Genomic DNA, 57,163 nt, shown 5'->3' on the forward strand with positions numbered 1-57,163 from the left:
CGCGCGCGCAACATCGGCTGGCGGCACACCCGCACGCCGTGGGTCTCCTTCCTCGACGACGACGTGGTGCCGGACGCGTCCTGGTATCGCGACCTGATCGCCGACCTGCGCCTGCTCGAGGACTACCCCGAGCAGGAGATCATCGGCAGCCAGGGCCGGCTCACCGTCCCGCTTCCCGAGGATCGTCGCCCCACCGACTGGGAGCGCGGCACCGCGAGCCTGGAGACCTCGGCGTGGATCACCGCCGACATGAGCTACCGCCGCGACCGGCTGGCCGAGGCGGGCGGCTTCGACGAGCGCTTCCAGCGGGCCTTCCGCGAGGACGCCGACCTGGCCCTACGCCTCGGCGCCGACCGTGGCCGGATCGTCGTCGGCAGCCGGCACGTGACCCATCCGGTGCGGCCCTCCGACGACTGGGCCAGCGTGCGCGCCCAGGCGGGCAACGCCGACGACATCCTGATGCGTGCGCTCCACGGACCCGGGTGGCACGAGCGGGCGAACGCGCCCGAGGGCCGTCGCAAGTCCCACCTGGCCACCACCGCCGCCGGAGCGCTCGCCGTCGCCGGACTGCTGTCCCGACGCCGCCGGCTCGCCAGGGCCGGTGCCCTCGGCTGGCTCGCGGGCACCGCCGCGCTCGCCCGGCATCGCATCGCCCCCGGCCCGAGGACCCCTGCCGAGATCCGGCGGATGGTGCTGACCAGCGCCGCGATCCCTGCGGCGGCGACGTGGCATCTGCTCCGGGGCGTACGCCGCCACCACGGCGCGACGCCGTGGCGGGGCATCCCGGAACTGGTCCTGCTCGACCGGGACGGGACCCTGATCGAGGATGTGCCCTACAACGGCGACCCCGACCTGGTGCGCCCGCTCCCCGGTGTCCGCGAGGCCCTCGACCGGCTCCGCGCGGAGGGCGTGCGGCTCATGATCGTGACCAACCAGTCCGGCATCGGCCGCGGCGTCATCAGCGAGGAGCAGGTCGACGCCGTCGACCAGCGGGTCATCGAGCTGCTGGGCCCGTTCGAGGCGGTGCTCCGCTGCCCGCACTCCCCCGACGACCGCTGCGGGTGTCGCAAGCCCGGCCCCGACCTGATCAAGCGTGCCCTCGCCAGCACCGGCGTACATCCCGACCGCGCGATCATGGTCGGCGACATCGGCAGCGACATGGAGGCCGCCAAGCACGCCGGTGTGAGCGGCTGCCTGGTTCCGACGCTGCGCACCCGCCGCGATGAGATCGACGCCGCCGCCCCGCGCACCGCCGCCGGCCTCGTCCAGGCCGTCGACCTGATGCTGGGAGGCGTGTGGTGAGGACCCTCGTCGTACGCCTGGACTCGATGGGCGACGTGCTTCTCGCCGGGCCGGCGGTCCGCGCGATGGCCGCGACCAGCGACCACCTGACGATGCTGTGCGGCCCGCTGGGCCGCGAGGCGGCCGAGCTGCTGCCCGGCGTCGACGAGGTGCTGTGCTGGGAGGCGCCGTGGATCGTCGCGGACCCGCCACCGGTCGATGCCGACGAGGTCGACCTGCTGCGCAAGCGGCTCGAGGCCGGGCTGTTCGACCGGGCCGTGGTCCTGACCAGCTTCCACCAGTCGCCGCTGCCGACCGCGCTCGTCCTCAGGCTTGCCGGGATCGGCCGGGTGGCCGCGGTGAGCACCGACTACCCCGGCTCGCTGCTCGACCACCGGGTGCGCGTCGAGGAGGACATCCCCGAGCCCGAACGGGCGCTCGCCGTCGCCACCGCCTGCGGCGGCCGGCTGCCCGACGGCGACGACGGCCGGCTCGCGGTCAGTGTCGGCCTCAGGGTCCACCGCGTCACAGACGACCTTCCGGTGCCCTACGTCGCCCTCCATCCCGGCACCTCGGCACCTGCTCGCGCCTGGCCGCCGGACCGTTTCCGGGAGCTGGCCGAGCAGCTGAGCGGCCTCGGGCTCGGTGTCGTCGTCACCGGCGGCCCCGAGGAGCGCCGGCTCACCGCGTACGTCGCCGGCGGACGCGGCACCGACCTGGGCGGGACGCTCGGCCTGAACGAGCTCGCCGGCGTCCTCGAGCAGGCCGAGGCGGTGGTGGTCGGCAACACCGGCCCCGCCCACTTGGCCGCCGCCGTCGGCACCCCGGTGGTCTCGCTCTACGCCCCGACGATCAGCGCCGAGCGCTGGGCACCCTACGGCGTCGACCGGGTGCTCCTCGGCGACCAGCACGCTCCCTGCCGCGACACCCGCGCTCGCGAGTGCCCCGTTCCCGGGCACCCGTGCCTGACCAGCGTCACGCCGGACGATGTCGTCACCGCGCTCGGCACCCTCGGCGTACGTCCATCCGAAACCGTGGGAAGGGGCCGCTGATGCGCGTCGCACTCGTCTCTGAACATGCCAACCCGCTCGCCGCTCTCGGCCGTGAGGACGCCGGTGGGCAGAACGTCCACGTCGCCGCGCTGGCCGCCGGCCTGGCGCAGAACGGCCACGAGGTGACCGTCTACACCAGGCGCGACGACCTCGCTACACCGGCACGTGTCCGGACCGACGGCTACGTGGTCGAGCACGTCCCGGCCGGGCCGCCGGCCGAGGTCGCCAAGGACGACCTTCTCCCCTACATCCCGGAGCTGGCCAGGCGACTGCAGGAGGCATGGCTCATCGAGCCGCCCGACCTGGTCCACACGCACTTCTGGATGAGCGGGCTGGCCTCGCTCCCCGGCGTCCGGGAGCAGGGGGTTCCGCTGGTGCAGTCCTTCCATGCCCTCGGGTCGGTCAAGCGCCGCCAGCAGGGTGACGCCGACACCAGCCCGCCCGAGCGGATCGAGCACGAGCGGCGGCTGTGCGTCGAGGCCGACACCGTCATCGCGACCTGCACCGACGAGGTCCGCGAGCTCCGCCGGCTCGGCCTGCCCGACGGCCGCGCCACGATCATCCCGTGCGGTGTCGACACCGATCTGTTCCGGCCCGGACCGGGCCGGCTCGCCGACCGGCTGCGGCTGCTCGTCCTGGGCAGGATGGTGCCCCGCAAGGGGATCGGCAACGCGATCGAGGCGCTCGCCCACCTGGTCCACGACGAGGGGCTCGACGTCGAGCTGATGATCGCCGGCGGCCCGTCGCGCAGGGACCTCGACTCCGACCCCGAGACGCTGCGGCTGCGGCAGATCGCCGATCACCACGGCGTCGCCGGCCGCACGATCTTCCTCGGCAGCGTCGACCGCGACGGCGTCCCTGGCCTGATCCGCAGCAGCGACGCCGTGGTGGCGGTGCCCTGGTACGAACCGTTCGGCATCGTGCCCGTCGAGGCGATGGCCTGCGGCCGCCCCGTGGTCGGCACGGCCGTCGGTGGGCTTCTCGACACCGTGGTGCCCGGGGTCACCGGCGACCTGGTACGACCGCGGCACCCCGTCGAGCTGGCCCGCGTCCTGGCCACCCTGCTGCGCGACCCCGAGCGCCGACGGCGCTACGGCGAAGCCGGGCGGCGGCGCGCGGTCGAGCGCTACGACTGGCGCCACGTCCTGGCTGCCACCGAGCACCTCTACGAGCGGGTCACCCGACCCGCCAGATCCACCCGTTCCATCGATGCGAAGGAGGCAGTCCGATGACCACGACCCCATGCGCCCACGAGCACCTCGCCGAGCTCAGCCAGACTCTGCGGAGGTTCGACGGCTGTGTCGACATCGCCGACCAGTGGGGTGTACGTCTCGTGCCCGTGCTCGAGTCCGGCGGGCGACTTCTCGCGGCCGGCAACGGTGGCAGCGCCGCCCAGGCCCAGCACCTGACCGCCGAGCTGGTCGGCCGCTATCGCGAGGACCGCGCCCCGTTCTCGGCGATCTGCCTCTCCGCGGAGACCTCCAGCCTGACCGCCATCGGCAACGACTACCCGCCCGAGGAGCTCTTCGCCCGTCAGGTCGAGGCGCACGGGCGGCCCGGCGACGTCCTCGTGCTGATGTCCACCAGCGGCCGCAGCGGCAACCTGCTCGCGGCCGCCCGGCGCGGACGGCGGGCCGGGATGCAGGTCTGGTCGATGACCGGCCCGCTCCCCAACCCGCTGGCCGACCTCTCCGACGAGCACTGCTCCGTCGAGGCGCGCTACACCGCCACCGTGCAGGAGATGCACCTGGTCGCGCTGCACATCATGTGCGCCGCCTTCGACCGCGAGCTCGGCGTCGGCGTGCCCGCGCAGGTCTCGACCGAGGACCTGGAGGTGCTGCGATGAGGGTCGTCGTGGTCGGTGACGTCCTGCTGGACGTGGACGTCACCGGAGACGTACGCCGCCGGCTGCCGGAGGCGAACGCGCCGGTCATCGACGACCCGCGAGAGCGGCTCCGTCCCGGTGGCGCCGGCCTGGCGGCGGCACTGGCCGCCGCCGACGGCCACGAGGTGGTCCTGGTGACCGCGCTGGCGGCCGATCCGGCGGGCTCGCGGATCCACGAGCTGTGCAGCGGCGCCGGGATCACGGTCCTCGCGGTCCCGCAGCACGGCACCACTCCGGTCAAGCGCCGGATCATCGCCGAGCAGCAGCCGGTCGCGCGCCTGGACGAAGGCTCCTGCGGCCCGATCGAGCCCGTCCCGGCCGATGCGCTCGACGCGATCGGTGCGGCGGACGCGATCCTCGTCTCCGACTACGGCCAGGGGCTGACGAGCGTCGCCAACCTCCGCCACGCGCTGAGCAGCATCGCCGCGACGACGTCGACGCCGATCGTGTGGGACCCGCACCCGCGCGGGGAGGCACCGGTCCCCGGCGTACGTCTGGCCACGCCCAACCGGGCCGAGGCCGCCGCCTTCGCCGGCCAGGCCGCCGGCACGGGTGCGAGCGAGCATGCGGCCGCTCTGCGCGAGGCCTGGCGGGCCCGGGCCGTCTGCGTCACCCTCGGCGCGGACGGCGCCGTGGTGGCCGAGGGCGACGGGGCGCCTCGGGAGATCCCGGCCCACCGTGTCGGCTTCCAGGACACCTGCGGCGCCGGCGACCGGTTCGCGGCCACCGTGACGGCAAGCCTCACCGGCACCGCATCGACGGAGACCGCCGTGAAGACCGCGGTCGAGGCGGCCGGCGACTTCGTGGCCGCGGGCGGAGCCGGCTCGTTCACCCCCGCCGACCGGCGGACCGGGGGCCGCACGCTCGTCGCCACCGGCGGGTGCTTCGACCTCCTCCACGCCGGGCACGTCGCCACCCTCCAGGCGGCACGGCGGCTCGGCGACCGCCTGGTCGTCTGCCTCAACTCCGACGCCTCCGTCCGCCGCCTCAAGGGCGAGGACCGTCCGGTCGTACCCGAGCGGGACCGCGCCCGGCTGCTCGCCGCCCTCGACTGCGTCGACGACGTGGTCGTCTTCGACGAGGACACCCCGGTGCACGTGCTCGCCCAGCTCCGCCCCGACATCTGGGTCAAGGGCGGCGACTACGCCGAGGACGACCTCCCCGAGAGCGACCTGCTGGCGACCTGGGGCGGACGCACCGTCGTGGTGCCGTTCCACGACGGCCACTCCACCACCTCGCTGATCGAGACCGCGAGGGCGATGCCGGTCTGATGCCGACGGCGCTCGTCTATCGTGCGCTGGGCCTCGGCGACCTGCTCGCCGGGGTGCCGGCGCTCCGCATGCTCCGCCGGGCGCTGCCGCAGCACCGCATCGTGCTCGCTGCCCCCGCGGCCCAGACCCGGCTGATCGCGCTCGCCGCCGTCGTCGACGAGGTCATCGCCACCGAGGAGCTCGAGCCGGTCGCCTGGACGGGTCCGCCGCCGGATCTCGCCATCGACCTGCACGGCAACGGACCCGCCTCCCGCGACCTGCTCCGCGTGCTCGGTCCCGGCCGTCTGATCGGCTTCGGCGAGCCCGGCGGGCCCGCCTGGGACCCCGAGGAGCACGAGCGCCACCGCTGGTGCCGGCTGCTCGCCGAGACCCTCGACACCGACGTCGCCGCCGATCCCGACGACGTGCTCCTGCCACCTCCCGGGCTGGAGCCGCCTCCCGAGCCGGACGCGGTCCTGATCCATCCCGGCGCCGCCTCCGCGAGCCGCCGCTGGCCGACGGACCGGTTCGCCGCCGTCGCCACCAGGATGACTCTCACCGGCGCCCGCGTCCTGGTCACCGGCTCCCCCGCCGAGCGCGACCTGGCCGAGGACGTACGCTCCCGGGCCGGTCTCCCGCCCGAGGCGAACGTCGCGGGCAGCACCGATCTGATGGCGCTGGCCTCCCTGGTCGGCTCGGCCCGACTGCTCATCAGCGGCGACACCGGCATCGCCCACCTGGCATCGGCCCTGGGTACGCCGTCGGTGATCCTGTTCGGACCGACCCCGCCCTCCCGCTGGGGCCCGCCTCCGGGCCCTCACATCGCGCTCTGGCGCGGTGACGGCCCCGGCGACCCGCACGCCTCGGTCACCGACCCGGCGCTGCTGCGCCTGCGCGTCGACGAGGTCAACGACGCGGCGCTGCGGCTGCTGTCGGGTCGGAGTCGACGTCCTCGCGCCAGCGCGCCGTCCGCTTGAGCCCCTCCTCGAGGGACATCTGCGGCTCCCAGCCGAGCAGCAGCCGGGCGCGGGTGAGATCGGGGCGGCGTACGTGCGGGTCGTCGGCCGGCAGCGCCACATGATGGATCCGGGACTCGGAGCCGGTCAGCTCGATGATCATCCGGGCCAGCTCGAGCATGGTGATCTCGCGGTCGTTGCCGATGTTGACCGGTCCTGCCACGTCGGCGCAGGCGAGCCGCAGCAGGCCCTCGACGGTGTCCTCGACCCAGCACAGCGACCGCGTCTGCGAGCCGTCGCCGGCAACGGTCAGCGGCTCCCCGCTCAGCGCCTGGCCCAGGAAGGCCGGCACGACCCGGCCGTCGTCCAGGCTCATCCGAGGGCCGTAGGTGTTGAACAGCCGCGCCACCGCGACATCGACGCCGCGCTCGCGGGCGTAGGCCATCGTGGTCGCCTCGGCGAACCGCTTGCCCTCGTCGTAGACGCTGCGTAGGCCGATCGGGTTGACGTGGCCCCAGTACTCCTCGCGCTGCGGGTGCACCTCGGGCTCGCCGTACACCTCGGAGGTGGAGGTGAGCACGAACCGGGCATGGTGACGATCAGCCAGCTCGAGGGCGTTGACCGTGCCCTCGCTCGCCACCCGCAGCGTCTCCAGGGGCAGCCGCTGGTAGTGGACCGGCGAGGCCGGACAGGCCAGGTGCATCACCAGGTCGACCCCGCCGGGGTCGGGGATCGCATGGCTGGCGTCGGCGATCGTGATCGCGAAGCCCGGCCGGCCGAAGAGGTGCTCGATCTTGTCGGCCGAGCCGGTGAGCAGGTTGTCGACGATCCACACCTCCGCCCCGGCGTCCAGCAGGCGCTCGCTCACCCACGACCCGACGAACCCGGCTCCGCCGGTGACCACCACCCGGGCTCCGCGCAACGACTCTTCCCAGTCGTTCATCGCGGATAGCCCTCGTTCCGCAGCATCACGACGGCGCTCTGCAGGCACGCCTCCTCCGGAAGCGTCACCGCGAACCGGATCAGCTCCGCCACGATCGTCGGGTCCATCATCCGCTCCGGCGGCAGCCCCCACTGGTCCATCATCGGCGTGGCCATCGCCGCGGGGTTGATCGCGCTGACCCGGACGGGCCACTCCCGCTCGCGCGCCTCGGTCTGCATCACCTCGGTGAGCTTGAGCAGCGCCGCCTTGGAGGAGTTGTACGCAGCAGCACCCGCCCCCACCGTCAGCGCGCTGATCGAGGCGATGCTGACGATGTCGGCCACCGGCTGGGTCGGCGCGTCCTCGAGCGCCAGGCGGTGACGTACGAATGCACGGGAGAGCCGCATCGGGCCGTCGACGTTCACGCCGAAGACGTCGTGCCACTGGTCGTCGTCGATGTCGACCAGGTCCGAGCCGCGGTCGGTGCCCGCGTTGTTGATCAGGAGGTCGAACCGGGCCCCGAACCGCTCGGAGAGGTCGGCGACCGTCTTCTCGACCGCCGAGGGCGAGGTGACGTCGAGGTCGACGACCTCGGTCTCCCCCCGCCGGGGTTCACCACGGATCAGGTCGACGGTCTCCTGGGCCGCCTCGGGGTCCCGGTCGCTGACCGCGACGTACGCTCCGGAGACACTGAGCACCCGACTCGTCGCCCGCCCCAGGCCGCTCCCGGCACCGGTCACCAGCGCGACCCTGCCGTCGAGACTGTTCGTGCCGTTGGTTCCGTTCATGGTGTTCCTCTCAGAGGGCGTCTGGTCCGTATGACCGAACCGGTACCCGTGCTCACCCCTCACAGCCCGCCCGGCCGACTTCCCACCCGAAAGGGTGATTGCGACTCGCGAGGCGCACACCCGACGGGGTGAACTTGGCCTCCTGAGCCGTTGGGACGGGCTCATTTCGGGCACTACCCAAATATGACGACGACAACTTTCGAGACAGACCTTCCCCGAGCCGAGCGCCAGCGTCTGACCTCAGAGCTGTTGGCGGCAGCACACGAGGCGGAAGGTGAGGAGCAGGACCGGCTCATCGAAGAGGTGATCCTGCTCAACGCGGCGGTCGCCCGCTCGATCGCCCACCGCTACACCGGCCGTGGCATCCCCCGCGCCGATCTGGAGCAGGTCGCGTACATCGCCCTGGTGCGGGCCGCGAAGAGCTTCCACCCGGACCGTGCCGACGATTTCCTCACCTACGCCGTGCCCACCATCCGGGGTGAGGTGAAGCGCTGGTTCCGTGACCACGGCTGGACCGTGCGCCCGCCGCGTCCCATCCAGGAGCTGCAGAGCACGCTGCTGCGGATCGGCTCCGAGCGCGGCAACCTGCCCACCTCCGAGCTGGCCGAGATCGCCGAGGTCCCCGAGCAGAAGGTACGCGAGGCGCTCGATGCCCGTGGCTGCTTCACCCCCTCCTCGCTGGACGCCCCGTTGCGCTCCGGCGACTCCCAGTCCTCGGGCGAAGCGACCATCGGCGACATGCTGCCGGGCATCGACGGCGGGCTCTCCGACTGCGAGACCCGGCTCGCGCTCGAGCAGGCGATCCACGCGCTGTGTCCGCGCGACCAGCTCGTGGTGCGGCTGCGCTTCCTGGAGGACCGCAGCCAGGCAGAGATCGGCGAGGCCATCGGCGTCACCCAGACGCAGGTCTCCCGCATCCTCACCCGCATCATCGACGAGCTCCGCGCCCAGCTCGAGGGCATGGAGATGGCCGCATGACCCGCACCCACCCCGGGTACGGGACCACGAAAGCCGACCCCGACACAAGGAGACCTGGCATGACGTACTCGACGATCACCGGTGAGCGCGACGACACCGCCCAGCGCTCGCTGTGGAATGGCACGCCCAAGACCAAGTGGCAGGAGTCGTCCTGGGGCAAGCGGATCGCGGCTGTCGCCGCCTTCCTGGTCCCCGCCGTGATGGCGGTCGCCACCACCGTCATCCGCAAGAAGGGAACCGACGCGCTGCTGCGGAGGTTCAAGGGAGGTCGGAAGACGTGAGGACGAAACGGAACATCTTCACCTTCGCGCTGGGTGGCGTCGCCGGCTACATCGTCGGCCGCTACCCTGCCGCGACCTACGAGACGCTGCGCGACGGAGCCGGCGTCACCGTCGGCATGGCACGTGAGCGGATCGGCACGATGAACCTTCCGTTCGGTCATGCGGGTGACCACCGGGCTCGCGCCACCCAGCCGGCGGAGGCCGGTGACGACGTCATCGAGCGCACCTCGACGGCGTACGTGTCGCGACCGCACCCGTAGCCCGTACGTCGGCTGTCTTCGGCGGCTGTCGGCTCCTCGAGCCGGCAGCCGCCGATCTGTCTGGGCTCCAATGAACCATCGGGGCTCCGTCTGGGCGGCAGGTTGTGATCACAACGACTCCGCCGCGCCACCCGGTGTGGGCGACGCGGCGGAGTCGATGGCCTCCAGGACGCCAGGCGGAGCCTGGCGGGAGTCCGCTCCTAGCGACCGACGGCCTTCTCGAGCTCGGCCTTGTTCATCTTCGAGCGGCCCTTGACGTTCTTGTCCTTGGCCTCTTCGTAGAGCTGGGCCTTGGTACGCCCACCGGGACCGCGGTGACTGCGCAGACCGCCACGGCGACCGGAGGAGATGTCCTCGGTCGAGGTGCGGCTGCTTTCGCGGGACTCGCCCTCGCGGGCACGTTCCTTGTTCACCGTGCGGGCGGCGATCTCCTCGGCGGTGTCCTCGTTCTCGCCGCGGTCGAGTAGGCCCTTCTTGATGTGCTCGTACTGGCGTTCGCGTTTCTTGCTCCAGGCACGTTGCGGCATCTCAGCTCCTCCTTCGCGTTCTCGGCGTCGTTCTCGGCTGATCGAAGCGCTCTTCGTCATCGGCGACGCGCTTGTTGCGGCGGGCGTCGTAGAGCCAGGCCGCGATGCCGACCAGGACGACGATCACCCCGATCACGGTGAAGATGACGGCTGGAGTACTCATGGAGAACCGGTACCCAGAACGGATGCCTCTTACGCGGCGACCGCGACCCGCATCCGGCGAAGGATCCGCGCGAGCGTTCGCGAGACCTGCGCCTGCGTCGCACCGATCCGCTCACCGATCTCGGCCTGGGTCAGGCCTTCGGCGTAGCGCAGCCGCAGGACCATCAGGTCGGTCTCGTCGAGCCCCTCCAGCGCCTCCCCCACCAGCACCCGTGCCTCGGCGCGGTCGAAGCCGGGATCGACCTCTCCCACCTGCTCCACGAGCGAGCCGGACTCGTCGTCCCCCTGCTGAGCGCGTACGCAGCGGGCCTGATCCCGGAAGCAGCGGCGCATCTCGCCCTTGGCCATCGGCACGGCATAGCTCAGGAACGCACCCTGCTCGGGGTCGTAGCGGCGGGCGGCCTTCACCAGCCCCATCCGCGCGGCCTGGCGCAGGTCCTCGACCTCGATGCCACGGCCCGAGTAGCGGGCAGCCAGTGAGCGTGCTACCGGGAGGTGGCGTACGACCAGATCTTCCTGCTGAGGGGCGAGAAGCGAGGGGCCCTGCTGGTTCCTGTCCATGGCTCGAGTCTGTCGCGCAGACCACCCGATGCCACGGGTTCGCGAGGTATTTGGCCCCCAGGGGTGAGCTCAACCCCCACAGCGCACTCACCCCTGAGGGTTAGAACCGCGGTCCCGGGTCCGTTGCCGAGACCGCGGCACCGACAGTGCGATCGTGGTGTCAGTCCCCGATCCCGAAGGCAGGGGAAAGTCACCCAGACTGCTCTGTCGATACGCTATCGGTAACCATCCTTGCCCCCACGGATGCACCCGATTCCACAGAATTCTCATCGGGGGGCGCGAACCCGTGGGTGATCGCCCAGCTGACCGCCTGGCTTCGGGTGGTGACCTGAATCTTTCGGTAGGCCTGACGGATGTGGCTCTTGAGCGTGTTCACGCTCACGACGAGCTTCTCGGCGATGTCCGCGTTGGACAGCCCCTGGGTGATCAGCGCGAGCACCTCGACCTCGCGGGTGGTGAGCCCGGCGACCGTGCCGAGCCGGTCCTCGCGCTCCCCGATCGGCTCACCGCTGGCCGTCATCTCGATCGCGCGAACGAGCTCACCGGCGTGCACGCTCATCGACACCCAGGCCTTGGCACCGAGCGAGTAGGCCTTGACGCGCAGGTCCGGCCGCATGTCGCGGCTGAAGATCAGCACGTTGGCGTCGGTCTCCTGCAGCAGGTGCACCAGATCGGAGCCGTCGGACAGGTGCAGACCGAGCGTGTCGTACAGGATCACGTCGACACCCGGAGCCTTGCTGCGAACCGACGGGAGGGCCGTCACGACCAGCCTGTCGGGATAGTCCGCAAGCATGGTGGTGAGCCCCCGCATGACAACCTCCTGCGGGCTGACCACGGCCACCCGCAACACCCCCTGCCTCATCACACCTGAACCTTCTCAGATCGATGGTCGGTTGGACAGGTGTATGGGCAGAACACGCCGTGGGTACCTGGGAAGACGTCCATCCAGATGCCCTGAGACAGGAGCAACCCATGTCCCACGTGACCGAAGACCTCAAGAAGGCCTCCGAGCTACCCGAGGGCGACGTGGTCAGGATCCTGCTGCAGCAGCACGCCGGCATCCGTCAGCTCTGCTCGACGGTCGGAAACTCCGAGGGCCCGGCCAAGCGCCAGGCGTTCGACGACCTCCGGGTCCTGCTCGCCGTGCACGAGACCGCCGAGGAGCTCGTCGTCCACCCGTTCGTCTCTGCCCACGGCGGCGAGACGCTCACCAAGGCGCTCAACGCCGACGAGAAGGAGGCCAGCGAGATGCTGGCCCGGCTCGAGGAGGTCGGCGTCGAGAGCCCCGAGTTCGACGAGAGCTTCCCCATCTTCCAGATCGTGGTCGAGCAGCATGCCGAGGAGGAGGAGCGCGTCGAGTTCCCGCTGCTGCTCAGCACCCTCGACGAGGCCGACCGCCGCACGATGGGCAAGCGGCTGACGGCGGCCGAGACGGTCGCACCGACCCATCCCCATCCCGGCGCCACGGGCTCGGTGCCGAAGCAGCTCGCCACGATGCCGTTCCACTCGATCGTGGACCGCGTCAAGGACGCGCTGAGCCGTTCCTGACGTCGCCCGTTCACGACGTGGCACAGTGGGTGCTGAACGGCATCGACGACAACATCGAAGTCCTCAGATGGGAGCAGAACATGGTCGAGAAGGAAACCCGGGACCCCGAGACCGGCGCCGACGAGAGCACCGAGGCCCCGATCCCCTTCCCCACCCCGGAGCGGGTCGAGGAGGAAGGCGAGGAGCGCGATCTTCAGGACGAGACCGAGGAAGAGACGTTCCCCGCCAGCGACCCCCAGTCCAGCTGGGCAGGCCCGGCGGATCCTCGGGACCGCTGACCCTCAGGCCAGGCCCCGGCGCTCCAGCAACGGAGCGATCGGGGCCGGACGGCCGCGCCACTCGGCATAGGACTGCAGCGGGTCGCGGGTGCCACCGATGCCGATCACATAGCGGACGTACGCCTCGCCGTTCTCCCTGGTCAGGCCGCCGTTCTCCTTGAACCACGCGACCGTGTCGGCGTCGAGCACCTCGGACCAGATGTAGGAGTAGTAGGCCGAGGCATAGCCGCCGAAGATGTGCTTGAAGTACGCCGTGTAGTAGCGCGGTCGCACCGCCGGGTTGTCCAGGCCGACCGCCGCCAGCGCGGCAGCCTCGAACTCCCCCACCGCCTCGGGTGACGTCGGTACGTCAGCAGGCCCGAGCTCGTGCCAGGCCAGGTCGATGAGCGCGGCGGCCAGGTATTCGGAGGTCGCGAACCCCTCGTTGAACGTGGCGGAGGCCTCCAGCTTGCCGAGCACGTCGGCCGGGATCGGCTCCCCGGTCTCGTAGTGCACCGCGTAGTTGGCGAGCACCTCGGGCCAGAGCATCCACATCTCGTTGACCTGCGACGGGTACTCGACGAAGTCGCGGTAGACCGAGGTCGCCGCGAACCGGGGGTAGGTGGCCCGCGCCAGCAGCCCGTGGAGCGCGTGCCCGAACTCGTGGAAGAGCGTGTTGACCTCGTCGAACGTCAGCAGCGTCGGCTCCCCCGGCGCCGGCTTGGGCACGTTGAGGTTGTTGGTCACGATCGCCGACGGCTCACCCAGCAGCGTGTTGGCGGTGACGTAGGAGTTCATCCACGCCCCGCCCTTCTTCGAGTCGCGGGTGTAGAGGTCGAGCAGGTAGAGCCCGATCGGCTCGCCATCGCGGAAGACCTCGAAGACGCGTACCTCGGGGTGGTAGCCCTGCAGGTCGGGCCGCTCCTCGAAGGTCAGCCCGTAGAGCTCGCGGGCGGCGAAGAAGACGCCGTCGCGCAGCACCCGGTCGGCCTCGAACCACGGCCGCAGGACGGCCAGGTCGACGTCGTACTCCGAGGCCCGGACCTTCTCCGCGTAGTAGGGCCAGTCCCAGGCCTCGATCGGCCCACCCGCGGACGCCTCGAGCGCGGCCTGCTCGGCCCGGGCGTTGCGGGCCGCCGGCGCGGCCAGCCGCTCCAGCATGTCGCGGACCGCCTTGGGCGTGCCGGCCGTGTTGTCGGCGGTGACCAGCCCCGCGTAGCTGTCGAAGCCGAGCAGCTGCGCCTTCTCGGCCCGCAGGCGCAGCACGTCGAGCGCGATGGAGCGGGTGTCGTGGTCGTTGCCCCGCGAGCCGCGCGCGAGCTCCGCCTCGAACAGCCGCCGGCGGAGGTCCCGGTTCTCCAGCACGGACAGGTAGGGGTGGGCGGTGAACAGCGTCAGCGTGATCAGGAACTTGCCCGCCAGCCCCCGTCCCTCGGCCGCGGCGGCGGCCGCCGAGATCTCGCCCGGGGTCAGCCCGGCGAGCTCCTCGACGGTGTCGACGACCACCGCGAGGTCGTTGGAGTCTGCCTGGGAGGCCTGCGCGAAGGCCGCCTCCAGCCCGGAGATCTCCTGGTTGAGCAGGCGCAGCCGGTCCTTCTCCGAAGGACCGAGCGCAGCACCCGCGAGCACGAAGTCGCGGTGGTAGCGCTCGACCAGGTAGCGGTCCTCGCCCTCCAGCTCGTCCCGCTTCTCGTAGACCGCGTTCACCCGGGCGAAGAGCGCGTCGTCGAGGAGCAGCGCGTCGTGGTGGGCCGCCAGCCGAGGAGCGTACGCAGCGTTGAGCTCGTCCAGGGCGTCGGAGGAGTCCGCGGAGAGCAGCGAGAAGAAGACTCGCAGGACCCGGTCCAGCGTCTCCCCCGACCGCTCCAGGGCGACCAGGGTGTTCTCGAAGGTCGGCTCCTCGGTGGAGGAGGTGATCGTGGTGAGCGCCGCCAGCTGCTCGGCCATCCCGTGCTCGATCGCCGGGCCGTAGTCGTCGATCGAGATGTCCTCGAATCGGGGCAGTCGGTGGGGCAGGTCGCTGGGCTCGAGTAGGGCGTCGATCACATCGCGCACGCTATCTGACACAGGCCGAGGGCGTCGCCGCGATATCGGCTACCTTGGGCCCCATGGCCGATTTCGATGACCTGCTTGCCGCGAACCGTGACTATGCCGAGAAGTTCGACAACGGAGGGTTCGACGGTGTCGCCCACGCCGGCGTCGCCATCGTGACCTGCATGGACTCCCGCATCGAGCCGCTCGCCATGCTGGGCCTGGGCCTGGGTGACGCCAAGATCTTCCGCAACCCCGGTGGCCGGGTGACCCCGCAGGCGATGGAGGCGCTGGTGCTCGGCGTGCACCTCCTCAACGTCAAGCGCATCCTCATCGTGCCCCACACCCGCTGCGCGGTCGCGTCCAACACCGAGGCCGAGCTGCGCGCCAAGCTCGCCGAGTCCGCCGGCCAGGACGCCTCCTGGCTCCATCTGCACGTCGTCGACGACCAGGTCCGCGCCCTCGCCGAGGACGTCGCCAAGGTCCGCTCGCACCCGTTCGTCCCCGAGGACGTCAAGGTCGGCGGGTTCATCTACGACGTCGACACCGGTCTGCTCAACCAGAAGGTCTGAGTCGGCGAACCCGCGAAGCGGGTCGAGATCTGCGATATCGGTGCAAACCCCGATGCGCGCTCACCACGGGTGAGCCAGAGTTGGGGTCGTGACCGACGCAGACCGACTCGAGATCGCCGCCCAGGCGATCGACCTGCACAAGACCTACGGGAAGGGCGCTGCGGAGGTTCGCGCGCTCGACGGCGTGAGCCTGGACCTCTACGCGGGACAGTTCACCGCCATCATGGGCCCCTCGGGCTCCGGCAAGTCGACGCTGATGCACTGCCTGGCCGCGCTCGACAAGCCCACCACCGGCGAGGTGATCGTCGGCGGCCGCAAGCTCGGCAGGATGCGCGACCGCCGGCTCACCGCGCTGCGTCGCGACAAGATCGGGTTCGTCTTCCAGGCGTTCAACCTGGTGCCGACGCTGACCGCGCAGGAGAACATCCTGCTGCCGCTCTCCCTGGCCCGGAAGAAGCCCGAGAAGGAGTGGTTCGACCAGGTCATCGACACGGTCGACCTGAGGCCACGGCTCAAGCACAAGCCGAGCGAGCTCTCCGGCGGGCAGCAGCAGCGGGTCGCCTGCGCCCGGGCGCTGGTGTCCAGGCCCGACATCGTCTTCGCCGACGAGCCGACCGGCAACCTCGACTCCACCTCGGCCGCCCAGGTGCTCGACTTCCTGCGCCGCAGCGTCGACGACCTCGGCCAGACCATCGTCATGGTCTCCCACGACCCGGTCGCCGCCTCCTACTGCGACCGGGTGGTCTTCCTGGCCGACGGCCGGATCGTCGACGAGCTGGCCAAGCCGAGCCGCGAGGAGATCCTGGCGCACATGTCCGACCTGCAGTCCCGGGCGATGGGTCTGGCCCCGATCAGCGAAGGCGCCTGAGGTGCTCCGGCTGACGCTGCGCAACCTCGCCGCGCACAAGGTGCGCCTGATCATGTCGACGCTCGCCATCGTCCTGGGCGTGGCGTTCCTGGCCGGTGTGCTCACGTTCTCGCACGGGCTCGACCGCACCTTCTCCGGCATCATCAACGGCTCCACCCCCGACGGCCAGGTGCGTCCGGTCAACAGCGCCAGCTCGGCCGAGGCCAGCCGCCCCGGCGGTGGCGGCGCGGCGATGCTGGAACCGGCGACCATCGAGAGGCTGCGTACGCTGCCGGAGGTCGCCCGCGCCGACGGGGTCGTCCAGGGCTTCGGTCTCTACGTCCTCGACACCGACGACAAGCTGGTCAGCAGCTCGGGCGCGCCGACGCTGGCCTTCAACCACACCGGCACCCCCAACCTGCTCGGCGAGCCGTCGCTCGAGCTCACCCGGGGAAGCTGGCCGACCGGGGAGAAGGAGCTCGTCCTCGACGAGGCGACCGCGAAGAAGGCCGGCTACCAGGTGGGTGACTCGGTCACGCTGATCGCGCCCCAGGGCGAGACCCGCCGCAAGGTCACCCTCACCGGCATCGCCGCCTTCAACGGCGGTGGCACCGCCGGCGCACAGCTGCTGATCTTCAGCACGCCCGGCGCACAGAGCCTGTTCACCGACGGCAAGGACGTCTACTCCGGGATCTCGCTGACCGCCGCCCCCGGGGTCAGCCAGAAGGAGCTCGCGAAGGCCGCGAGCACGGTGGTCCCGAAGGGCTTCGAGGCCGTCACCGGCGACACGGTGGTCGCCGAGTCCGAGGACGCCATCGGCGAGTTCCTCGACGTGATCTCGGTCTTCCTCATCGTCTTCGCGGTGATCGCGGTGATCGTCGGCGCCTTCATCATCGTCAACACCTTCTCGATCCTGATCGCGCAGCGCTCCCGTCAGCTGGCGCTGCTGCGCGCCCTGGGAGCCTCACGCCGCCAGGTCACCACCTCGGTGCTCTTCGAGGCGCTGGTGATGGCGCTGGTCGCGGCCACGCTCGGCATCCTCGCGGGCTGGGGACTCGCCCACGGGCTGGCCGCCGCCTTCCGCCAGGCCGGGCTCGAGATCGCCTCCGACGTCCTCGTCCTCACCCCGCGCACCATCTGGATCTCCTACGCCGTGGGCGTCTGCGTCACGCTCGCCGCCGCCCTGCTCCCGTCGCGACGGGCCGCCAAGGTGCCGCCGGTGGCGGCGATGCGCGAGGACACCCAGCCGCCGGCCAGATCCACCATCCTGCGTACGTCGGTGGGGCTCGTCCTGCTGGCCGCCGGCCTCGTGCTCGCGGCGATGCCGCGGATCGGGATCCCCGAGATCAGCCTGCCGGGCGGGTTCGACGTGCCCACCAGCCCGGCCCTGTGGGTGGGCGTCGGCGCCGGGGTCTCGATCCTCTCGGTCGCCTGGATCAGCGCGTTCCTGGGCCGCCCGGTGCTCGCGGCGCTGCGTACGGTCTCGGGGGCGGTCTTCGGGATGACCGGCAAGCTGGCCGGGCAGAACGCGATGCGCGACCCTCGGCGCACCGGCGCCACCGCCTCGGCGCTGATGATCGGGCTGGCGCTGGTCTCGCTGATCGGGGTGCTCGCCGCTTCGATGAACGCCTCGATCACCGATGTGGTCGAGGACCAGTTCAAGCCCGACCTGGTCGTGCAGAGCCCGACGTTCACCCCGTTCCCGACCTCGATCGGCGACGAGATGGAGAAGGTCGAGGGCGTGGCCACCGTCTCCCGGTCGCAGATCGCCCAGGCGGTCGTGGGCAAGGTCGATCTGCGCAACCCGAAGAACAACGAGGCCACGTTCCTCTTCGGCGTCGACGAGCACCTGTCCCGGGTCTACGACCTCGACGTGCTCGAGGGCAGCGACGACGTCAAGCCGGGTCAGGTGCTCGTCACCGACGAGGCCGCGAAGAAGCACAAGTGGCGGCTCGGTGACCGCATCGATCTCACCTTCGTCAGCGGCCGCCAGGCGCACCCGCAGATCAGCGGGATCATCGCGGAGAGCCAGGTGACCGGGGACATCACGGTGCGCATCGAGGACCTGGTGGCGGCCAAGGTGCCGCGGGAGGACGCCTCGCTCAGCATCCTGCTCGCGCGCGGAGCCGATCCGGCCGTCGTCCACGACCGCCTCGACAAGCTCGTCGAGGACCGTCCCGTGGTCGCGGTGCAGGACAAGGACGAGTTCGCCGAGTCGATCAAGGGGCAGGTCAACCAGCTGCTCTACATGATCTACGGCCTGCTCGCGCTGGCGATCGTGATCGCGGTGATCGGCATCGTCAACACCCTCGGCCTCAGCGTCATCGAGCGCACCCGCGAGATCGGCCTGCTGCGCGCCATCGGGCTCTCCCGCGGCCAGCTGCGCCGGATGATCACCCTGGAGTCGGTGACGATCGCGGTCCTCGGGGCGGTGCTCGGGCTCGGCCTGGGCGTGCTCTTCGGGGTGCTGCTGCGCGATGCCCTGCGCGATGACCTGACCAGCCTGTGGGTGCCGCTCGACCAGCTGGCCGTCTTCCTGGGGATCGCGGTGGTCGTCGGTGTCCTGGCCGCCCTCCTGCCCGCCGTGCGCGCCGGGAGGGAAGACGTCCTCAAGGCGATCGCCACGGAGTAGCCTGCGGGGGTGAGCAACGAGCGTCGCGCAGACCTGCCCGAACCCACCCTCCGCGTCAGCGAGCCGGAGACGGCCGCGGTGGGGATCCCCGGGGTGGCGCACTCGATGGAGTACGCGCTGCGTGAGATGGGACCCGTGCGCAGCCTGCAGACGCTGCTCAAGGTCAACCAGGTCGGCGGCTTCGACTGCCCCTCCTGCGCGTGGCCGGACCCCGACCACCGCAAGGCGGCCGAGTTCTGCGAGAACGGCGCCAAGGCGGTGGCGTGGGAGGCGACCCGCAAGCGGGTCGACCGTGCCTTCTTCGCGGCCAACTCGGTCGCCTCCCTCGACGAGCGCGACGACCACTGGCTGGAGGCGCAGGGCCGGCTGACCGAGCCGATGTACATCGGCCCCGACGACACCCACTACTCCCCGATCTCGTGGTCGGACGCGATCTCGCTGATCGCGGACCGCATGCGCGCCACCGCCCCTGACCGTTCCGTCTTCTACACCTCGGGCCGGGCGTCCAACGAGGCCGCGTTCGCCTACCAGCTGCTCGCCCGCCAGCTCGGCACCAACAACCTGCCCGACTGCTCCAACATGTGCCACGAGTCCAGCGGCACCGCTCTCGGCGAGGTCATCGGCATCGGCAAGGGCACCGTCACCTACGACGACCTGGCCGAACACTCCGACCTCATCTTCGTCGTCGGCCAGAACCCCGGCACCAACCACCCGCGGATGCTGACCGCGCTCGAGTCCGCCAAGGAGCACGGCGCCAAGGTGGTGTCGGTCAACCCGCTCCGCGAGGCCGGTCTGGGGCGGTTCCGCAACCCCCAGACCGTACGCGGCGTCAGCGGTGTCGGCACCAAGCTGGCCGACATGCACGTACCTGTGCAGGTCAACGGCGACCTCGCGCTGTTCGCCGGGATCAACAAGGTCCTCGTCGAGCGCGACGCCGTCGACCACGCGTTCCTGGAGGCGCACACCGACGGCTTCGAGGTCGCGGCGCAGGCCTGGGCCGCGATGGAGTGGGACGAGATCACCCGGCTCAGCGGCATCTCGCGCGAGGTGATCGAGTCGCTCGCCGACCTCGTCGAGACCCGGGACCGCATCATCGTGTGCTGGGCGATGGGCCTGACCCAGCACAAGAACTCGGTCGCCACGATCCGCGAGATCGCCTCGTTCCTGCTGCTGCGCGGCAACATCGGCAAGCCCGGTGCGGGTGCGTGCCCGGTCCGTGGCCACTCCAACGTGCAGGGCGACCGCACGATGGGCATCTGGGAGAAGCCGCCGGCCTGGTTCCTCGACGCGGTCCGTGACGAGTTCGGCATCACGCCGCCGCGCGAGGAGGGCTACGACGTGGTCGCCGCGATCGAGGCGATGCGCGACGGCGCCGTCGACGTCTTCCTCGCTCTCGGCGGCAACTTCGCCGCCGCGACGCCCGACACCGCGGTCACCACCGCGGCGCTCGCCGACGTCGGTCTCACCGTCCAGATCTCGACCAAGCTCAACCGCAGCCACCTCCACCACGGCCGCGAGGGCCTGATCCTGCCGTGCCTGGGCCGCACCGAGCGCGACGAGACCGGCGGCCGGGAGCAGTACGTCACCGTCGAGGACTCGATGGGCATGGTCCACGCCTCCCACGGCCGCCTGCTCCCGGGCTCGAAGGAGCTGCGCAGCGAGGTCGGCATCATCTGCGCGATCGGCGAGGCGCTCTTCGGCTCGGACCAGGGCATCGACTGGGCCACGATGGGCGTCGACTACTCCCGGATCCGTTGGCACATCTCGGCCGTCATCCCCGGGTTCGAGGACTTCGAGGCCCGCCTGAAGGCGCCCGGCGGCTTCGCCCTGCCCAACGGCCCCCGCGACTCCCGCACCTTCAACACCGCGACCGGGCGCGCCCGGGTCACCGCCAACCCGCTGACCGCGGTCACCGCTCCCCCCGGACACCTGCTGCTCCAGACGCTGCGCTCCCACGACCAGTTCAACACCACGGTCTACGGCTACGACGACCGCTACCGCGGCATCAAGGGCGGGCGCCGCGTCGTCTTCGTCAACCCCGAGGACCTCCTCGAGCTCGGCGTCGCCGACGGCGACACCGTCGACATCGTCTCGGTCTGGACCGACGGCGAGCGTCGCGCCGCGGGCTTCCGTGTCGTCGCCTACTCGACCCCGCGCGGCTCCGCCGCGGCGTACTTCCCGGAGACGAACGTCCTCATCCCGCTCGACTCCTACGCCGACGGCAGCCGCACCCCGACCTCGAAGTCGGTCGTCGTGCGCCTGGAGGCGCGCTAGCCGGGAATTACATTGCGGGTGTCTGTGTTGGCACCTAACGTGATGCGCATGTTCCGCGTGGTTTCCGAGTTCGACCTGTCAGGCAAGAGCCTGACGGGCGCTCCCACGTGGGCTCCGTCAGTCGATTGCACCGGCGCTCGAAGCTGACCCTCCTCCTGCCTCGCAGGACCCGCGGAGGAGGGTGGCCCGCACCGGCCCCCTCATCGCGGTGACAGCGCTGTGAGGGCTTGCCGGAGGGTCCTGGCTCACCCCGAAATCTTCTGACGGACAAAGGAACTCTCATGGCCAAGAGCCAGTTCGTGCGGACCAAGCCGCACCTCAACATCGGGACGATGGGTCACGTCGACCACGGCAAGACGACGCTGACCGCCGCGATCACCAAGGTGCTCGCGGAGCGCGACCCGAGCGTGAACCGCTTCATCGCCTTCGACGGCATCGACCGTGCGCCGGAGGAGCTGCAGCGCGGGATCACGATCAACATCTCGCACGTCGAGTACGAGACCGCGACCCGGCACTACGCGCACGTCGACATGCCCGGGCACGCCGACTACGTGAAGAACATGATCACCGGCGCCGCCCAGGTGGACGCCGCCATCCTCGTCGTCTCCGCTCAGGACGGCGCCATGCCGCAGACGCGGGAGCACGTGCTGCTCGCGCGCCGGGTGGGGGTGCCCTACCTGGTGGTGGCGCTCAACAAGGCCGACACCGTCGACGACCCGGAGCTGCTCGACCTGGTCGAGCTGGAGGTCCGTGACCTCCTCTCCGAGTACGGGTTCCCCGGTGACGACGTGCCGGTGGTCCGGGTGTCCGGGCTGAAGGCGCTGGAGGGCGAGCCGGAGTGGACCGCCGCGATCGGCGACCTGCTGGACGCGATCGACGACTACGTGCCGGTGCCGGAGCGTGAGCTCGGCGAGCCGTTCCTGATGCCGATCGAGAACGTCGTCACCATCACCGGCCGCGGCACCGTGGTCACCGGTGCCGTCGAGCGCGGCTCGCTGAAGGTCGGCGACGCGGTCGAGGTCGTGGGCCTCGGCTCGACGATCACCAGCACGGCGATCGGTCTGGAGACGTTCGGCAAGTCGCTGGAGTCCGCCGAGGCGGGCGACAACGCGGCCGTGCTGCTGCGTGGCGTCAAGCGCGACGAGGTCCGTCGCGGCCAGGTGGTGGCACTGCCGGGCAGCGTACGGCCGCACCGGAGGTTCCGGGCGAACCTGCACGCGCTGTCCACCTCCGAGGGCGGCCGGCACACGCCGTTCGCCGCGGACTACCGGCCGCAGTTCTACTTCCGGACCACGGACGTGCCCGGCGGGATCGACCTGGGTGACATCGCCCTGGTGATGCCCGGCGACACGATCGAGCTCGGGGTGGAGCTGGAGAAGCCGATCGCGATGGACGTCGGACTCGGCTTCGCGGTCCGTGAGGGTGGTCGCACCGTGGCCGCAGGCACCGTGACCGAGCTGCTCGACTGACCCAGCCGACGAGGAACGGCCCCCAACCTGTTGGGGGCCGTTTCTGCTGCTCCGGCTAGCTCCGCGGGCGCCACCGCTTCCACAGCGCCTCGCCCTCGGCGCGGACCTTCCCGTCCCACTCCAGCCGCACCAGCGAGGTGATCTCGTCCTCGCTGGCGTCCTTGGTCGAGGCGATCAGCGTGACCGGCTCCCGGAGCGGAGCCGGCCGGCGGTAACGTACGTCGATCCCGGCCGTCACGTAGGCCAGCGACTCCCCCTCGGCGGGCATCCAGCCGTTGAGGAAGGCCTCCTGGTGCACCGCGGCGGCGCTGTGACAGTCGAGCAGGGTCGCGATGATCCCGCCGTTGAGGAACCCGCCGCCGTTGTCGTGCTGCGGCCACGGCTGGAAGGTCGCGGTCACGCTCCCGTCCAGCTGCGGATAGCTCTTCAGCTGGAGCCCCTCCGCGTTGGCCGGCCCGCACCCGAAGCAGGTCATCGCCGGCCACCACTCGTCCTGCAACGCGATCATCTTCACCGCGCCACCATAACCAGCATCAGCCGATCCCGGTCCGGAAGCCCTCGCGCCAGGTCGGATAGGACGGGGTCCAGCCGAGCTCGCGCTTGGCCTTGGCGTTGGACGACCCGCGCACCGAGGTCATCAGGGCGACCCCGAACTCGCCGATCAGCGGCCGCGCCAGCCAGGCCGGCAGCCGCATCGGGTTGCGGCCACCGACCTGTTCGGCCAGGTACGGCATCCACTGGTTCACCGGCGCGGGCTCGTCGTCGACGATGTTGTAGATGCCCGGCGCGCCCCGGTCGATGGCCGCGACGGTCGCGGCGGCCACGTCGTCGATGTGGACGAACGACCACACCCCCGTGCCGCCGCCGACCACCGGCATCTTCCCCTTGCGCAGCAGCTCACCGATGGCGCCGTCACGGGACGCGGCGTTGCCGGGGCCGTAGAAGTTGCCGTAGCGCAGCACGACGCCTTCGAGGTCGGATCCATCGGAGGTCGAGCCTGTCGAGACCACCGCGTCCTCCAGGTGGCGGATCGCCGCCAGGGTGCCGCGCGCCTCCTTGCCGGGGTCGGCGATGAGCGGGGCGGTCTCGTCCTTGACCCACCCGCCGGTGCGCTCGAGGGTCCAGCCGCCCCCGAAGCTCTGCGCCACGAACCGCCGCACGCCGCCCGCCCGAGCCGCCGCCAGCAGGTGGTCGGTGCCCTCGGTACGCAGCCGGTTGGTCATGGCGAACTCACGGTCGAACTTCTTCAGGTTCCCGCTGAGCCCGCCCAGCGCGGTGAGCTGGTGGACGATCACCTCGGGCGAGGCCTTGGCGACGGCGTCCTGGACGCTCTGCGCGTTCAGCGGGTCCATCACGATCCCGGTCGCGCCCAGGCCCGCCAGCATCTCGCACCCCGCCTCGTGGCGGGTCGAGCCGTACACCTCGTGTCCGGCGGCCACCAGCAGCGGCACCATCCTGATGCCGACCGCGCCGGTTCCGCCTGCGATGAAGATGCGCATTGCATGTTCCTTTCGTCGATGTCTGATCCCACCGACGAAACGACCTGCGCTCCTGTGACAGCTGGCGTAAGGTCCTGCACTCGTGGACCTCGCAAGCGCCCATGACGGGCTCCGCCCGCTGATGTTCTCGATCGCCTACCGGATGCTCGGCAGCGTCGCCGAGGCGGAGGACATCGTGCAGGAGGCGTTCCTGCGGATGCACCGCAGCACGCAGGAGTCGGGCGAGGTCGAGAACCTGGATGCGTACGCCACCACGGTCACCACCCGGATCGCCATCGACACCCTGCGCTCGGCCCGCCACCGACGCGAGCAGTACGTCGGGCCGTGGCTGCCCGAGCCGATCCTGGTCTCCGACGAGGACCCCGCGCACCGTCTCGAGCTCGACGAGACCGTGAGCACCGCGTTCCTGGTCCTGCTGGAGTCGCTCACGCCCGTCGAGCGCGCGGTCTTCGTGCTGCGCGAGGTGATGGGCTACGACTACGACGACATCGCCCCGATCGTCGACAAGAGCGCGACCAACTGCCGCCAGATCTTCACCCGCGCCCGCAAGCGGATCGCCGACGGCACGCCACGCTTCGAGCCCTCGGCCGAGCGCCGCGACCAGCTCGCCGCCCAGTTCGTCGCCGCGCTGTCCGCGAGCGACGTCAGCGGCCTGGAGCGGCTGCTCGCCGACGACGTCGTGTTCGTCGCCGACGGCGGCGGGCGGGCTCCGGCCATCCAGAAGCCGATGCTCGGCGCCGTCGCGGTCGCCCGCTTCCTGCTCGGGCTCATGCGCCAGGGCGAGCGCCTCGGCGTACGCCTCGAGCTGTCCTACGCCAACGGCCAGCCGGCGATGCTCACCCGTGGCGCCGACGGCGCCCTGCTCGGCGTCATCGCGCTCGACGTCGACGGCGGGCGGATCGTCCGCATGCACAACGTCCTCAACCCCGACAAGCTCGGCCACCTGGGCGAGGTCGGCGACCTCTTCGCGCTGCTGGCGGAGCGCTGAGGATCCACCCGCTCCGGGGCGCTACCCGTCCAGAAACGTACGCAGCGACTGGTCGACCAACGGCCGCCCCAGCGCTCCGTCGGCCAGTGCCTCGCGCAGCGCCGCGACCGAGTCGAGGTCGCCGACGAGGGTGACCAGGTCACCGACCTCCTCGCCGATCTCGGCCGGGCTGGTCGCCGCGACGGGCCGGTCCAGCAGGAGCGGACAGTCGACCGGGCCACCCTCGGGCTCGGGATGGCCCAGCGCCGCGACCCAGCAGCCGATCTCGAAGCGCAGCGGCGCAGTCGGTCCGGCGCCCTGGGCGCGCAGGTCGATGTACCAGACGATGTCGTCGCTCTTGGGGTCACCGAGCCGGTGGTGGCCCTTGCGCAGCGGCATGCCGCCAGCCTTGAACGCCTTGGTCGCTGCCGTCCGTGCTGCCTTCTGATCCACCGTGGCGCCTAGAAGTCGAGGTCGGTCTCGGAGAGCTGACCGCCTCCGGCGACGATGAACTCCTTGCGCGGAGCGACCTCGGAGCCCATCAGCAGGTCGAAGACCGCCGCGGCCGCGTCGGCGTCGTCCAGCGTCAGCCGGCGAAGCGTGCGGTGGCGCGGGTCCATCGTGGTCTCGGCCAGCTGGTCGGCGTCCATCTCACCCAGACCCTTGTAGCGCTGCACCGGGTCCTTCCAGCTGACGTTCTTCTTCTTCAGCTCGGCCAGCTTCCGCTGCAGCTCGGGGTCGGAGTAGGTGTAGATGTACTTCTCCATCCCCTTCTTCGGGTTGGAGATCTCGATCCGGTGCAGCGGCGGGACCGCGGTGTAGACCTTGCCGGCGGCGATCAGCTCGGGCATGTACTTGAAGAACAGGGTCGCCAGCAGCGTACGGATGTGGGCGCCGTCGGAGTCGGCGTCGGCCATGAAGATGATCTTGCCGTAGCGCGCCGCGTCCAGGTCGAAGCTGCGCCCGGTGCCCGTGCCGACGACCTGGATGATCGAGGAGCACTCGGCGTTCTTCAGCATGTCGCCGACCGAGGCCTTCTGGACGTTGAGGATCTTGCCGCGGATCGGCAGCAGCGCCTGGAACTCCGAGTTGCGCGCCACCTTGGCGGTGCCGAGCGCGGAGTCACCCTCGACGATGAAGAGCTCGGCGCGGTCGTCGGTGGTGCGGCAGTCGGCGAGCTTGGAGGGCAGCGCGGAGGACTCCAGCGCGTTCTTGCGCCGCTGGTTCTCCTTCTGCTGACGCAGCGAGAGGCGGGTCTTGGAGGCGGCGTACACCTTCTCCATCACCAGCTTGGCCTGCTGCTTCTGCGCGCCGCGCGACTCGGTGAGGAAGGTCTTCATCTCGGCGGCGACGACCTTGCGTACCACGCTGCGAGCCGCCGGGGTGCCGAGAATCTCCTTGGTCTGGCCCTCGAACTGGGGCTCGGCCAGACGCACCGTCACGACGGCGGTGAGGCCCTCGAGGACGTCCTCCTTGACGATGTCCTTGTCGTTGACCTTGAGCACCTTGGCCGCGCGCATCGCGTCGTTGAAGGTCTTGGTCAGCGCGTTCTCGAAGCCGCTGACGTGGGTGCCACCCTTCGGGGTGGCGATCACGTTGACGAAGGAACGGATCTCGGTGTCGTAGCCGCTCCCCCACCGCACCGCGATGTCGACGCCGAGCTCGCGCTCGACGTCCTGCGGGGTCATGTGGCCGGCGTCGTCGAGCATCGGCACGGTCTCGGTGAAGGTGTCCGACCCCTGCAGACGGAGTACGCCGCTGACCGGCTCGTCCTTGGCCAGGAAGTCGACGAACTCGGCGATGCCGCCGTCGTGGCGGAACTTCTCCTCGACCGGGTCCGCACCGGACAGGTCGCGGATGACCAGCTCGAGCCCGGGGACGATGAAGCTGGTCTGGCGGGCGCGGCCGAGCAGCCCCTCGAGCTCGAAGCGGGCGTCCTTGGTGAAGATCTGCCGGTCGGGCCAGAACCTGACCCGGGTGCCGGTCTTGCCCTTGGCGACCCGCTTGCCCTTGCGGCTCAGGCCGCTCTGCGGCGTGAAGCCGGCCGTCGGGCCGTCGCCGTCGAACACGCCCGGGACCCCACGACGGAACGACATCCCCTGCTGGGCCGGCGAGCGGTCCACGTCGATGTCCATCCGGCTCGAGAGCGCGTTGACGACCGAGAGACCGACACCGTGCAGACCACCGGTCGCGTTGTAGGAGCCACCGCCGAACTTGCCGCCCGCGTGCAGCTTGGTCGCGACCACCTCGACGCCCGGGAGCCCGGTGCGGGGCTCCTTGTCGGTCGGGATGCCGCGGCCGTCGTCGTAGACCTCCACCGAGCCGTCGGGGTGCATCGTGACCTCGACGTGGCCGGCGACTCCGGCCAGCGCCTCGTCGACGCCGTTGTCGATGATCTCCCACAGGCAGTGCATGAGACCCCGGGTGTCGGTCGAGCCGATGTACATACCGGGACGCTTGCGAACCGCCTCCAGGCCCTCGAGGACGAGGAGGTGCGCGGCGTTGTAGGTGTTGTCAGAGATGATCGGCTCCTGGCTGTACTGCGTTGCTGCGATGGTGCTCGGGGGATTGCGGCGGGGTGCTGCTCGGATGAAATCTACCGTGCGACACGCCCGGGTCTCACGCAGGCACGCGGCAACCGGCCCCCGCACCATCCGGCGGCACACGTACGTCGTGATCGGTCCGTTACGCGGAACTTGCGGGTTTCGATGCACGAAATGGTCGACTGACAGGTAAGAATGTCTGTCACGGACAGCGATGTCCCGTGGGTAGGTCCGACCCGGATCCCCAACCCGGAGCGACAACTGCAAGGATTAGAGGTGCGACGGAGGTAAGAGTCCGCGAGGAAACGCTAGCGATCTAGGGAATCTTCTACGACTCACGTACGTTATCCCGGCGCAATCATGATCAGAAATGAGGCCGATGTGACCACTGCCGTTGCCACCAGCTCGCCGCTCACGTCCGAGGACCGTTGCGACCGGTGCGGAGCGCAGGCCTACGTCCGCGCGGAGCTCCACTCCGGCGGCGAACTGCTGTTCTGCGCCCACCACGCCCGCGAGCACGGTGAGAAGCTCAAGGAGATCGCCAGCTCGATCACCGACGAGACGCACAAGCTCACCGAGAAGAACTGACCCCACCCACCAACTCCCCCGGAGGCCCGGACCACGACGGTCCGGGCCTCCGGCGCATCTCGGCCCGCCGCAAGGGCTAGGGTCACCCCGTGAGTCTCGTCGAAGTTCTCGTCGCGCTGGTCATCGCCTTCGGCATCGCCGGCATCATCGTCCCCGTCCTCCCCGGTGGAGCGCTGCTCGTCGCCGCCGCGATCCTCGGCTGGGCCATCTGGCTGGGCGAGTCCACCGGGTGGGTGATCTTCGGCATCTCCGCCGCCTTCATCGCCATCGGGCTGATCACCAAGTACGCCATCCCCGGCAAGCGCCTCAAGGACTCCGGGATGCCGCTGTCCACCCAGATCGTCGGCGCGATCCTGGCCATCATCGGCTTCTTCGTGATCCCGGTCGTCGGCGTCTTCGTCGGGTTCCCCCTCGGCGTCTTCCTCGCCGAGCTGCGCCGTCACGGCGGCGACGCCGGCGACGCCTGGGCCTCGACCTGGACCGCCCTGAAGGCGATCGGTCTCTTCATCCTGATCGACGCCACCGCCGCCACCCTCGCCACCATCACCTGGGTCGTCGGGCTGTTCCTCACCTGACCCTCCCCCGCCGAGTCGGTCGTTCTGGCGTGCCGAGTAGGTAGTTGTGGGCGACGAAACCACAGTTTCGTCGCCCACAACTACCTACTCGGCGCGGCTTCTCGGTGGAAATGGCGAACGCCCTCCCAGATGTCCGGGAAGGCGTTCGGGGTGATCTTAGCCAGATCAGTCGAGATAGTCGCGCAAAACCTGCGAACGCGACGGGTGTCGCAGCTTCGACATCGTCTTGGACTCGATCTGACGGATGCGCTCGCGGGTGACCCCGTAGACCTTGCCGATCTCGTCTAAAGTCTTCGGCTGGCCGTCGGTCAGGCCGAAGCGCATGCTCACGACGCCGGCCTCACGCTCGGAGAGCGTGTCGAGCACCGCGTGCAGCTGCTCCTGGAGCAGCGTGAACGAGACTGCGTCGGCCGGGACGATCGCCTCGGAGTCCTCGATCAGGTCACCGAACTCGGAGTCGCCGTCCTCGCCCAGCGGGGTGTGGAGCGAAATCGGCTCGCGACCGTACTTCTGGACCTCGATGACCTTCTCGGGGGTCATGTCGAGCTCCTTGGCCAGCTCCTCCGGGGTGGGCTCACGGCCCAGGTCCTGGAGCATCTGGCGCTGCACACGGGCCAGCTTGTTGATGACCTCGACCATGTGCACCGGGATACGGATGGTGCGGGCCTGGTCGGCCATCGCGCGAGTGATGGCCTGACGGATCCACCAGGTCGCGTAGGTCGAGAACTTGTAGCCCTTGGTGTAGTCGAACTTCTCGACCGCACGGATCAGACCGAGGTTGCCCTCCTGGATCAGGTCGAGGAAGAGCATGCCGCGGCCGGTGTAGCGCTTGGCCAGCGAGACCACCAGACGGAGGTTGGCCTCCAGGAGGTGGTTCTTGGCGCGCTTGCCGTCCTCGGCGATCCACTCCAGCTCGTCGAGGATCTTCGGGGTGATCTTGCCGCCCTTGCCGAGCTTCTCCTCCGCGAAGAGGCCGGCCTCGATCCGCTTGGCGAGCTCGACCTCCATCTCGGCGTTGAGCAGCGGGACCTTGCCGATCTGCTTGAGGTAGTCCTTGACCGGGTCGGCGGTCGCGCCCGCGACCATGACGGTCTGCTCGGGCTCGTCGGTGTCGTCGGAGGTGGAGACGACGAAGCTCTGCTTCTCGGCCTCCTTCTCGTCCTCCTTGATCGTGGGATCGGCGGCGACGTCCTTCTCGAACTGCTCGTCGGGGATGTCGGGCAGGATCTTCTTGCCGTCGGGACCGATCTGGACGACCGCGGCCTCGTCGTCGTCCGAGTCGTCCGAGTCGTCGACATCGATCTCGTCGACGTCATCGACGTCGACCTCGACGTCCTCGAGGACGATCTCCTCGCCGTCCTCGTCGATCTCGGTCGTCTTCTTGGGCTCCGGCTCGTCGGCCTTCTTCGCCGCGGCCTTGACCGGCTTCTCCGCCGGCTTCTCGGTCTCGGCAGCGACCTTCTTGGCGGCGGCCTTCTTGGCCGGCGCCTTCGCAGTGGTCGTCTTGCGGGTCGAGGTCGTCGCCGCCGCGGCACGGCCGGTGACGGCGGTGCCGAGGTCCACCGAGATGCCGAGCGTGCTCAGGTGACCGAGCAGTGCCTTCAGATGCCTGGGCTCGACCGCAGCATCCTCGCTGGCCTGGCGGACCTGGTCGGGGCTCACACGTCCAGTCGGCTTGGCCTGGTCGATCAGTGCCTTCACGGCAGGGTGGGCGAGTACCTCAGCGGGTATCTTGCGCGCGTTCGAGGACACGAACACCTCTCCGTCGAACTTGGTCGAGACTTATCAAAAACTCAGTTTGGGCGCGGCAGGGCCCGGGGTCGTCAAGAGCCGCAGATTCATTCTGCCACGGTGGTGGTGAACATTCCCCATCCGGGGCGTCGTATCACCCGCCAACTCATCCGGCTGCTTTGGCTGCGGCCTTCTTCTGCTGTTTGTAGTCACGCACCTTCTGCAACGACGCAACGTCGACGACGTCAGCCACAGAACGGTAACCATCGAGCGCGTAGTCCCCGACGGCCTCTTCCCAGCCCTCGGGCCGCACCCCCAGCTGCTTGGCCAGCAGCGAGACGAAGATCTGCGCCTTCTGCTTCCCGAACCCCGGGAGCGCCTGGACCCGCTTGAGCAGATCCTTGCCGCTGGAGGCCTCGGTCCAGAGCCGGGTGACGTCACCACCGTACTCGCTGGTGACGATGGCGGCGATCCCCTGCACCTTCGCCGACATCGAACCGGGGAACCGGTGGATCGCCGGCGGGGTCGAGGCGATCGCCTTGAACTCCTCAGGGTCCATCTCGGCGATGCGGGCGGGATCCAGATGTCCGAGTCGGGCCACCAGCTTGTGGCCTCCCTTGAACGCATCCTCCATCCGGTACTGCTGGTCCAGGGCCATGCCCAGCAACAGCGCGAACGGGTCTTCGGAGAGCAGCTTGTCGGCGGCCTCGTCGCCGGTGATGTGGAGCGAAGGCATAAGGGACATCCTGCCTCATCTCGCGGTGAAGCACCTGCTCATGCCTGTGGATAGCGGGTCGCGCCGTTCCGGGATCCGTTGCACGCTTGCCCCATGGCCTCCATGTCCACCCTGTCCGCCCTGTCCGAGACGTCCGTCGAAGGGCTGCACGAGCCGCTCTCCCCCGTGCTGGAGAAGCGGCTCAGACGGGCCGTGCTCGACCACACCGCCACCGAGCACCGGCGGTCGTTCCTGGCGCTCGTCCACCTCGGTATCCCCGGCGGCAAGGAGGTCGTCCACGCCCATCGCGAGGACGAGCCCACCGACCAGTGGCTGCGGGCCGACATCATCCACAGCATGCGGCGCCGCGTCGGCGTGCCGGACCCGGTCGTGTGGCTGACTCGGGCCGGCGGCCTGGAGCTCGAGGACGTCGACCTCCGCTGGCTCGCCGCCGCGCGCCAGGCGTTCCGGGAGATCGGAGCGCCGCTGACGTACGTCGTGGTGACCCGCAACGCCTGGGTCGACCCGCGCTCGGGGCTGAGCCGCCGGTGGAAGCGGCTGCGCTACCGCAACGACTAGACCGAAAGGTCAGCCCGGCTCAGCGCCTCCTCCCAGGCGGTGGGAGGGACCGCGCCCTCGAGCATCTGCGCGACCAGCAGCCCGAGGCCGTGGTGGCGCTCGCTCGCGAAGCAGCGGTCGAGTGCGCACCAGGCGAGCGCACCGTCTCCGCCCAGCCAGGCGGCGAGGGCCAGCACCGCGGCCGGGTGGGCGACGTGGTCGTCGGGGCTGCGGCGTACGACATCGGTCCACAGGCGGACGTGGGCTCTCGCCTCCTCCCGGGTCATCCCACCCCAGGCGGCGTCGCGCCGCTGCGGGTCACCCAGCGCCAGCAGCAGGGAGGCGACCTGACCAGCCGACAGGACCGACCCGGCGACGGCGTCGTCGACGAGGCGGCCGACCTCGTAGATCTTCATCGAGGAGGCCTTCTCCAGCGCCGCCTCGGTCTCGGCGACGGCCGCGGGGACCGCGGCGATCGAGGCGGCCAGCTCGGTGCGGGAGCGGCGCACCAGGTGACCGTCGTAGACCGCCTGGGCGCGGAACGGGTGGGCGCCGACGTCGAACGGCACCCCATCGTCAGGGACGCCGTGGAACCCGAGCGGGTCGAACCACCGGCCGTCCTGCACCCGCAGGCAGCCGATCAGATCGATGTCGCACTCGGCGAGCCTCTCGGCCAGGCGTCGGGCGATCTTCAGCCCGAAGCGCGGACCGCTGTCGTAGAGGACGAGCAGGACGCCGCGCACCTGATGACGGACGGCGGGCAGGAGGAGACTGTCGAGGCAGCCCTCGACCTCACCCGGGGGCGGGAGGTCGATCCGGCCGTGCACCTGATGCGCACCGCCGAACGTCAGCATGACGATCGACTTCTCGGGCTGGAAACCCAACAGGATGGGCACGGCGGCCAGGACGTCCTCGGGACGGGCGATGGAGAGTTTCGTGGTCATGCGGACCACACTCCCCGTGACCCACCGACAGTTTCCGGGCCAAAACGGGCGCCTGTGGACAACTCCGTCCCCAACCGGCCCTGTGGACGACAACCGGCCCAGGACAGACTGTCCCCGCTGCCCGATAGGTTGCCACCATGAGACCGCACGCGTCGGTGATGCACCTCGACCTCGACGCGTTCTTCGCCTCCGTCGAGCAGCGCGACAAGCCCTCCCTGCGCGGCAAGCCGGTGGTCGTGGGCGGCATCGGCGGCCGCGGCGTGGTCAGCACCGCCTCTTACGAGGCCAGGACCTTCGGCGTCCGCTCGGCGATGTCGACCCGCGAGGCCCGCGCGCTGTGCGGACACGCCGCCTTCCTCTACCCGCGCTTCCACGCCTACAAGAAAGTGAGCGAGCAGGTATTCGGCATCCTGCGCGACCTGTCCCCGCTGGTCGAGCCGCTCTCCCTCGACGAGGCCTTCGTCGATCTCGCCACGGCCGACCTGCCCGACCTCGAGGTCGAGACCGTGACCGAGACCGCTGCCCGGGTCCGCGCCGAGGTCGCCGAGGTCACCGGCGGGCTGAGCGCGAGCGTCGGCCTCGCCAGCTCAAAGTTCATCGCCAAGATCGCCAGCGACCTGGACAAGCCCGACGGCCTGGTCGTGGTGGCGCCCGGCACCGAGCTCGACCTGCTCCGGCCGATGAACGTCAAGGTGATCCCGGGCGTCGGCCCCGCCACCGCCGAGCGGCTGCGCCGGGCCGGCATCCACACCGTGGCCGATCTGGAGCAGGTCAGCGTCGAGGAGCTCGTACGCCTCGTGGGCAAGTCCCACGGCACCAACCTCTACAAGCTGGCCCGCGCCCAGGACGACCGGCGCGTCGAGCCCGAGCGCGAGACCAAGTCGGTCAGCGTGGAGGGCACCTACGACACCGACCTGACCGACCGGCCGCTCATGGAGCAGATCCTCACCCGGCAGGCCGGCGAGGTCGCCGCCCGGCTGAAGAAGAACGGACTCTCGGGCCGCACGATCACGATCAAGGTCAGGCTCTACGACTTCACCACGATCAACCGCTCCGCGACGCTGCCGGCGCCCACCGACCAGGCCGGCACCATCGCCCGCCTGGCCAGGTCCCTGCTCGGCGAGCTGTTCACCGCGGGCGACACGGCCGGCGGCGTACGCCTTCTCGGGGTCGGTGTCTCCGGCCTCGCCGACTGGATCCAGGAGGACCTCTTCGGCGACGACGGCGAGGACGACACCGAGCCCGACCTCCCGCTGCCCGAGCCCGTGCGGCGGCCCACCTGGGCGGCCGGCATGGACGTCGTCCACGCGGAGATGGGCCGCGGCTGGGTCTGGGGGTCGGGGCGAGGCGTGGTGACCGTGCGCTTCGAGACCGCCGAGACCCCCGCCGGCCCGGTGCGGTCCTACGCCGCCGACGACCCCGACCTTCAGCCCTACGCCGAGTCCTGAGGCCCTCTCCCCCGGCCCGGATTCCGCCGTCGCGGCCGGTGGGTGCGGTATCGCGCCAGGCGACCCGGGTGTGCGATAGCGCGATGCGATGCCTCAAGCGCACCGGTGCTGCGGTCGGGCGTTCGAGGGTCGCGAGGATAGGGTCTCGTTCATGTCTGCAGACCGCTCCTCGATGCCCTGGCCGATCGCTCCCAAGAAGCCCTCGTCGAAGCAGTTCCACGGCCTGACCCGGACCGACGACTACGAGTGGCTCCGTGAGAAGGAGAACCCCGAGGTCATCTCCTACATCGAGGCCGAGAACGCCTACACCAAGGAGCAGACCGACCACCTGGCCGATCTGCGCTCGCAGATCTTCGAGGAGATCAAGGCGCGCACCCTGGAGACCGACCTGAGCGTCCCGACGCGCTCGCGCGGCTACTGGTACTACGGCCGCAGCTTCGAGGGCAAGCAGTACGGCGCGAGCTGCCGCGTCAAGGTGGCCGACCCCGACGACTGGACTCCCCCGACCCCGGCCGACGTCACCCACGACCAGCCCGCGCTGCCCGGTGAGGAGGTGCTGCTCGACCTGGACGGGCTCGCCGAGGGCCACGACTTCTTCAGCCTCGGCGGGTCCTCGGTCAGCCCGTCGACCACCCTGCTCGCCTACGCGACCGACGTGACCGGCGACGAGCGCTACACCGTACGCGTCAAGGACCTCACCACCGGCGAGCTGCTGACCGACGAGCTCACTAACGTCCACGGCGGCGCCACCTGGGACCGCGACTCCGCCAACCTCTACTACACGACCGCCGACGAGTCCTGGCGCGCCGACAAGATCTGGCGCCACCGCCTCGGCACCAGCCAGGACGAGGACGAGCTGGTCTTCCACGAGACCGATGACCGGTTCTGGGTCGGCGTGGGACGCACCAAGTCCGACCGGTTCATGTTCATCGGGACGGCCGCGAAGATCACCGCCGAATACCGCTTCCTCGACCTCGACGACCCCGACGCCGGCTGGCAGGTCTTCGCCGCCCGCGAGGAGGGCGTCGAATACTCGGTGGAGCACGCCACCATCGCCGGCGAGGACGTCTTCCTGGTCACCCACAACGCCTCCGGACCCGACTTCGAGATCGCCACCGCGCCGATCGCGCCGACCCCGGGGTCCGAGTGGCGGCCGCTGATCCCGCACACCCCCGGCGTACGCCTGGAGGACGTCGACGCCTTCGCCGGCCACCTGGTCGTGCACCAGCGCAGCGAGGGCCTGACCCAGCTGCGCATCCTGGAGCTCGGCGAGGACGGCGTGGCCGACGACTACCTGGTGAAGTTCGACGACGAGCTCTACACCATCGGCTCCGGCTCCAACCCGACCTTCGAGACGCCGGTCGTGCGGCTCGGCTACACCACGATGCGCACCCCGGCCTCCGTCTACGACTACGACGTACGCAGCCGCGAGCTCACCCTGCGCAAGCAGGCCCCGGTGCTCGGTGGCTACGACCGGGACGACTACGAGGAGCACCGGCTGTGGGCGACGGCCGAGGACGGCGTCCGGGTGCCGATCTCGATCGTGGCGAAGAAGGGGCTGCACGAGCAGGGTCCGATCCCGGTGCTGCTCTACGCCTACGGCTCCTACGAGGCCAGCATGGACCCCTACTTCTCGATCGCCCGGCTGAGCCTGCTGGACCGTGGGATCGGCTTCGCCATCGCCCACATCCGCGGCGGCGGCGAGATGGGCCGGGCGTGGTACGACGACGGGAAGATGCTGAAGAAGCAGAACACCTTCTCCGACTACATCGCCTGTGCGCGCCACCTCGCCGAGTCGGGCTGGTCCACGCCCAGCAAGATCATCGCCGAGGGCGGCAGCGCCGGCGGGCTGCTGATGGGTGCGGTCGCCAACCAGGCACCCGACGCCGTGGGCGCCATCGTCGCCGCTGTGCCTTTCGTGGACGCGCTGACGACAATGCTCGACGCGACGCTGCCGCTGACCGTCACCGAGTACGACGAGTGGGGCAACCCGGAGGCCGACAAGGAGACCTACGACTACATGTCCTCCTACGACCCCTACACGAACGTCACCGCCCAGCACTACCCGCCGATCCTGGCCGAGACCAGCATCAACGACACCCGGGTGCTCTACGTCGAGCCCGCGAAATGGGTCGCCAAGCTGCGCGCAACGGCCGAGAATCCTGGCGACGTACTGCTGAAGACGGAGATGGCCGCCGGGCACGGCGGGGTCTCGGGGCGCTACAAGGCGTGGGAGGACCGGGCGTTCAGCCTCGCCTGGATGATCGACCAGGTGACCTCTGCGTAGGCCGTGTCTCTCGAAGACACGGCGGCCGCGAGCGGCGTTTCGGGCCGATCTGGCAAGGCGGCGCTGCGAAGGCAGCCTGGAGGCTTTCGAGCGGCGCCAACGCAGCCAGATCGGATGCGAAACGTCGCGTAGCGGGCGTGGATTCGGGAGACACGGCCTGGGCATATCTGCGGGCGTCTCGGGGTACTCCATGAGAAACCCCTGAGATTCACCTCGCGATGCAACTTATCGCCTGCCGCGTACGTCGAACCGGACAAGAGATCGAAGACGGATTCGATGACAAGGCGCTCTACCAGGGAACACCTGGGAGGGGCGAAGCGTTGAAACCACCGTGAGGCCACAAACCTCACCGTGAGGAGGTTCCCATGGCGACACGCACCGCAACCGCCACCCGAGAGATCGAGGGGCGTGACAGCGTCGGGCTGTATCTCGACGAGATCGCCCGCAACGAGCTCCTGGATGCCGCCAAAGAGGTTGAGCTGTCCAAGGCGATCGAGGCCGGCCTGATGGCCGAGCACCTCTTGGCCGAGGGCCGCGTCGGCCGGAAGAAGGCACCCGGTGGAGCCACCCGAGCGGAGCTGGAGTGGCTGGCCGAAGAGGGTCACCGCGCCACCCGCGAGTTCATCAACGCCAACCTGCGTCTGGTGGTGTCCATCGCGCGGAAGTACGGCCGCGCCCAGATGCCGATGCTGGACCTGATCCAGGAAGGTAATACCGGCCTGATCCGGGCCGTTGAGAAGTTCGACTACACCAAGGGCTACAAGTTCTCGACGTACGCGACGTGGTGGGTGCGCCAGGCGATCACCCGCGGCATCGCCCAGCAGGCGCGCGTGGTCCGGCTCCCGGTCCACGTCGTCGAGGAGCTCAACCAGGTCGGCGGCGCTCGCCGCACCCTGGAGCGTCAGCTCGGCCGTGACCCGGAGCCGGAGGAGATCGCCGCCGAGCTCGGTATGGACATCGACCGCGTCCTCGACCTGCTCTCCTGGGGTCGTGACCACGTCTCGCTCGACACCCCGATCGACGAGGACGGCGACACCTCCCTGGGTGACCTGATGGCCCAGGAGTCGGCGCCGTCGCCGGACATGGACGTCATCGACGTCGAGTCGCGCGAGCGGCTCAACTCGCTCGTCGGCCAGCTCGACGAGCGTTCCGCCGACATCGTCCGCTCCCGCTACGGCCTCACCGACGGCCGTCAGCACAAGCTCGCCGACATCGGCGTCAAGCACGGCATCTCCGCCGAGCGCGTACGCCAGCTCGAGCGTGAGGCTCTGCAGAAGCTCCGCCGCTTCGCAGACCCCGACCTGGCTGCCTGACCTGTAGAAAACCCAAGATTCGGCGCTCCTCGCACGAGGGGCGCCGAATCTGTACTTGTGGCGGGCGAGCATGCGGTTGTGGGCGACGAAAGTGCAGTCTCGTCCCCCACAACTACCGACTCGGCCCGCCACGACGACTGTTTCGGCGGTCAGTAGCCTTCGGGCGGCGGGGCCATCTCGAGGCGTACACCGATCAGGCGGATCGGGCGGTCCTTCTCGACGCGGTCCAACAGCGCCACCGCCTCGTCGGCGAGGCGACCACCGTCGAGGGTGGGCTCGGGGAGCTTGTGGCCGCGGGTGACGGTGAAGAACGGCTTGAACCGCACCTTGATCTCGACCCTGGTCACCGGACGGCCCTCCTTGACCACGTCCGCGAGGCACTCGGCGCACAGCCGGCGGGTGGCGGCGACGATGTCGGGCCACTCGACGAGGTCCTGCTGGAAGGTCTCCTCGTGGCCGTGGCCGCGGGCGACCCAGGGCGAGGGGTCCACCGGGCTGGTGTCGGCGCCACGGCCGAGGCGGCGCAGCCAGGGACCGGTGGTGGGGCCGATCGCGGCGGCCAGTCCCTCGGCCGAGGCGGCGCCCAGGTCGGCGACCGTCTCGATCCCGAGCCCGGCGAGCCGCTTCGCGGTCTTGGCCCCGATCCCCCACAGCGCGTCGGTGGGGCGGTGGCCCATCTCGGCGTCCCAGGTCTCGTGGGTGATCCGGTAGACACCGGTCCCCCGCAGCTGCCCGTCCGGGCCGGGCTCGTGGCCGCCCGCGCCGGCCTCGCGCGCGAGCGCACCGTCGACGCGCTGCTTGGCGAACCCCGTCGCGAGCTTCGCCTGCAGCTTGTTGTCACCGACGCCGACCCCGCTGCGCAGCCGGGTGCATTCGAGCACGAGGTCGCGTACGTCCTGGGCGAAGGCCACCGGATCGCCGAGGTCGCCGTGGCCGGGACCGGGCCCGAGGAAGGCCTCGTCCCAGCCGAGGACCTCGACCAGGACGGGTACGCCGCCCCACTCCAGCGACCGCAGGGTGTCCATGACGCCCGCGGAGGCCTTGTCGTAGGCAGCCTGGTCGACCGGCAGCAGCACCGCGTCGGGACACTTCCGCACCGCCAGGCGCAGCGGCATCCCGGAGCCGACCCCGTGCGCCCGCGCCTCGTAGGAGGCCGTCGAGACCACGGCCCGCTCGGTGGGGTCCCCACGACCGCCCACGATCACCGGCTTCCCGGCGAGCTCGGGCCGCCGTAGCACCTCCACCGCAGCGATGAACTGGTCCAGGTCGACGTGGAGCACCACGTCGGTGGTCGCTCGCCGGCGCTCGCTCATGCCACCGATGGTGCCACGAACCGGCTGGCGAGGGCGTCAGCCTTCGGAGGCCACCTCGGAGAGGGCCGCAGAGGCCTTCTCCGCCTGCTCGCGTACGTCACCGGGCACCGGCACCGCTGCGGCGGTGCGCTGCTGCCACAGCTGCATGGCGACGACCTTCGCGGCCGCCTCCTCGACGCGAGCGCGGTCGAGGCGGCCCGAACGCATGGCCTTGACGACGCTGCGGTGGGCGGCCTTGGAGTCGGCGGGCATCAGCAGGAGGTCGGCGCCGGCCTTCAGGGCGGCGACCGAGGGCTTCTTGGTGGTGGTCGTGACCGCCCCCATCCCGAGCGAGTCGGTGACCGCGATACCGGTGAAGCCGAGATCGTCGCGGAGCAGGTCGTAGATCGGGGCCGCCATGCTGGCCGGCTTCCCGGGGGCCACCGCCTTCACGTCGACGTGGCTGATCATGACGGCCGGGGCCCCGGCGTCGACCGCGGCGTCGAAAGGAACGAGGTCGCGGCGCTTGAGCTTCTTCATCCCGAAGTCGAGCTCCTGGAGCCCGAGGTGGGTGTCGCCGGTGACGGCGCCGTGGCCCGGGAAGTGCTTGGTCGTGGAGACCAGACCGGCCTCGTTGTAGCCCTGCACCGCGGCGGAGACCGCCGTGGCCGCCACCCGGGGCTTCTCGCTCGGCGAGCGCGACCCGATCGTCGGGTCGGCCGCACCGACGGTCACGTCGGCGACCGGCGCGAAGACCCAGGTGAAGCCGAGGTCGCGCAGCTCGAGCGCCGTCGTACGCGCCGCCTCGGTCGTCGCCGCGATGCCCTTGCGCGGCTTCGTCTCGATGGCGTCTCCGGTGCGCGCGAACTCCGGGAACTCGGTGGCCACGCCGCGCAGGTGGGAGACGACGCCACCCTCCTGATCGACGCCGATCACCGCGGGGAACGAGCGCCCGTCGGCCGCCACCGCACGGGAGACCGCGGCGGTCGTCTCGCGCACCTGCGCCTCGTCGACGACGTTCTCGCCGGTCACGCTGACGCCGGCGAGGTGGAGCTTGCGCACCATCTTCGCGGCCTTGGCCGGGTCGGTGCCGTGGTAGCGGCCGACGATCACCTGCCCGGCCAGCTGCTTCTCGTCCCAGCCGGCGACCAGCTCACGGGCGGTCGCCAGCTCTCCGCTCGTCGGACCCCAGCCCAGGGGCGTGGTGTCCTTCTTCGGGTCGGTCTTCGTGGTCGCAGCCGCCGGCCTGTTCGGCTCCTCCTCGGCCCGCGTCGGCATCCCGACTGTCACCGCTGCGGCGCCCGCGCCGACTGCCAGCGTCAGCACGACACCGGCGATCACCGGCCTCATCCAGCGGCTCGAACGGCGCGGACGGTCCTCTGATTCGGTGTGCTTGCCCCCAGTCACGCGGCCGAGTATGTCAGCAACACCCGCCCATCACCGCGTTGCCGCGAGTGCGTCGTAGATCTCCTCCACCCGCTTGCGCAGATCCTCGAGAGTGCCGGTGTTGTCGATGACGTACGTCGCCACCGCGAGCCGATCCTCACGACTGGCCTGGGCGGAGATGCGGGCGCGGGCGTCGGCCTCGGTCATCCCGCGCGCGACCGCGCGCTCGACCTGGGTCTCGACCGGCACGTCGACGACGATCACCTCGTCGAAGAACGGCGCGTATCCCACCTCGACCAGCAACGGGATGTCGTTGACGACCAGCCGTCCCGCCGCCCGCGCGGTCTCCTCGAGCTCCGCGGAGCGCGCCCCGACCAGCGGGTGCACGATCGCGTTGAGCCGCTCCCGGGCGCTCTCGTCGGCGAAGACGATCTCGCCCACCTTGGCCCGGTCCAGCTCCCCGGACTCGGTCAGCACCGACGGCCCGAACTCCTCGACGACGGCCGCGAGCCCGGGCGTGCCCGGCTCGACGACCTCGCGGGCGATCTTGTCCGAGTCGACGATCACCGCCCCGAACCCGGCCAGCAGCTCCGACACCGTGCTCTTCCCCGAGGCGATCCCGCCGGTGAGTCCTACGCGCATGGGCGCAACCCTAGGCCGTGTCCTCCAAGGACGCGGCGGGGGCACACGCGAACCGGCGACGGTAAGCCTGGGGCGAGAGGCCCCGCACCCGGGTGAAGTGGTGGCGCAGGGCCGCGGCGTTGCCGAAGCCGACCTCGCCCGCGATCCACTCCACCGACCGCTCGGTGCGCTCCAGCAGCTCCTCGGCCCGGCGGACCCGCTGTGCGGTGATCCAGGCATAGGGCGTGGCCCCGGTCTCGGCGCGGAACCTCCGGGCGAACGTACGCGGCGACATCAGCACCTGCCGGGCCAGCGAGTCGACGTCGAGCTCCTCGTGGAGATGGGACGAGATCCAGGCCAGCAGGGGCCCCAGGGTCTCCGCGTCGGGCTCGGGGACGGGGTGGGAGATGAACTGCGCCTGTCCCCCGTCACGCTGCGGCGGGACGACCATCCGGCGGGCGACGGCGGAGGCGACCGCGGCGCCGTACTCCTGGCGCCAGATGTGCAGCGCGGCGTCGAGCACGGAGGCGGTGCCGGCGCTGGTAACGATCTGGCCGGTGTCGACATAGAGCACCTCGGGGACGACCCTCGACTCCGGGAACCGCCGCTGCAGCTCGGTGGCGTACTTCCAGTGGGTGGTGCACTCGATCCCGTCCAGCAGGCCCGCCTCCCCCAGCGCGAAGGCGCCGGAGCAGGCGGTGAGGAATCGGGCCCCACGGGCGTGCGCGCGCAGCAGCGCGTCCTTCACCTCCACGGGAAGGGTGCCGCTGGGACCGCCGAACGCGGGGATGGCGATCAGGTCGGCCTCCTCGAGGCGCTCCAGGCCGTTGGGTGCCTCGACCTTGAACCCGAGGTTGGTGCGCACCATCCCGGCCGTCGGCGCGCACACGGCGAAGTCGAGGTAGGGCACCCCGTCGTCACGGCGGTCGATGGCGAAAGCCTCGCAGACCGCACCGAACTCGAAGGGGGCGACACCGTCCCAGATCACCGCAGCGACGTTCCTAAGCACCTCAGAAGGGTGCCAGTTGGCAGGAAATCGCGCAACTTAGGCATTTCTGCCAATGTGGCAGGAATACCTGGTAGCGAAGAATTACTGCCATGACCACCGCACTGATCCTCATCGCCCTGTTCGCCCTCGCCACCTACGCCACCTTCGCCGTCGTGCACGGCGATCGCCCCAAGGCCGCGCCTCGGTCCCACGCCATCGACCCGGCCTTCGAACCCCGCAGCAGCCTGCCGGCGACCAGGTGGCCCTAGAAAGCCGAATGCCCGGCCCCTTCGAGGGGCCGGGCATTCATGCTTTTCAGAGCACTAGCTCAGGAGTCACTGACCGCCGGTCAGCTTCTCGCGAAGCGCCTGGAGCGCCTCGTCGGAGGCGAGCGAGCCGCCCTCGTCCTCGGAGACGGTCTCGTCGACCGAGCCACCCGAGGAGTAGGAGGTGGCCTCGCCGGCCTCGGCAGCCTTCTCGGCGGCCTCCTGCTGCTGCTTGATGTGGGCCTCCCAGCGAGCGTGGGCCTGAGCGTACTGCTCCTCCCACTTCGCGCGCTGCTCGTCGTAGCCCTCGAGCCACTCGCCCGTCTCCGGGTCGAAGCCCTCGGGGTAGATGTAGTTGCCCTGGTCGTCGTAGGTCGCCGGCATGCCGTAGAGGGTCGGGTCGAACTCCTCGACGTCGGTCGAGGTGACCGTCTCGTTGGCCTGCTTGAGCGACAGCGAGATCCGGCGACGCTCGAGGTCGATGTCGATGATCTTGACCATGACGTCGTCGTTGACCTGGACGACCTGCTCCGGGATCTCCACGTGGCGCTCGGCCAGCTCGGAGATGTGCACGAGGCCCTCGATGCCCTCCTCGACGCGGACGAACGAACCGAACGGCACCAGCTTGGTGACCTTACCCGGGACGATCTGGCCGATCTGGTGGGTGCGGGCGAAGTGCTGCCACGGGTCCTCCTGGGTCGCCTTCAGCGACAGGGAGACACGCTCGCGGTCCATGTCCACGTCGAGAACCTCGACGGTGACCTCGTCACCGACGGTGACGACCTCGGACGGGTGGTCGATGTGCTTCCAGGACAGCTCGGAGACGTGGACGAGACCGTCGACGCCGCCCAGGTCCACGAACGCACCGAAGTTGACGATCGAGGAGACGACACCCTTGCGGATCTGACCCTTCTGGAGCTGGGTCAGGAAGCCGTGGCGAACCTCGGACTGGGTCTGCTCGAGCCAGGCACGGCGCGACAGGACCACGTTGTTGCGGTTCTTGTCGAGCTCGATGATCTTGGCCTCGAGGGTCTGGCCGACGTACGGCTGCAGGTCGCGGACGCGACGCATCTCGACGAGGGAGGCCGGGAGGAAGCCACGCAGGCCGATGTCCAGGATGAGACCACCCTTGACGACCTCGATGACCGCGCCCTCGACGACGCCGTCCTCCTCCTTGACCTGCTCGATCGTGCCCCAGGCGCGCTCGTACTGCGCACGCTTCTTGGACAGGATCAGGCGGCCTTCCTTGTCCTCCTTCTGGAGCACCAGGGCCTCGACCTTGTCGCCGACCTCGACAACCTCGGACGGGTCGACGTCGTGCTTGATCGAGAGCTCGCGCGACGGGATGACACCTTCGGTCTTGTAACCGATGTCGAGCAGGACCTCGTCCCGGTCGACCTTGACGATGACACCGTCCACGATGTCGCCGTCGTTGAAGTACTTGATGGTCTCGTCGATCGCGGCGAGGAAGTCCTCTTCCGACCCGATGTCGTTGATCGCGACCTGAGGCGCGTCGTAGTCAGGAAGAGGAATGTTGAGCGTGCTCGTCATAAGGGAGGTGGTTTCCTTGGGTGGACAGATATCGTCGGGTCACACACATCTGAAGTCTCGGATCGGCAGCCCCTCGCCGGCACCAGCACAAACAGGCTTCGTCGCCCGGTGTGAACCGGCTGTCGAGGTAGCAGGCCAAGGTCCACTAGGTCCGGGACCCGGGCAGACTTCAGACGCAGTTTCCAAGCCTACGCTCCAGTCACAGGCCCCGTCCAACTGTCGGCGTCACCCCGCGGGGCCTACGCTGTAGAGGTGGACCAAGCCATCAGCCCGGTCGTCCGACCGGAGGCGCCCATCGATCCCTTCGGCGCGATCGAGACCATCGAGACGACCGGCCCGATCGTCAGAGCCGAGCGGCGTACGGTCGGTGAGGCCGAGTCACGCCGCGCCAACGGCCCCGACTGGGACCGCTACGCCGACGAGTACCAGGCGACCCACGGACCGTTCCTCGGCGAGGCCGGGTTCGTCTGGGGACCCGAGGGACTGACCGAGGCCGATCTCGGCATCCTCGGCGACGTCGGCGGCAAGGACGTGCTCGAGCTCGGCTCCGGCGCCTGTCAGTGCTCCCGATGGGTGAACACCCAGGGCGGGCGCGCGATCGGCCTGGACCTGTCGGGCCGCCAGCTCCAGCACTCGCGGCGCCTCGACGAGCAGACCGGCGTCGTCGTGCCGGCGGTGCAGGCCACCGCGACCGACCTGCCCTTCGCCGATGACTCCTTCGACATCGTCTTCTGCTCCTTCGGAGCGCTGCAGTTCGTCAGCGACATCGCCCACGCGATCGCCGAGACCACCCGCGTGCTGCGGCCCGGCGGCCGCTTCGCCTTCTCGATCACCCACCCGACGCGGTGGATGTTCCCCGACGACCCCGGCCCCGAGGGACTCATCGCCGCCCAGTCCTACTGGGACCGCACCCCCTACGTCGAGGTCGACGACGAGACCGGCGAGGTGTCGTACGTCGAGCACCACCGCACCCTCGGCGACTGGGTCTCGCTCCTGGCCGGTGCCGGGTTCCGGATCACCGACCTGGTCGAGCCGGAGTGGCCCGAGGACCACGAGCGGATCTGGGGCGGCTGGTCGCGGACCCGGGGACTGCTGACCCCGGGCACCGCGATCTTCGGTGCTGATCTGGCGAGCAGCTAGGCAGAGGCGAGCGCGCCCGACGGGAAAACCGAGCGCGGGCTCGAAGGCCGTCGGCCTTCGAGCCCGCGAACGTCGGTTCCGGTGTGCGGTGAGCCTCAGGCATCCACCAGCGTGCGGTCGTCCGTGGCGGCGTGGGAGCCGCCGTTGGGCTTACGACCGCGCAGCGTCAGCCACAGGCCGATCAGCAGGAGGATCAGGCCGACGACGACGCCGCCGACGGGGATCCAGGTGCCGATCAGGTTGAGCTGGGCGATGTTGTCCTTGGCGTCCTCGGCGTTGTTGGACACCGTCTCCTCGGAGTAGCTCAGGTCGGCGTCGATCAGCACCATGCCGCTGCTGGTGACCATCTTCTGGGTCGCGCTCTGGTCGATGTAGGAGCCGGTGGTCGGCTCGACGTAGATCGTCTGGGTGGCCTCGTAGGAGCCGCGGACGTCGTCGTCGGTGTCCGCCTCGCCGTCCTCGCCCTTGGACAGGATCTCGTCGTCGGAGGAGGCGGAGACCTCGAACTGGTAGGTCTTCACACCCTTGATCTCGACGTCGTCGACGTAGGTGGCGATGACGGTCGTGCCGAGCGTGTCGTCCCAGTAGTTGTAGTCGTGACGCTGGGTGTCGAACGGGAACTTGCCGGCCAGGCCGGTCATGCCGTCGACGGCACGGTCCTCACCGACGTACTTGGCTTGGTCCTTGACGACCTCGGAGGTCTTGCGGTCCATGGCGTAGGCGCGCTCGGTCGTGATGACGACGCGGTCGTCGTCCTCGGCGCGGGCGCACGGAGGCGTGTCGCCCTCCTGGACCATGATGCAGCCGGCCTCGACGAACACGACGACGTCGTCGGTCGACTCCTTCGGGGCCGCCTCGGTGGTCCGGGTGTACTTCACCTCAACTGGGGAATCCGACTTGGCCAGCGCACCGCTGGCGGTGCCGTCCAGAACGGTCGTCGTGTTCACGTTGAGCGGCACGGTCGCCGCGGCGTCCCTGCCCCAGAAGCCGGCTACCGCGGCGGCGACCAGCGCGAACGCGCCGACCAGCAAGAAGACGTACCCAATCACTTTTCGCATGTTTCTGCCCCTCCCAAGGCCTCAGGTCCCCCCTCGATCCGCGAACCGTAGCAGCAATACCCGGATAGGTGTGCAACGGGTCACAAACTGCTGTGCGACACTTCCTGTTCGTGTCCTCCCCCAACCCCACGACCACCGCTGCCGGGCACACCGGCGGGCCTGCTGACGCGCCCGCTGCCGACGGCGTGCTGGCGACTCCCCGACAGGTCGTCACGGCCGCGCTCATCCTGATCGTGGCCCAGCTCGCCTTCCGCGCCTGGGCACTGAGCGGCTCGTGGTACCGCTTCGACGACGCCAACTTCATGTCGAAGCTGATGTCGGACGGGCTCTCGGCCGACCTGCTCTTCCGCGGCTTCGCCGGTCACCTGATGCCGGGCGCGTTCGCGCTGACGGCCTGGAACTTCAGCCTCGATCCGTACGCCTGGGTCTATCCGGCCGTCGAGCTGCTGGTGCTGCAGGCGGTCGCCAGTCTCGGCGCGCTGGTGTTCCTCTGCTCGGCTTTCGGTCCGCGACGCGGGATCCTGCCGCCGCTGGCCCTGTTCCTGTTCTCCTCGATCAGCCTGCCGGCGTTCCTGTCCTGGGGTCCCGGCATCACCCAGCTGCCGTTCCTCGCCGCGATCTTCTGGGGGTCGTGGGCACACCTCAACTACCTGCGTACCCGGCGGTTCCGCTGGGCCCTGCTGACCATCCTCATCACGCTGGCCGCGATCGCGTTCGGCGAGAAGGCGATGCTGCTGTTCTGGCCGTACGCGGTGCTGGCGCTGGGCTGGTTCGCCACCGGTGACATCCTGACCCGGCTGCGCACGATCCTGACCCGCTACCTGCCCGGCGTGCTGCTCTACGGGGTCGTCTCGATCGGCTCCGTGGTCGCCTATCTCGCCCTCGGCGCCGGGTCGTCGAAGGCCTCGGGCAGCTCGGACGCCAACGGGTTCGCGCTGGTCGCGCAGCGGTTCCTGTTCGAGTCGTGGGCGCCGGGCGTGGTCGGCGGGCCGCTGCGCTGGACCTGGCTGGAGGGCAACTCGGCGGGCTGGGCCGAGCCCGGGGCGGTGGTCTCGGTGCTCGCCGTCGGCGTGCTGGCGCTGCTGACCTACGAGCTCGCCCGCACCCGCTCGATGGCGCTGCGCGCGTGGTGGCTCGTGGGCGGCATCCTCGTCGTCGACATCGCGCTGATCACCGCCATCCGGGCAGGCGCCGTCGGCGCCGACATCGCGCTCGCCTACCGCTACCTCACCGACACGATCGCGGTCACCGCGATAGCGCTCGCGCTGGCCACGCTGCCGCTGCGCGGGGCCGTGGAGACACTCACCCCGACGCGTACGTCGCCGTTCCTGGACGTGCCCAAGCGGGTGGCGGTCGCCACCGCCGTCGTCGCGGCGCTGGGGCTCTTCTCGTCCTACTCCTACGCCCAGGGCTGGCACGACGACGACAACACCCGGCGCTACATCGACACCGTCCGCGCCGACCTGGCCGAGGTCGACGAGCCGCTGCCGATGGCCGACGGGCCGGTGCCCGAATGGATGGTCTGGGGTGCGTCGTACCCCTACAACCAGGTGAGCCGGGTGCTCCGACCGCTCTCGGACAAGATGGCGTTTCCCCGGGCCAGCACCGACAATCTCTACCTGGTCGACAAGGACGGCCACATCCGGCCGGCGCTGGTCGAGCCCGAGCGACGCTCGGTCGGCGCTGTCGACCCGACGCCCAGCCTGGACCAGTGCCCGCTCCGGGTGCGGCAGACGCCGCTCCAGGTGGGCCTGGACGGTGGCGTCGACGGCGCCGGGTGGTGGGTCCGGGTCGCCTACGTGGCCGCCGACAAGGACGCGGGCCGGATGCGGGTGACCGCCGGCGACCACTCCTACGACGTCGAGGTCGAGCCCGGCTTCCGCAGCCTCTACCTGCGTACCGGCGAGGGACGCTTCGACACCATCGGCTTCCAGAGCCTGACGCCGGGATCGAAGCCGTGCCTGGGCGGCATCGAGGTCGGCGAGGTGGTTCCGTTCGGCGACCCGATCTCGGGCCCCGAGGAGGATGACTGATGGACCGCCGGTTCCTCACCCTCGACGCGCTCCGCGCGGTCGGCGCGCTGATGGTCGTGCTCACCCACGTCGGGTTCCACACCGGCCGCTATCCGCGCGGCTGGACCGGGGCGATGCTCGCCCACTTCGACCTCGGCGTGGCGCTCTTCTTCGTGGTCTCCGGGTTCCTGCTGGCCAGGCCATGGTTCGCGGCCAGCGCAGCCGGAACTCCCCCGCCGAGCACGGGCCGCTACCTGTGGAAGCGGGCGCTCCGGATCCTGCCGCTCTACTGGGTGGTGGTGATCGTCTGCCTGCTCGCCGCACCGGCCAACTCCGACGTCGGCGTCGGCGGCTGGATCGCCAACCTGACCCTCACCCAGATCTACACCCAGGACTCCCACGCCTACGGCCTGGCGCACATGTGGAGCCTGTGCACCGAGGTCGCCTTCTACCTGGCGCTGCCCCTGGTGGTGCGGCTGCTCACGCCGCGCGACCGCCTGGACGTACGCCGCGTGCTGGTCGTCTCGCTCCTGCTCGCGGTCGGCGGCGTGGTGTTCGCGGCCGGCGCCCGGAGCTGGTTCGACCAGCCGTTCGCGGCCGAGTGGCTGCCGGCCTACCTGCCGTGGTTCCTGGCCGGCACCGCGCTCGCGGCGTGCTCGGTCGACCCGGGCATGCGGGCGCGGTTGGACCGCGCGGCCCGCGACCTCGCCGGCTGGTGGCTGCTCGCCCTGGGGCTCTTCGTGGCCGCCTGCACGCCGATCACCGGCCCGACCGGGCTCGTGGACGCCCCCACGCCGGCCGAGTCGGCGCTCAAGTGTGTGCTCTACGGCGCGGTGGCGGTCTGCGTGATCTTCCCGCTGGTCTTCGGGCCCGAGCTCGAAGGCACCGTACGCCGCTGGCTGGCCGGTCCGGTGCCCAGCGCGCTGGGCGAGATCTCCTACGGCATCTTCTCGATGCACATGTTCGTGCTGCTCATGGGCATGGAGCTGCTCGGCTTCGGCACCTTCAACGACCGCTTCTGGACGGTCCTGGGGATGACGCTCGTCATCACCATCCCGGTCGCCGCCCTCTCCTACCTCTTCTTCGAGCGCAGGGTGATGCGGCTGCGCAGCTGGCGCCCCTCGGTGCTCAGGCCCTCGCGCAAGCCGGAGCCGGAACCCGAGCGTGGCCCCGCGGAGGCGGAGGCCGCCACGAGCACGACCGCGGCCAGCGAGAGCGCCTGAGCCGTCCAGGCGGGCGGGTCCCACGGCAGGTCCCAGGCGGTCGGGAGGATCTCGACGGCGAGGGCGCCGGCGAGCAGTGCGGCCCCGGAGCCGACGGCCAGGAGACGTACGACCGCCGCGCGGCGGCCGGTCACCCGGGGCAGCAGCCAGGCCACCACGGCGGCCAGCGCACCCCACCAGCCGGCGAGAAGACCGGCCACGAGGATCAGCAGCCCGCCGTCGTACCACCGCCACGGCGCAGCCACCGGGAACAGCTCGAGGCTGGGCGGGGTGCCGCGGCGGCGCCATGAGGTCACCAGCGCGAGCGCCAGGACCAGCGCCGCGCCGCCCGCACCGGCGAGCAGCCCGGCACGGTAGGTGCCCTCGGGGGCGAAGCCGAAACGTACCTCTCCCGCTGCTCCGGCGGGGACGATCCAGCCCTGCTGCCAGCCGTCGACCCGCTGGGCGCGCAGGGCCTTGCCGTCCAGGGTCGCGGTGGCACCGGTGTTGATGTTCTGCGGGAGCACGAGGACCCGGTCGTAGGTCTCCGCCGAGACGGTCGCCGAGACCGCGGCGTCGCGCTCGTCCCGCTCCACCTCGACCGCGGCCGGGGGCTCGGCTTCCGCGATCACCTCGGCGCTGAGCTCGAGGCTGTCGAACCGAAGCGCACCACCTGCCGAAGAGGAGCCCGAGGCGATCGGGGCCGGGTCGGCGAGGAGCGTGTTCTCACCGGCGACCAGCGCGAGCGGTGTCGTGCCGCAGACCTTCAGGGACGCCTCACCGCCGCGCAGCAGGTCGGAGAGCGACCCGTCGACCGACGTACGCAGCAGCCGGTCGCCGACGCGGATGTGGGGCCCGTCGGCGCAGCCCGCCCGCAGCCGCCCGTCGCCGAGCGCACGACCGTTGACCTGCAGCTCGGAGATGCCGGCCGGCAGCTCGGTGGCGTCGGCCAGGCTCGAGGGCTGGTCGTAGGCGGGGTCGGTCTCGGTGATCCGGATCCGGAGCCGGTCGGTGCGCCAGCCCTTGGGCACGGCGACGTCGCCGTCCTCGCCGACCTCGCGGGTGACCGTGCGCTTGGGGCGGCGCAGGTCGGTGATCTCGACCTCGGTGGGGATGCTGACCGGGGCGGCCTCGTTGACGACGAGCCGCAGCGACCGGATCCGCTGCCGTTCGGGCAGCCGGAGAGTCACCGCGGCCGGGTCGGTCGACGGAGCGCGCCAGGAGGTGCCGTCGTCGCCGTCGATCATCGCGAGCGCCGACTGGGCGATGTCGCCACTGCTCGGGGCGGTGATGTCGACACGGGTGAGGGCCGCGGCGGCCTCGGCGTAGGCGTGATCGCGGCGCAGCGACACCGTGCCGCTGACGTGGAAGGACTGGTCGCGGGTCAGGGTGACCAGCCGGTCGAGGTTGTCGCCGTCGTCTCCGGTGTCGGCCAGGAACGGCTCGCAGTAGAGCACGCCTTCCTGGTCGATGCAGCCGCTGCGGTCGGTGTCGCGGCCGAGCCGGATCTTGCGGATCGTGGTGTCGTCGGGGGGCGTGGGCAGCGCGACCAGGCGCTGCGCGTCGACGCCCTCGATGTCGAGCTCGCTGATCCCCCAGGGCCCGTAGGCGGTGGCGCCGCGGGCGGTGATGGTGAGGTTGCGCGCGCTGAACCCGGTCAGGTCGTACGTCGCCTCCGCCCCCGGCTGCGGGGCATAGACCTTGCGCATCTGGGCGCCGGCGACGAGCTCGAGCCGCTCGACCCCGACGACGTTGTCGGGCAGCCTGATGGTGACCCTGCCGAGGTCGGTCTCGTCCTCGAAGCGCACCCGGAGCCAGGCGCCCTCGGGGCTGTGTCCCCATCCGGTCTCGGTGCGCCATGCAGTGTCGGGGTCACCGTCGAGCGCGGCCGAGGGGGCCCGGCCCCGGTCGACCGGGAGATCGCTCGGGGTCGCCGCGGAGCTGGAGACCTCGACGGCCTCGACACCGCGCCAGACCATGGTGCTCTGCCACCGCTCCTGGTCCTCCAGGTAGCGGTGGAAGCTCTCGGGCTGATCGGAGTCGACGCCCTCCTCGGCGGTGCGGGTCGAGGAGGAGTTGGCGCGGACACCGGAGAAGATGGTCGTACGCCGCCGCTGCCCGTCGGTGAGGATGACGTCGGGCTTCTCCCCTGCCATGTCGTCGGCCGACCGGGTGTCGTCGGCGGTCAGCACCGCCTGGGCGCCGCTGGCGGGCTCGCCGGGGTCGCCCATCACGGTCGTGCGAGCGGGGATCAGGGTGGCTCCGGCCGACGCGTCGTCGACCCGGTAGATCTCGATCGGGGGGTACTCCCCCGCCAGTCCTCCGTCGACGAGCACCCGGGTGCCGTTCTCGCGGTGGTAGGTGGTGTTGCCGAAGTCGGAGCCGAACCGCGCCTCCCGGGTCAGGCCGGGCGACTGGTCCAGGGTCGCGTGCACCAGCGAGGGCGGCGGGGCTCCGGTGGTGCCCCAGTGCAGGTCGTTGCGGACCAGCAGGCGGGTGACGCCGGCCTTGGCCAGCATCGGCGCGAGATCCGCGCTCGCGGTGCCGCGCTCGAGCTCCTCGGTGACCCGGTCGAGCCAGACGACGTTGCCGGGCTCGGCCAGGGGCACCACGCCGCGTACGGCCCAGCGGGAGTCGGCGTAGGGCTGCAGCACCTCGTCGTGGGTGCTGCCCCACAGGTAGTCGCCGAACCGGGCCGCCGGGAGCACCAGGGTGACGCCGCCGTCGTCGGTCTCGGTGAGGTGGTCGGCCGCGTCGGTCCAGAAGCCCGGCACGTTCTCGATCGACCCCGGCGGCGGCACCTGGCCACGCACCCAGGGCACGGCCAGTCCGGCCAGCGAGGCGGCCACAGCGATGACGAACACGGTCCGCAGCCACTGCGCGGCCCTGGTGCTCGTCCCCGAGGCGCGCGCCAGGCCGGCACGGAAGAGGATGGTCTCGACGGCGAGCACGACCCCGGCCGCCAGCCCGAGGCGGAGCACGGCGTCGTACTTGTGGCTGTTGCGCACCGCGGCCAGGGCACCGTCGACGAGGTCCTGACGGGCCTCGGCGCCCCAGCCGGCCAGCGCGCCGGTGTAGCCGATCCCGACCAGGACGACGCCGGCCAGCACGCAGCCGATGAGGAACCGGCTCTCCGGGTGGCGGCGGCCGCGGCCCACGCCGGCGAGCCCCGCCAGCCCGATCGCGACGACGGCGGCGGCGTCGAGGACGAGGTAGGGCGTGGCGTGCAGGCTCTGTCCGGCCGGGTAGTAGATCGGGTCGGCGTAGGCGACCCAGTCGGAGGTGCCGAGCAGCGTCGGCAGCAGTCCGGTGGTCGAGGCGGTCACCGCCGCGGTCTCGATGTAGTCGAGGAACGGCGGGATGTAGCGGCCCTGGAGGACCAGGGGGATCGTCCACCACAGGGTGGCGAAGACGGTGAACACACCCCACAGGACGAGGGCGGCGAACCGCCGCAGGCCGGTGCGGGTCAGCAGGAAGATCACCCCGGGGACCAGCACCGCCGAGACCGCGGTCGCGTTGACCCCGCCCGCGCACGCGACCGCGAGAGCGGCCAGCGCGCACCAGCGCAGCAGGTCCTTCGTGGTGGTGGTCCCGCTGGCCCGGATGACCGCGAGCAGCACCCAGGGCGCCACCGCGGTCGGCCACAGCTCGACCGAGTTGGCACCGAGGATGGTCATCACGCGCGGCGTCAGGACGTACGCCGCGGCACCCGCGACCTGCGCCCACGGCCGCCCCAGCTGCAGCTCCCTTGCCACGGCCAGGACACCGAGGAACGCCAGGTTGAGCAGCAGCGCCCACCACAGCCGCTGGATCACCCACTCCGGCAGCTGGGCCAGCTGGCCCAGGCCGTAGAAGGGCCCCATCGGCCAGACGTAGCCGATCGCCTGGTTCTGCACCTGGCCGAAGGCGCCCTGGGCGTCCCACATGTGCAGCGCCCGGGCCAGGAAGGCCCACGGGTCGGCGCTGAGGTCGAACTTGGTGTCCGCGACGATCCGGCCCGGGGCCTGGGTGAACGTGATCGCGGTCAGGATCGCGACGTACGCCGAGATCCTCAGGGGGGAGGTGGCCGAAGGGGTCACGTCTTGCGCAGCACGAGCAGGAGGTTCCACGAGAGCACCTCCCTCACCACCGGGACCCGCATCAGCCACGCCGCCCACGCCGGGTGGTAGCGCGGAACCGCAGCCAGGATCTCGGCGTTGCCCGCCTTGCGCTGGGCGCGCGCCCAGCGCAGCCCGGCGGCGGCGGTCGCCGCGTACATCGACTCGCCGAACTTGTTCTTGGGCTCGTGGCCGTGCTCGCGCAGGTAGCGGCGGCGCGCGTAGCGGCCGCCGAGCAGGTGCCACGGGCTGGTCTCGTGGCCGCCCCAGGGGCCCCACCACAGCGTGTAGGAGCAGAAGACGACACCCCCGGGCTTGGTGACCCGGAGCATCTCGTCGAGCATCGCGGTCGGGGTCGGGACGTGCTCGAGCACGTTGGAGGAGTAGCAGGCGTCGACCGAGCCGGTGCGGACCGGCAGCCGCATCCCGTCGCCGAGCATGCTGCCCTCGGCGACGATCCCGGCACCCTGCATCTCGCCGGCGTCGGCGTCCAGCGCCAGGTAGGTCGCGCCGGCCTTCATGAAGGCGTCGCGGAAGTAGCCCGGACCGCCGCCGACGTCGAGCAGGACGGTGCCTTCGAGGGTCTCACCGTCGGTGTAGTGCGCGAGCTGGCCGACCGAGTCGGCCGCCAGCGCGGTGTAGAAGCGTGCCGGGTCGGTCTGCTCCACGCGGAAGTCGCTGAAGAGACGCACGGAGCGCCGCAGGGTCGCCTTCCAGCCGGTGCCGGCCGGGGCGTCGCGCTGGGGGTCCAGAAGGTTCGGCACGGCGGGAACCCTAACCGATTACCCCAGAGGGTGTGCATTTGGTCACGAAATGTCCTACTCTCCAGTAACTGCGTGACCCCTGGGGAGGGAGCACTCAGCAGCGGGGAACTGCGAGATCCAGGGGAGCACTGTATTTTGCGCGCCAACGAGGGAGCGCAGCTGAACGGCGGCCATGTCGCTGTGTTCAGCTGGCGCGATTCTGACAACCCGGAAGCCGGTGGGGCCGAGCTCTACCTCCACCAGATCACCGCCGGCCTGGTCGGTGCCGGAGCGCGGGTGACCGTGTTCACCGCGGCCTATCCGGGCGCTCGTGCCCGCGAGGAGCGCGACGGTGTCCGCTACGTACGCCGCGGCGGCAAGCTCAGCATCTATCTGTGGGGCGTGCTGCTGCTGGCGCTGGGCCGGCTGGGCCCGATCGGACGCGTCGACGCGGTCATCGACGTGCAGAACGGGCTGCCGTTCTTCACGCCGCTCGGCACCCGGGCGCCGGTCACGGTGCTCGTCCACCACGTCCACCGCGAGCAGTGGCCGGTGGTCTACCCGGGGCTGTCCGGACGGGTCGGCTGGTGGATCGAGTCGTGGCTGGCGCCGCGGCTCTACCGCCGCAAGCAGTACGTCGCGGTCTCCCGCGCCACCCGCGCGGAGCTGGCCACGCTCGGCGTCGACCCCGCCCGGGTCGCCGTCGTGCACAACGGCGCCGCGCCCGCGCTGAGCGACCAGCCGGCCAAGACCGAGCACCCCTCCGTCTGCGTCGTCGGACGCCTGGTGCCGCACAAGCGGGTCGAGCTCGCGGTCGACGCGGTGGTCGCGCTGCGGGAGACCTACCCGGACCTGCGGCTCAGCATCGTCGGCGGTGGCTGGTGGGCCGACGAGCTGGCTGCGTACGTCTCCCGGGTAGGGGCCGGGGACTTCGTCGAGATGCTGGGGCACGTCTCGGAGGAGACGAAGGAAGCCGTCTACGAGCGGTCCTGGCTGATGGCGCTGCCGTCGCTGAAGGAGGGCTGGGGTCTGGTGGTCACCGAGGCCGCCCAGCACGGCACTCCGACGGTCGCCTTCCGCGACGCCGGCGGGACGACGGAGTCGATCGACGACGGCGAGTCCGGGGTGCTGGTCGACGACCAGGCCGGGTTCGTGGCCGCGCTCGACCACCTGCTCGGTGACGAGATCCGTCGCAAGGAGCTGGCCGAGGGTGCCCGCTGGCACGCCCGCAAGCACACCTGGGAGCAGAGCCAGCTCAACTTCAACGCCGTGCTCGCCTCGGCCCTGCAGGGGCGCGTGGTCGGCGCGGACTGACGTCTCTCCGTCATCGAGACGGCGAAGGGGCCCGGCGGAAACCGCCGGGCCCCTTCTGCTTCGTCGTGCTCAGTCGTTGGTGCCGTACTGAACCGTCGACTCAGAGACGCTCGGAGGATTCTCGACGGTGTTGTCCGTGTTGCTGGTGACGACTCCGACGATGGTCGCTGCGGCGACTCCGCCGCCCACAAGAATGCTGGCGACGATGGCAATGATGTTGCCCATGGATATGTGACCTCCCTCTCCTAGCCGCGAACCTTAGCAGCCGGCCGGCGACCCATACTGATCAGTAGCAAAACTGTTGATGTTGCGGCGGCGAGCCAGGCCAGGCCGTACGCCGCCCACGCTCCTGCCATGGCCGGGCCGACCTTCGTCTCGGGCATCCGGTGTTCGCGTTCGGGCAGCCGCTGGACGAGCATGCCACCGCCCTCGTAGACCGTCTCGCCGGCGATCTGTGGCGCATCGCCTGCGGACCGGTCGGTGACGACGTACCCGATCCCGAGCCGGCGCAGGTTGGTGACCTGTCCCGCGGCGTCGGTCCCGGTGAGCGCGTCGGCGACCTCCTCCGCCCGCCGGTCCTCCCCTCGGATCACCCTGCTGCCGATGACCAGGTCGCCGTTCACGACGCTCGCCCGGGTCAGCATCCGCGGCAGCGGGTCGAGCACGGGCCGGCCGTCGTTCCACGACGGCGCGCGGTAGGCGGACCAGGGCAGGACGAGTACGTCGCCCGGAGCCGTCTCCTCGGCGAGCGCCGCGCGCGCCTGGTGCCATTCGCGTGGGTAGTCGGCGGTCCCGACGCCACCCGCCAGGCCCCAGGCACCGTCGGGAAGGACTGCCACCGGGACGAGCACGACGACCGCGGCCGCCGCCCATCTCGGGGCTGATCCGCGCAGCCTCTCCCCCAGCGCCTCCACCCCGGCGGCCACCGTGAGGATCAGCAGCGGCAGGCACAGCGGGAGCAGCCGGCTGCTGTCGCGGAGGAGCGCGAGACCGGGGACGTCTCGAGCGAGGGCGTCGAGCGCCTCCGGTGCCGCCCAGCCGGCGACGGCGATCGCCAGACCCGTGGCCCACAGCGCCAGGATCGCGACCCGCCGACTCTCGGATCTCCACCACCGCCGACCTCCCATTGCGACCAGCGCGACCAGGAGCACCAGCGCCACCCAGGCGAGCCAGCCCTCCCGGCTCGCCGGGACGACCGAGGTGTTCCAGATCCCGCCGAGCGACAACGCGGCCAGCGGAGCTGGCAGGGCGTCGCCACGCAGCGCGAAGACGTCGAACCCGGTGGCAGACGCCGCCTGGGACGTGTGGGTCAGGCCGGCGACGATCCAGGGGGCGTTCACCGCCGCCACCGCGGCCAGCAGCAGCGCCGGGCGCCGGCCCCGGCGCAGGCCGGTGGCGAGGAGGACCGCGCCCGAGACGATGCCGGCGCTCGCGCTCAGGCTTCCGGCGAGGAGGACGGGCAGCATCCACACCGGGCCCGGACTCCCCGCGGCCCACCGGCCGCCGGCGACCACGAGCCAGGGCACCGCGGCATAGGCCAGCAGCATCGGCCAGTGACCCATCCACAGGCGCTCGGCGACGTACGGACTCCATATGGTCAGGCTCACCACCGCCAGCCGCGCCACGAGCGAGCGGTCGCGCACCAGCTCCGCGGAGCCGGCCCCGGCCAGCACCAGCGCCCCCAGCAGGACGATCTTCTGCAGCACGAGACCCGGCACGACCTCGTCCAGCACCGCGACCACCGCGTCCGAGGGCACCGCCCGCGGCAGCGCCGACCCGAGGCCGAGTACGT

51 protein-coding genes and 1 pseudogene (2 of these 52 cut by a window edge) are annotated in these 57,163 nt (G+C 70.7%); 28 read left to right on the top strand and 24 right to left on the bottom strand.

Annotation, left to right across the window (positions count from 1 at the left end):
• The 6 genes in view from HD557_RS16055 to HD557_RS16080 are tightly spaced (each overlapping or abutting the next) and all read left to right on the top strand, a layout consistent with a single transcriptional unit that may run on beyond the window.
• Positions 1-1,302: the 3' portion of an HAD-IIIA family hydrolase gene (locus HD557_RS16055; RefSeq protein WP_196874621.1), read on the top strand. Its footprint begins 201 nt before the window's first position; the window shows 1,302 of its 1,503 coding nt (coding positions 202-1,503); its start codon lies beyond the left edge, outside the window; its stop codon occupies positions 1,300-1,302.
• A complete protein-coding gene (locus HD557_RS16060; RefSeq protein WP_196874622.1) occupies positions 1,299-2,333 on the top strand; it encodes a glycosyltransferase family 9 protein in 1,035 nt (344 codons plus the stop codon). The genes HD557_RS16055 and HD557_RS16060 overlap by 4 nt, the downstream gene beginning before the upstream one ends.
• Positions 2,333-3,565: a glycosyltransferase gene (locus tag HD557_RS16065; RefSeq protein WP_008361784.1), complete on the top strand. Its 1,233-nt coding sequence runs from the start codon at positions 2,333-2,335 to the stop codon at positions 3,563-3,565. Before HD557_RS16060 ends, HD557_RS16065 begins: the two co-directional genes overlap by 1 nt.
• Complete coding sequence (locus HD557_RS16070) at positions 3,562-4,179, top strand: D-sedoheptulose-7-phosphate isomerase (RefSeq protein ID WP_008361786.1); 618 nt, start codon at positions 3,562-3,564, stop codon at positions 4,177-4,179. The genes HD557_RS16065 and HD557_RS16070 overlap by 4 nt, the downstream gene beginning before the upstream one ends.
• Positions 4,176-5,489, top strand: coding sequence for a D-glycero-beta-D-manno-heptose 1-phosphate adenylyltransferase (gene rfaE2, locus HD557_RS16075; protein ID WP_196874623.1), 1,314 nt, complete (start codon positions 4,176-4,178; stop codon positions 5,487-5,489). Before HD557_RS16070 ends, rfaE2 begins: the two co-directional genes overlap by 4 nt.
• On the top strand, positions 5,489-6,445 hold the full coding sequence (locus HD557_RS16080; protein WP_008361790.1) for a glycosyltransferase family 9 protein: 957 nt from the start codon (positions 5,489-5,491) through the stop codon (positions 6,443-6,445). Before rfaE2 ends, HD557_RS16080 begins: the two co-directional genes overlap by 1 nt.
• On the opposite strand, the gene HD557_RS16085 is transcribed toward HD557_RS16080, so the two are convergent.
• On the bottom strand, positions 6,375-7,367 hold the full coding sequence (locus HD557_RS16085; RefSeq protein WP_196874624.1) for a UDP-glucuronic acid decarboxylase family protein: 993 nt from the start codon (positions 7,365-7,367) through the stop codon (positions 6,375-6,377). The two genes, HD557_RS16080 and HD557_RS16085, sit on opposite strands and share 71 nt — an antisense overlap.
• Positions 7,364-8,134 carry an SDR family oxidoreductase gene (locus HD557_RS16090; protein WP_196874625.1) on the bottom strand — a complete coding sequence of 257 codons (771 nt, stop codon included), beginning with the start codon at positions 8,132-8,134 and terminating at the stop codon, positions 7,364-7,366. Before HD557_RS16090 ends, HD557_RS16085 begins: the two co-directional genes overlap by 4 nt.
• A 183-nt stretch (positions 8,135-8,317) precedes the next feature.
• Here HD557_RS16090 and HD557_RS16095 point away from each other — a divergent pair, with 183 nt between their 5' ends.
• Genes HD557_RS16095 through HD557_RS16105 form a run of 3 tightly spaced genes read left to right on the top strand, consistent with a single transcriptional unit; the run spans position 8,318 to position 9,653 of the window.
• Positions 8,318-9,112 (top strand): sigma-70 family RNA polymerase sigma factor, encoded by a 795-nt coding sequence (locus tag HD557_RS16095; protein ID WP_196874626.1) that lies wholly within the window; start codon positions 8,318-8,320, stop codon positions 9,110-9,112.
• A 59-nt stretch (positions 9,113-9,171) separates the two neighbouring features.
• Positions 9,172-9,393: a hypothetical protein gene (locus HD557_RS16100; protein WP_196874627.1), complete on the top strand. Its 222-nt coding sequence runs from the start codon at positions 9,172-9,174 to the stop codon at positions 9,391-9,393.
• Positions 9,390-9,653 (top strand): hypothetical protein, encoded by a 264-nt coding sequence (locus HD557_RS16105; protein ID WP_008361796.1) that lies wholly within the window; start codon positions 9,390-9,392, stop codon positions 9,651-9,653. Before HD557_RS16100 ends, HD557_RS16105 begins: the two co-directional genes overlap by 4 nt.
• A 200-nt stretch (positions 9,654-9,853) precedes the next feature.
• Here the strand turns inward: HD557_RS16105 and HD557_RS16110 are convergent, their stop codons facing one another.
• The 4 genes from HD557_RS16110 to HD557_RS16125 all read right to left on the bottom strand — a co-directional run bounded on the left by HD557_RS16110 (position 9,854) and on the right by HD557_RS16125 (position 11,765).
• Positions 9,854-10,180, bottom strand: coding sequence for a plasmid stabilization protein (locus tag HD557_RS16110; protein ID WP_196874628.1), 327 nt, complete (start codon positions 10,178-10,180; stop codon positions 9,854-9,856).
• A gap of 1 nt (position 10,181) precedes the next feature.
• On the bottom strand, positions 10,182-10,343 hold the full coding sequence (locus HD557_RS16115) for a hypothetical protein (RefSeq protein WP_196874629.1): 162 nt from the start codon (positions 10,341-10,343) through the stop codon (positions 10,182-10,184).
• A gap of 29 nt (positions 10,344-10,372) precedes the next feature.
• The gene (locus HD557_RS16120) at positions 10,373-10,903 is read right to left on the bottom strand and encodes a sigma-70 family RNA polymerase sigma factor (protein ID WP_196874630.1); all 531 of its coding nucleotides are present in this window, start codon (positions 10,901-10,903) and stop codon (positions 10,373-10,375) included.
• Between the two features lie 190 nt (positions 10,904-11,093).
• Positions 11,094-11,765 (bottom strand): response regulator transcription factor, encoded by a 672-nt coding sequence (locus HD557_RS16125; protein WP_231380321.1) that lies wholly within the window; start codon positions 11,763-11,765, stop codon positions 11,094-11,096.
• Positions 11,766-11,875: 110 nt separating this feature from the next.
• Between HD557_RS16125 and HD557_RS16130 the strand changes: the two genes are divergently transcribed.
• Both HD557_RS16130 and HD557_RS16135 read left to right on the top strand, forming a co-directional pair.
• On the top strand, positions 11,876-12,451 hold the full coding sequence (locus HD557_RS16130; protein WP_196874631.1) for a hemerythrin domain-containing protein: 576 nt from the start codon (positions 11,876-11,878) through the stop codon (positions 12,449-12,451).
• An 80-nt stretch (positions 12,452-12,531) separates the two neighbouring features.
• The gene (locus HD557_RS16135; protein WP_196874632.1) at positions 12,532-12,729 is read left to right on the top strand and encodes a hypothetical protein; all 198 of its coding nucleotides are present in this window, start codon (positions 12,532-12,534) and stop codon (positions 12,727-12,729) included.
• A 3-nt stretch (positions 12,730-12,732) separates the two neighbouring features.
• Here HD557_RS16135 and HD557_RS16140 read toward each other — a convergent pair whose 3' ends face one another.
• Positions 12,733-14,754, bottom strand: a complete 2,022-nt coding sequence (locus tag HD557_RS16140; protein WP_196874633.1) for a M3 family metallopeptidase — start codon at positions 14,752-14,754, stop codon at positions 12,733-12,735.
• Between the two features lie 62 nt (positions 14,755-14,816).
• Between HD557_RS16140 and HD557_RS16145 the strand changes: the two genes are divergently transcribed.
• From HD557_RS16145 to tuf, 5 genes are all read left to right on the top strand, one after another.
• Positions 14,817-15,311, top strand: coding sequence for a beta-class carbonic anhydrase (locus tag HD557_RS16145; protein ID WP_008361809.1), 495 nt, complete (start codon positions 14,817-14,819; stop codon positions 15,309-15,311).
• Positions 15,312-15,399: 88 nt separating this feature from the next.
• Complete coding sequence (locus tag HD557_RS16150; RefSeq protein ID WP_196874634.1) at positions 15,400-16,179, top strand: ABC transporter ATP-binding protein; 780 nt, start codon at positions 15,400-15,402, stop codon at positions 16,177-16,179.
• A gap of 1 nt (position 16,180) precedes the next feature.
• The gene (locus HD557_RS16155; RefSeq protein WP_008361813.1) at positions 16,181-18,790 is read left to right on the top strand and encodes an ABC transporter permease; all 2,610 of its coding nucleotides are present in this window, start codon (positions 16,181-16,183) and stop codon (positions 18,788-18,790) included.
• 9 nt (positions 18,791-18,799) lie between these two features.
• The gene (locus HD557_RS16160; RefSeq protein WP_196874635.1) at positions 18,800-21,064 is read left to right on the top strand and encodes an FdhF/YdeP family oxidoreductase; all 2,265 of its coding nucleotides are present in this window, start codon (positions 18,800-18,802) and stop codon (positions 21,062-21,064) included.
• Between the two features lie 281 nt (positions 21,065-21,345).
• The gene (gene tuf / locus HD557_RS16165; protein WP_196874636.1) at positions 21,346-22,533 is read left to right on the top strand and encodes an elongation factor Tu; all 1,188 of its coding nucleotides are present in this window, start codon (positions 21,346-21,348) and stop codon (positions 22,531-22,533) included.
• A 55-nt stretch (positions 22,534-22,588) separates the two neighbouring features.
• Here tuf and HD557_RS16170 read toward each other — a convergent pair whose 3' ends face one another.
• Entirely contained in the window at positions 22,589-23,041 is a 453-nt protein-coding gene (locus HD557_RS16170) for a PaaI family thioesterase (RefSeq protein WP_231381256.1), read from the bottom strand.
• Between the two features lie 25 nt (positions 23,042-23,066).
• On the bottom strand, positions 23,067-24,032 hold the full coding sequence (locus tag HD557_RS16175) for an NAD-dependent epimerase/dehydratase family protein (RefSeq protein WP_196874638.1): 966 nt from the start codon (positions 24,030-24,032) through the stop codon (positions 23,067-23,069).
• An 82-nt stretch (positions 24,033-24,114) separates the two neighbouring features.
• Between HD557_RS16175 and HD557_RS16180 the strand changes: the two genes are divergently transcribed.
• Positions 24,115-25,020, top strand: coding sequence for an RNA polymerase sigma-70 factor (locus tag HD557_RS16180; protein ID WP_196874639.1), 906 nt, complete (start codon positions 24,115-24,117; stop codon positions 25,018-25,020).
• A 21-nt stretch (positions 25,021-25,041) separates the two neighbouring features.
• Here the strand turns inward: HD557_RS16180 and HD557_RS16185 are convergent, their stop codons facing one another.
• Complete coding sequence (locus HD557_RS16185; protein WP_196874640.1) at positions 25,042-25,452, bottom strand: hypothetical protein; 411 nt, start codon at positions 25,450-25,452, stop codon at positions 25,042-25,044.
• An 8-nt stretch (positions 25,453-25,460) separates the two neighbouring features.
• Entirely contained in the window at positions 25,461-27,653 is a 2,193-nt protein-coding gene (locus tag HD557_RS16190) for a DNA gyrase/topoisomerase IV subunit B (RefSeq protein WP_231380322.1), read from the bottom strand.
• A gap of 249 nt (positions 27,654-27,902) precedes the next feature.
• Between HD557_RS16190 and HD557_RS16195 the strand changes: the two genes are divergently transcribed.
• Together HD557_RS16195 and HD557_RS16200 are read left to right on the top strand one after the other, a co-directional pair.
• The gene (locus HD557_RS16195) at positions 27,903-28,130 is read left to right on the top strand and encodes a DUF7455 domain-containing protein (RefSeq protein ID WP_008361825.1); all 228 of its coding nucleotides are present in this window, start codon (positions 27,903-27,905) and stop codon (positions 28,128-28,130) included.
• Between the two features lie 89 nt (positions 28,131-28,219).
• Positions 28,220-28,705: a DUF456 domain-containing protein gene (locus tag HD557_RS16200; protein WP_008361826.1), complete on the top strand. Its 486-nt coding sequence runs from the start codon at positions 28,220-28,222 to the stop codon at positions 28,703-28,705.
• 165 nt (positions 28,706-28,870) lie between these two features.
• On the opposite strand, the gene HD557_RS16205 is transcribed toward HD557_RS16200, so the two are convergent.
• Together HD557_RS16205 and HD557_RS16210 are read right to left on the bottom strand one after the other, a co-directional pair.
• Positions 28,871-30,463 (bottom strand): RNA polymerase sigma factor, encoded by a 1,593-nt coding sequence (locus HD557_RS16205; protein WP_196874641.1) that lies wholly within the window; start codon positions 30,461-30,463, stop codon positions 28,871-28,873.
• Positions 30,464-30,602: 139 nt separating this feature from the next.
• Positions 30,603-31,181: an HhH-GPD-type base excision DNA repair protein gene (locus tag HD557_RS16210; RefSeq protein ID WP_196874642.1), complete on the bottom strand. Its 579-nt coding sequence runs from the start codon at positions 31,179-31,181 to the stop codon at positions 30,603-30,605.
• Positions 31,182-31,265: 84 nt separating this feature from the next.
• Between HD557_RS16210 and HD557_RS16215 the strand changes: the two genes are divergently transcribed.
• Positions 31,266-31,730, top strand: a complete 465-nt coding sequence (locus HD557_RS16215; RefSeq protein ID WP_231380323.1) for a hypothetical protein — start codon at positions 31,266-31,268, stop codon at positions 31,728-31,730.
• Here HD557_RS16215 and HD557_RS16220 read toward each other — a convergent pair.
• Entirely contained in the window at positions 31,727-32,653 is a 927-nt protein-coding gene (locus HD557_RS16220; RefSeq protein WP_196874643.1) for a DUF4192 domain-containing protein, read from the bottom strand. The genes HD557_RS16215 and HD557_RS16220 overlap by 4 nt on opposite strands.
• A 137-nt stretch (positions 32,654-32,790) precedes the next feature.
• Between HD557_RS16220 and HD557_RS16225 the strand changes: the two genes are divergently transcribed.
• The 3 genes from HD557_RS16225 to HD557_RS16235 all read left to right on the top strand — a co-directional run bounded on the left by HD557_RS16225 (position 32,791) and on the right by HD557_RS16235 (position 37,701).
• Positions 32,791-34,101, top strand: a complete 1,311-nt coding sequence (locus HD557_RS16225; protein ID WP_196874644.1) for a DNA polymerase IV — start codon at positions 32,791-32,793, stop codon at positions 34,099-34,101.
• 172 nt (positions 34,102-34,273) lie between these two features.
• Positions 34,274-36,388, top strand: coding sequence for a S9 family peptidase (locus tag HD557_RS16230; RefSeq protein ID WP_196876441.1), 2,115 nt, complete (start codon positions 34,274-34,276; stop codon positions 36,386-36,388).
• 365 nt (positions 36,389-36,753) lie between these two features.
• Positions 36,754-37,701 (top strand): sigma-70 family RNA polymerase sigma factor, encoded by a 948-nt coding sequence (locus HD557_RS16235; RefSeq protein WP_008361835.1) that lies wholly within the window; start codon positions 36,754-36,756, stop codon positions 37,699-37,701.
• A 149-nt stretch (positions 37,702-37,850) separates the two neighbouring features.
• Here HD557_RS16235 and HD557_RS16240 read toward each other — a convergent pair whose 3' ends face one another.
• From HD557_RS16240 to HD557_RS29035, 4 genes are read right to left on the bottom strand one after another with little or no spacing between them, the layout of a single operon-like run.
• A complete protein-coding gene (locus HD557_RS16240; protein ID WP_196874645.1) occupies positions 37,851-39,014 on the bottom strand; it encodes a DNA polymerase IV in 1,164 nt (387 codons plus the stop codon).
• A 36-nt stretch (positions 39,015-39,050) separates the two neighbouring features.
• Positions 39,051-40,400 (bottom strand): glycoside hydrolase family 3 N-terminal domain-containing protein, encoded by a 1,350-nt coding sequence (locus HD557_RS16245; protein ID WP_196874646.1) that lies wholly within the window; start codon positions 40,398-40,400, stop codon positions 39,051-39,053.
• A gap of 30 nt (positions 40,401-40,430) precedes the next feature.
• Positions 40,431-41,021, bottom strand: a complete 591-nt coding sequence (gene coaE / locus HD557_RS16250) for a dephospho-CoA kinase (protein ID WP_008361838.1) — start codon at positions 41,019-41,021, stop codon at positions 40,431-40,433.
• A 10-nt stretch (positions 41,022-41,031) separates the two neighbouring features.
• The gene (locus tag HD557_RS29035) at positions 41,032-42,009 is read right to left on the bottom strand and encodes a helix-turn-helix domain-containing protein (RefSeq protein ID WP_196874647.1); all 978 of its coding nucleotides are present in this window, start codon (positions 42,007-42,009) and stop codon (positions 41,032-41,034) included.
• Positions 42,010-42,098: 89 nt separating this feature from the next.
• Here HD557_RS29035 and HD557_RS16260 point away from each other — a divergent pair, with 89 nt between their 5' ends.
• Positions 42,099-42,257, top strand: coding sequence for a hypothetical protein (locus tag HD557_RS16260; protein WP_008361840.1), 159 nt, complete (start codon positions 42,099-42,101; stop codon positions 42,255-42,257).
• Between the two features lie 66 nt (positions 42,258-42,323).
• On the opposite strand, the gene rpsA is transcribed toward HD557_RS16260, so the two are convergent.
• Positions 42,324-43,805 (bottom strand): 30S ribosomal protein S1, encoded by a 1,482-nt coding sequence (rpsA, locus tag HD557_RS16265; protein WP_008361841.1) that lies wholly within the window; start codon positions 43,803-43,805, stop codon positions 42,324-42,326.
• A gap of 252 nt (positions 43,806-44,057) precedes the next feature.
• Here rpsA and HD557_RS16270 point away from each other — a divergent pair, with 252 nt between their 5' ends.
• The gene (locus HD557_RS16270; RefSeq protein WP_307785638.1) at positions 44,058-44,945 is read left to right on the top strand and encodes a class I SAM-dependent methyltransferase; all 888 of its coding nucleotides are present in this window, start codon (positions 44,058-44,060) and stop codon (positions 44,943-44,945) included.
• A gap of 95 nt (positions 44,946-45,040) precedes the next feature.
• Here HD557_RS16270 and HD557_RS16275 read toward each other — a convergent pair whose 3' ends face one another.
• Positions 45,041-46,003, bottom strand: a complete 963-nt coding sequence (locus HD557_RS16275) for a porin PorA family protein (RefSeq protein ID WP_196874648.1) — start codon at positions 46,001-46,003, stop codon at positions 45,041-45,043.
• Between the two features lie 110 nt (positions 46,004-46,113).
• On the opposite strand from HD557_RS16275, the gene HD557_RS16280 reads away from it, so the two are divergent.
• Positions 46,114-48,036: a hypothetical protein gene (locus HD557_RS16280; protein WP_196874649.1), complete on the top strand. Its 1,923-nt coding sequence runs from the start codon at positions 46,114-46,116 to the stop codon at positions 48,034-48,036.
• Positions 48,036-49,238 carry an acyltransferase family protein gene (locus tag HD557_RS28310; protein WP_231380325.1) on the top strand — a complete coding sequence of 401 codons (1,203 nt, stop codon included), beginning with the start codon at positions 48,036-48,038 and terminating at the stop codon, positions 49,236-49,238. Before HD557_RS16280 ends, HD557_RS28310 begins: the two co-directional genes overlap by 1 nt.
• A gap of 887 nt (positions 49,239-50,125) precedes the next feature.
• Here HD557_RS28310 and HD557_RS29200 read toward each other — a convergent pair.
• Together HD557_RS29200 and HD557_RS16290 are read right to left on the bottom strand one after the other, a co-directional pair.
• Positions 50,126-53,374, bottom strand: a pseudogene (locus tag HD557_RS29200) (alpha-(1->3)-arabinofuranosyltransferase domain-containing protein); the annotation flags it as partial.
• Positions 53,293-54,078, bottom strand: a complete 786-nt coding sequence (locus HD557_RS16290) for a class I SAM-dependent methyltransferase (protein ID WP_307785639.1) — start codon at positions 54,076-54,078, stop codon at positions 53,293-53,295. The gene HD557_RS16290 and the pseudogene HD557_RS29200, both read right to left, overlap by 82 nt.
• Positions 54,079-54,213: 135 nt before the next feature.
• Here HD557_RS16290 and HD557_RS16295 point away from each other — a divergent pair, with 135 nt between their 5' ends.
• A complete protein-coding gene (locus HD557_RS16295; RefSeq protein WP_196874651.1) occupies positions 54,214-55,371 on the top strand; it encodes a glycosyltransferase family 4 protein in 1,158 nt (385 codons plus the stop codon).
• A gap of 69 nt (positions 55,372-55,440) precedes the next feature.
• Here the strand turns inward: HD557_RS16295 and HD557_RS16300 are convergent, their stop codons facing one another.
• Both HD557_RS16300 and HD557_RS16305 read right to left on the bottom strand, forming a co-directional pair.
• Entirely contained in the window at positions 55,441-55,596 is a 156-nt protein-coding gene (locus HD557_RS16300; protein WP_196874652.1) for a hypothetical protein, read from the bottom strand.
• Between the two features lie 20 nt (positions 55,597-55,616).
• Positions 55,617-57,163, bottom strand: the 3' portion of a protein-coding gene (locus HD557_RS16305; protein ID WP_196874653.1) for a hypothetical protein. Its footprint extends 130 nt past the window's final position; the window shows 1,547 of its 1,677 coding nt (coding positions 131-1,677); its start codon lies off the right edge, out of view; it ends in the stop codon at positions 55,617-55,619.

Origin of the sequence: Nocardioides luteus (genome assembly GCF_015752315.1) — a bacterium.
Lineage (GTDB): Bacteria > Actinomycetota > Actinomycetes > Propionibacteriales > Nocardioidaceae > Nocardioides.

Coding starts and splice junctions, on each gene's coding strand:
- HD557_RS16115 (WP_196874629.1), bottom strand. CDS start 10,343: ATGAGTACTCCAGCCGTCATCTTCACCGTGATCGGGGTGATCGTCGTC.
- HD557_RS16300 (WP_196874652.1), bottom strand. CDS start 55,596: ATGGGCAACATCATTGCCATCGTCGCCAGCATTCTTGTGGGCGGCGGA.
- rpsA (WP_008361841.1), bottom strand. CDS start 43,805: ATGACGAGCACGCTCAACATTCCTCTTCCTGACTACGACGCGCCTCAG.
- HD557_RS16110 (WP_196874628.1), bottom strand. CDS start 10,180: ATGCCGCAACGTGCCTGGAGCAAGAAACGCGAACGCCAGTACGAGCAC.
- HD557_RS16195 (WP_008361825.1), top strand. CDS start 27,903: ATGATCAGAAATGAGGCCGATGTGACCACTGCCGTTGCCACCAGCTCG.
- HD557_RS16080 (WP_008361790.1), top strand. CDS start 5,489: ATGCCGACGGCGCTCGTCTATCGTGCGCTGGGCCTCGGCGACCTGCTC.
- coaE (WP_008361838.1), bottom strand. CDS start 41,021: ATGCGCGTAGGACTCACCGGCGGGATCGCCTCGGGGAAGAGCACGGTG.
- HD557_RS16090 (WP_196874625.1), bottom strand. CDS start 8,134: ATGAACGGAACCAACGGCACGAACAGTCTCGACGGCAGGGTCGCGCTG.
- HD557_RS16065 (WP_008361784.1), top strand. CDS start 2,333: ATGCGCGTCGCACTCGTCTCTGAACATGCCAACCCGCTCGCCGCTCTC.
- HD557_RS16085 (WP_196874624.1), bottom strand. CDS start 7,367: ATGAACGACTGGGAAGAGTCGTTGCGCGGAGCCCGGGTGGTGGTCACC.
- HD557_RS16230 (WP_196876441.1), top strand. CDS start 34,274: ATGCCCTGGCCGATCGCTCCCAAGAAGCCCTCGTCGAAGCAGTTCCAC.
- HD557_RS16235 (WP_008361835.1), top strand. CDS start 36,754: ATGGCGACACGCACCGCAACCGCCACCCGAGAGATCGAGGGGCGTGAC.
- HD557_RS16070 (WP_008361786.1), top strand. CDS start 3,562: ATGACCACGACCCCATGCGCCCACGAGCACCTCGCCGAGCTCAGCCAG.
- HD557_RS16225 (WP_196874644.1), top strand. CDS start 32,791: ATGAGACCGCACGCGTCGGTGATGCACCTCGACCTCGACGCGTTCTTC.
- rfaE2 (WP_196874623.1), top strand. CDS start 4,176: ATGAGGGTCGTCGTGGTCGGTGACGTCCTGCTGGACGTGGACGTCACC.
- HD557_RS16145 (WP_008361809.1), top strand. CDS start 14,817: ATGGCCGATTTCGATGACCTGCTTGCCGCGAACCGTGACTATGCCGAG.
- HD557_RS16220 (WP_196874643.1), bottom strand. CDS start 32,653: ATGACCACGAAACTCTCCATCGCCCGTCCCGAGGACGTCCTGGCCGCC.
- HD557_RS28310 (WP_231380325.1), top strand. CDS start 48,036: ATGGACCGCCGGTTCCTCACCCTCGACGCGCTCCGCGCGGTCGGCGCG.
- HD557_RS16100 (WP_196874627.1), top strand. CDS start 9,172: ATGACGTACTCGACGATCACCGGTGAGCGCGACGACACCGCCCAGCGC.
- HD557_RS16240 (WP_196874645.1), bottom strand. CDS start 39,014: ATGAGCGAGCGCCGGCGAGCGACCACCGACGTGGTGCTCCACGTCGAC.
- HD557_RS16190 (WP_231380322.1), bottom strand. CDS start 27,653: ATGGTGCGGGGGCCGGTTGCCGCGTGCCTGCGTGAGACCCGGGCGTGT.
- HD557_RS16215 (WP_231380323.1), top strand. CDS start 31,266: ATGGCCTCCATGTCCACCCTGTCCGCCCTGTCCGAGACGTCCGTCGAA.
- HD557_RS16135 (WP_196874632.1), top strand. CDS start 12,532: ATGGTCGAGAAGGAAACCCGGGACCCCGAGACCGGCGCCGACGAGAGC.
- HD557_RS16275 (WP_196874648.1), bottom strand. CDS start 46,003: ATGCGAAAAGTGATTGGGTACGTCTTCTTGCTGGTCGGCGCGTTCGCG.
- tuf (WP_196874636.1), top strand. CDS start 21,346: ATGGCCAAGAGCCAGTTCGTGCGGACCAAGCCGCACCTCAACATCGGG.
- HD557_RS16175 (WP_196874638.1), bottom strand. CDS start 24,032: ATGCGCATCTTCATCGCAGGCGGAACCGGCGCGGTCGGCATCAGGATG.
- HD557_RS16125 (WP_231380321.1), bottom strand. CDS start 11,765: ATGAGGCAGGGGGTGTTGCGGGTGGCCGTGGTCAGCCCGCAGGAGGTT.
- HD557_RS16130 (WP_196874631.1), top strand. CDS start 11,876: ATGTCCCACGTGACCGAAGACCTCAAGAAGGCCTCCGAGCTACCCGAG.
- HD557_RS16260 (WP_008361840.1), top strand. CDS start 42,099: ATGACCACCGCACTGATCCTCATCGCCCTGTTCGCCCTCGCCACCTAC.
- HD557_RS16170 (WP_231381256.1), bottom strand. CDS start 23,041: ATGATCGCGTTGCAGGACGAGTGGTGGCCGGCGATGACCTGCTTCGGG.
- HD557_RS16095 (WP_196874626.1), top strand. CDS start 8,318: ATGACGACGACAACTTTCGAGACAGACCTTCCCCGAGCCGAGCGCCAG.
- HD557_RS16210 (WP_196874642.1), bottom strand. CDS start 31,181: ATGTCCCTTATGCCTTCGCTCCACATCACCGGCGACGAGGCCGCCGAC.
- HD557_RS16120 (WP_196874630.1), bottom strand. CDS start 10,903: ATGGACAGGAACCAGCAGGGCCCCTCGCTTCTCGCCCCTCAGCAGGAA.